Origin of the sequence: Deinococcus planocerae, from assembly GCF_002869765.1 — a bacterium.
GTDB classification, from domain to species: Bacteria; Deinococcota; Deinococci; order Deinococcales; family Deinococcaceae; genus Deinococcus; species Deinococcus planocerae.
Map to the genome: position 1 here is coordinate 1 of NZ_PNOR01000024.1, position 57,671 is coordinate 57,671.

The following is a 57,671-nucleotide window of genomic DNA, read 5'->3' on the forward strand; positions in this document are numbered from 1 at the left end:
GATATGGCAGTAGGAAGAGGTACGTGTCGTCGTCCACGTCGCTGGGGTAGCCTCGCCGGGTCACCCCCGCATTCTGCCCTGCCCAGACTCTTACCCGAAAGTTCAACCGTGTTCTTGGCAGCCTCTACAGCGGGATCGCGGTCCACCCCGAGCTGGGCAAGGCCACTGCGGCTTACCCTAAGGGCGTCCTGCACCGCCTAGTGCAGTTGCTCGACGAACACGTACGCCCCTTTATCAGCGTTTACCACGACTTTGATGTGGTGGGACAGTTTTACGGAGAGTTCCTGAAGTATACTGGTGGCGACAAGAAAGCCCTGGGCATCGTCTTGACGCCGCGCCACATCTGCGAGCTATTCGCGCTGCTGGCCGATCTGACACCTGACAGTGTAGTGGCCGACACCTGCACTGGCACCAGCGCCTTCTTAATTTCCAGCATGGTAAATATGGTTGGCAAGGCGACTACCGACGACCAGGTGGGGAAAATTAAGAAGCACGGCCTGATCGGAGTGGAGCAGCCGCCGCAGATGTTCGCCCTTGCGGCTTCCAACATGATCCTGCGCGGTGACGGGAAGGCAAACCTTTACCAGGGGTCATGCTTCGATGAGGGTATCGTGGCCGCCGTCAAAGCGCACCAGCCCACAGTCGGGATGCTGAATCCGCCCTATAGCCAGGGCGATGCATCGCTCCATGAGTTGCGATTCATTCAACAATTGCTCGATGTCTTGGTGAAGGGTGGCCGCGCCTTCTGCATCGTCCCGATGTCCTGTGCCATCGCGCCCCACCCACTGAAGGCCGAGCTGATGACCCATCATACGCTGGAGGCCGTCATGTCCATGCCCACCGAACTCTTTTACCCCGTGGGTACCGTTACCTGCATCATGGTCTGGAAAGCGGGCACGCCGCACGCGACCACCAACCGCAAGACCTGGTTCGGCTACTGGAAGGACGACGGCTTCTCCAAGACCAAACACCGTGGCCGTATCGACCTCCATGGGCGATGGCAGGCAATCCGCGACCGCTGGGTGGAGATGTACCGTGAGGGCGAGGAGCACGCTGGCGAGAGCATCAAGGCTAAGGTGGGGCCGACGGACGAGTGGTGTGCTGAGGCGTATATGGAGACCGACTACAGCACGATCACGGAGGCCGATTTCGACGCTGTGTTGCGCGACTACGCGGTGTTCCATATGACTGGCGGCCAAGTGGCCGTGCCCGAGGATGAAGGGGCTGCCGAGTGAGGTTGGTGCCCCTCTCCGACCTCTTCCACGTCGTCTACGGCGTCAACCTTGAGCTGAACCGCATGACGCCCGACCCTGCTGGAGTCGCCTTCGTCGGTCGCTCGGATCGCAACAACGGCGTGACTGGCCGCGTTGCCGCCGTGCCAGGGATCGCCCCCCTGCCCGCCGGCACTCTCACCGTCGCCGGCGGCGGCTCGGTCATGGCCGCTTTCGTGCAGCCTGAGCCGTACTACTCGGGCCGAGACCTTTACTACCTGACGGCGAAGGTGCCCATGACCCTGCGCCAGAAGCTGTACTACTGCGCCTGCATCACTGCGAACCGTTACCGCTTCAGCTACGGCCGCCAGGCGAACAGGACTATTCGTACCCTGCGCTTGCCGGCGCTTGCGGCCCTGCCCGCCTGGCTCGATAGCGCCGGCGATCAGCCGTTGGAGAAGTTGGAAACGACTCTGGATACTCTAGAAAGCACGCTGGCCTAGGGGCGAGCCCTTACCCTGCTAGAACGTCGCTCTGGCTGATACAGTCCCCCCGTGCCCGGTCCCGAAGTCCTTCTCTACGGCCTCCCGCTCGCCTTTCTCGCCGGATTCATCGACGCCATCGCGGGGGGCGGCGGCACGATCACGCTGCCCACCCTCTTTTTCATGGGGCTCTCGCCCGCGCAGACGGTGGCGACGAACAAGCTGCTCGCCATCTTCGGCTCGGGGAGTGCGACGGTGCAGTACTGGCGCAAGGGGCACGTCGAGCGCGCGCTGGTCCTGCGGCTAATCCCGCTGGCCCTGATCGGGAGTGCGTTCGGCGCCTTCCTCGTGCGCTTCGTGGACCCGGACGCCTTCCGTACCCTCGTCGGCGTGGTGATCCTCGGCGTGGGGGCGCTCGTGCTGGCGAACAAGCGCTTCGGGCTGGAAGACCGTTACCCCGGGCTCACGGCCCGCACCCTCGCCCTCACGCTGCCCGGCGCGTTCGTGATCGGCGTGTATGACGGCTTTCTCGGCCCCGGCACAGGCACCTTCCTGATGTTCCTGTTCGCCTTGGCGGGCTTCAACCTCGTGCGGTCGAGCGGCAACGCGCGGACGATCAACTTCGCCACCAACCTCGGGGCCTTCCTCTTTTTCCTGATCGGGGGGCAGATGGTCTGGTGGATCGGCCTCCCGATGGGCGTGGCGAACGCCGCCGGGGCCTTCGTGGGCGCCCGCATGGCGATGCTGCGCGGCAGCGGCTTCGTCAAGGTGGTGTACGCGGGCATCGTGCTGCTCGTGGCGGCGCGGCTGCTCACCCAGTAGGGCCACCGACCCCCCTGCGGTCCCCACCGACGCGCCCCACGAGCAGGAGCCCCCGCGCGTGTTGGCGGGGGCTCTCCTGCTGACGGGGCTCAGTCGGTGATGAAGGTGTGCTCGCTGTCGTTCAGCGTGCGCCCGCCTCCCTGATCCCAGGTCATCGCGCTCGTGAAGAGGTCGTCACCCTTCTGGCTCGCCACGACCTGGAACTCGAAGGAGATGCGGTCGTCGGGGTCCATCCGGTCGACGTGGAAGCGGAAGCTGCGCTGGTCGGCGGCGGGCTGCGCGGTCACCGTCGACCCGCTGGCGGTGAACGTCCAGGTGGACGGGTCGCGCAGGTCGACGCGGCGGTCCGTGACGGTGCCGTCGCTGTTGCGCAGGCGCACGAGGATCGAGGTGCTGTTGATCAGGTTCGCCATCCGCGGCAGCGCGGCGTTGACGAACACGTTGGTGGCCGGGGCGACGCCCTCGTTCTCGTAGTACAGGTCGTACACGTACCGCGAGCCGACCGGGTAGGCGTCGGTGAGCGTGTCCTGGAGAAACTCGGTGTTCGAGAGCACGTTGTCCCACAGGTCGCGGCCCCACGCGGGCTGCCCCACGATGTCCACCGAGGCGCAGTCCTCCAGGAAGTTGCGGCCCCGGTCGAGCGTGTACGCCGCGCCCGGCTGGCCGTTGTCGGGGCCCTCGAACTGCTGGTACTCGCCCGGGTTGCCGCGGTAGAGCTGGTTGAGGTTCCAGCCGAACAGCCGCACGCAGTTCACGTTGCTATTGCCCACGACCTCGCCGCGCAGCGACAGCGTGAACGAGCGCGAGGTGCCGTTTTGCAACGTGCCGAGGTTGAGCCCCACCCGGCGGTCGCCCGAGTTCGCCTGGTCGAAGCGTTCGAGCGGGATGATGTTGCCCGCCGCGTCGCGCGCCACCGGGCCGCTGAAGCCGGGGCCGTAGGTGTCCTCGACCCGGGCGCTTTGCAGGAAGCCCTCCTGGCCGTACTCGTTCGGGAAGAGGCCCTTGAGGCGGGCGTACGCGGTGCGGATGCGCGGGTCGAGCTCGTTCACCGTCGAGCGGTCGAAGTTGAACACGTTGATCAGGAAGCTCGCCTGCTGGTTAGAGACGACCTCCTGGTCGAGGGCCGTCTTGGTGATGCGGGCGACCGGGCGCACGACGTTGATGTACTTGTAGCTGTCCACCTCGGCGGCGTTGCTCGCGCTCGCCTTGGCGCGGTTCTTGATGTCGTAGGGGTCCTCGTACTCGGCATTGAGGTCGGCGTTCGTCTCCGGGGGCGTGATGCCGAAGGCACCCTGGAGGTTCGTCACCGGGTCGGAGGTGCCGTCGCGGTCGTTGTCGTTCCAGGCGTAGCCGGGCTTGTGGCGCGGGTACACGTCGATGGCGATGCGCAGCTCGGCGCCCGCGGCGAGGTCGCCGATCTCGTTGAAGTCGATGGTGTGGGTGTTCAGGTCGTAGTCGGCGGCCACCGTGCCCGCGTTCGCCCCGCCCGCGTCCACCAGCCGCGCGCTGCCGAGCACGTAGCCCAGCTCGGCGGGCAGCTCGTCGCGCACGGTCACGCCGCGCGCCGCCGTGGTCGAGGTGTTGCGCACGCGGATGGTATAGGTGTACGTCTTGCCGACCGTGAAGTTGTCCTCGGTCGTCGCCGTGCGGGTGCCGGGGTCGAGGCGCGGGGGCAGGGTCACGTCGTCGGGGGCGTAGGGGTCGTGGGGCGGGGTGTTCGGGCTCGTGCGCTCGAAGCCCGTCCAGGTGACGATGTTCGGCCCCGTCTTCTCGATGGCGAGCGTGGCACCGCTGAAGGTCTTCGTGAAGTTGTAGCTCTTGAGCAGGAAGTCGTACGCCGTGTTGCCGTACTGCACCCGGTAGAAGTAGTCAGCCCGGACGCCCGCCGTGAGGGGCAGTTCCTGCGCGTTCGCGTCGAGGGCCGGGCGCAGGTACACCGACTGGCCGCCGCTGGCGTTCACGCTGCCCGAGCCGCCCATCGCGCTGCCGTTCGTGGTGAGGAAGAGCCGCGCGAGGTCCGACTCCTGCCCGGCGACGGGCACCAGGGTGTAGCGGACGTAGCCGGGGAACTGCTCGCCGCCGACCGGGAAGGGGCCGGTCTGGGGCTGCTTGGTGTAGGCGACGGTGGCGAACTGGTGGATGCGCTGGCCCGCGTTGAAGAAGTTGTTCTCGAACGCGCCCACGTTCCCGCCCACCCGCTGGCCGCTGGGGATCGGGGTGGTCGTCGTCGCGCCGAAGCTCGTGTCACCGCTGTAATACAGGTGACTCATGTTCGTGAAGAACATCTTGAACTCGGCGAGCGCGGCGCTCGTGGGCGAGTCGGACGTGTCGGTCGCGCTCACCACGAACTTCACGGGCGTGCCCTGGGCGGGCGCACTCGTCGCGTACACGGTGAAGCGCACGATCCCCTGCTCGTCGGAGAAGGCGGCGGAGGTCGTCGCGGCCTGGGCGCCGAGCCGCACGGGCCGGGCGGAGCGGTCCTGCTGCACGTGCCCAGCGATGATCGTCACGTCGTCGCTGTCCGCCGAGATGCTGACGCGCGCTCCGGGCACGGGGGCGCCGCCCGCGTCCCGCACGACCATCTCGACGAGCACGGGCTCCTCCGTCTGGGAGGCGAAGAGCAGCACGTTCTTGTTGGCGTTCGCCTCCCGCAGGCCGTCGAGGGCCGCCCCCTGGCCGTCGGTCACGGGCGTGTCGCCGCTCAGGGCGATGCTTCTCACCTGCTGCTGGGTCGCCTGGGCGGTGCGGTAGGTCAGCGTGACCGCCGCGTCCTTGTTCGCCGCGCAGTCGAGGGTCACGGACTGCGGCGTGTTGGCCGCCACCTCGTAGCCCTGCATCTGCCCCGCGCTGACGCTGTAGGCCCCCGGCGCGAAGGTGGTCGAGAGTTTTTGCCCGCTGACCGCCGTCCCCGAGAAGACGACCTTGCCCGCCGCGTCGCGCACGTTGACGGGGGCGGCGACCGTTCCCCCCACGGGGGCGACGTTCTGGAGGTTCACGGTGATGCTGGCGCAGCCCGGCGCGGGCGTGGTCGGGGCCGGGGGCTGGGTGCCCGGCGGCTGGGCGATGGGGCCCGGGGCGGTGGTCTCGGGGGTGGGCGTGGTGCTGCACGCCGCGAGGGTCAGGGCTCCGGTCAGGGCCAGACCGACGAATCTCAGTCCCTTCATCTGGGTACCTCTTGGCAGGCGGGGCACATCCTGACGGCACGGTGAGCCGCCACAAAAGCCAGACAAAGTGGCGCTTGCGTCCCACACGGGTTAGGATGCCGTGAACCGATGCCATGTCGGTTCACCGTTTGGCTCTAGATGTCGCAGTCGGGGCCTTTCAACGGGTAGCGGCGCTACGGTGGCCGGGAGCGTGACGTGCTCCTAGGCCACTGGCCGCTGTTTTGAACTCTTCGGTGATCGGCGGACAGAGGAAGCCTTCAAACTCCTTTGGCACATCTCACGCTCTGTCAGCGGGTCGACCGACCACACCTCCACTTCTTCGGAACGGGAAACTTCAGACGGGGGCGCCAGCAATTACCCAGGGGTAAATCTCATCTCCACCTCCCCCATTTTGTTAGGTTTGTTACACGATAAGCAGCCCCAGAGTTCTCATGGTGAGAAAGTTTAAGCGTCCGCGAAATCTCCGGTGACGTGAGCGTGCTGTCTGCCCATAACTGGCCTCCAGAACAAACAAAAGCGTCTCCCAGGCGCCCCGGCCCGTCTTGGGCTTTCTCACCCTCCCGCGTCTGCTTTCTTCGGGGAGGGTGCGTCGTCTCCCCGTGGGGCGAAAGTGAGTCGTGTCGGGGGCCGCAACCGTGCCCCACCCCCCCGTCCCCTGACCTGTCCGGCGCGAGAATTCCGGCATGACTTCCCCTTCAGGCAGCACGCAACAAGCCATCCTCGCGGGCGGGTGCTTCTGGTGCACCGAGGCCGTATTCAAGGACGTGCGCGGCGTCCTGCGCGTCGAGAGCGGGTACATCGGCGGGCACGTGCCCAACCCCGATTACCGCAGCGTGTGCGAGGGCACCACCGGACACGCGGAGGCCGTGCGCCTCACCTTCGACCCGGCGCAGGTCAGCTTCCGGGACCTCCTCACGCTCTTTTTCGCCACGCACGACCCCACCAGCCTCAACCGCCAGGGCGGTGACGTGGGCACCCAGTACCGCAGCGCCGTCTTTCCCGTGAGCCCGGAGCAGGAGCGCGAGACGCGCGAGGTGATCGCCGACCTCGGGGCTCAGGCCGTCTTCGACCGCCCCATCGTGACCACCATCGAGCCCGCGGGCGAGTTCTACATGGCGGAGGACTACCACCAGGACTTCTACGCCCGCAATCCGCGCCAGGGCTACTGCGTGGCCGTGATCGCCCCCAAGGTCGCCAAATTGCGCCGGGAGTACGGCGAGCGCCTGCGGATGTAGCGGCGGGACAAGAGAAAGGCGGGACTCCGTAAGCCGTCTCTTCCCACGGGGTCCCGCCCTCCTTCAGGTGTCCAGCCTCTCCTCCAGCCCCCGCCGGAACCGGGCGGCCAGGGGCGAGGCGAGGTACCGCTCCAGGGTCGCGCGGTCGGGCTTCCCGCCCAGCCACGCGTCGAACACCTCGGCGACGGTGGGGGCGTCCGCGGGGGCGGGGGCCTCGCGGCTCACCTCGTCTCCGCGGCCCACGTCGCCCGTCTCCAGCACGCGGGTGTAGAAGCCGGGGCGGCGGGCCCGCGCGAAGCGTTTCACGAAGCCCGCGTCCTCCATCCGGGCGCCGAGGGTGCCGCAGGGGATGCGCGGCGCCGTGGCCTCCAGCAGCCCGGCCCCGACCCGGAAGCGCTCACCGACCCGCACCCCCGCCGATTCGAGGCCGCCGACGAGCAGGTTCTCGCCGAAGAGGCCGGGGTCGAGGGGACGGCCCAGCGTCTCGGCCCAGTGGTCGTAGTCCTCGCGGGTGTAGATGTAGACGGCCTGGTCGGGGCCGCCGTGGTACCGGCGGTTCATCACCCGGTCGCCGTCGAGGCCCTGAGCGCTCACCTGGACGCGGCCCGGCACCGGGTGCTTGCGGATGCCCGTGACCACCGTGCGGTGGCCGACCTGGGCGGCGGTGGGCTGGCCGACGTTCACGCTGAGGACCTTCACGCGGGCCGCCCCGCCCGGAGGGTGCTGTGGCTCATGCCGCAGGCTAGCAGCCGGGGTGGGGGAGGGGGACCCCCGCCGAGTGTGCCCGCCTTCTCCCCCCGGGGGGCGGGGCGGGGGGTAGCCTGCGACCGTGCTCGCCCTCCTCCTTTCCCGCCCGCTCGCCTGGGTGCTGGTCCTCCTGACGCTGCTCGCGGGTCCGAGGTCGGAAGCGGGCCGGGCCGTCTTCCCGGCGGGCTTCGAGGTCGCGCGCGGCGCCCTGCCCCGGCCCGACCTCGCCCCGCTCGACGGGCTCGGCCTGAACGCCTGCCCGCCGCCCGACTCCCCCCTCGCCCGCCTGCTGCATCGCCGGACGCGGGGGCAGGGGGCCGCCCTGAGCTGCGGCAACCGGGTGGAGGGGCTGCTGCACTTCCCGAACGCCGAGCCCGCCTACAGTGCCCAGCCGCGCCGCCCGGAGGGGGCCTTCGGGCTGCTGGAGGACAGGGTGCGGGGAACGCGCCGCGAACTCCTGATCGCCAACATGCTCTGGGACGACGGCCCGGACGCGCCGGGGGCGGGCCTCGCGCGGGCCGTCGCCGACTTGCGCCGCGACCTCGCCGCGCACCCGGAGCGCCACCCGCAAGGGCTCACGGTCCGGATCATGCTCGGCAACTCCATCCGCCTCGGCGACCTCCTCGACCCGACCGCCAACGCCTACCACGCCGCGCGGCACCTGCTCGAAGCGGGGGTGCCCCTCAGCGGCGACACGCTGCCCGGCTGGCGGCTGGAACTCGCCAACTACACGTACGCCCTGCCCCACAGCCACGTCAAGCTGATCGTGCAAGACGGCGAGGCGGTGCTCACGGGGGGCTTCAACGTCAGTCTCTTCCACGTTCCGGCGCAGACCCCGGGCGGCCAGGGGCTCGCCGACCTCGGCCTGTGGGTGCGCGGCCCCGTCGCCCGGCACGCGGTCGCTACCTTCCGCGACGGCTGGCTCCTGAGCCGGGGGCTGACCTGCCACGCCCACCCCACCCCGGGGACGCTGCGCCGGGACTGCTCCTTCACGCGGCCCACCTCCCCGTGGCCGCTGGTCTGGACGCGCCCCGCTCCCGCCGCCGGGAGTGCCCGCGTGTATGGCCTGTACCGCCGCAGCGGCTACGCGGACGCCGACGACGCGGTGACCGCCCTGTTCGGCGCGGCGCGGACGAGCATCGACGTGATGCAGTCGCAGGTGAGCGGCACCCTGGGCTGCGTGGGGCGGCTCTCCGACCCCGGCGGGTGCCCGCCCGCCCTCCAGCTCCCGGTGTGGCGGGCCGCCGTCCGGGCCGTGCGCGAGCGCGGGGTGCGGCTGCGGCTCCTCCTCGACTACGACCCTCTCCTCCAGGCCGAGACGCTCGCCCTGCTGCGCGGCCTGCGGGCCGAACTCGCGCCCCTGGGCCTCGCCGACCACGTGCAGGCCCGCTGGTACGGCCCGGCGGGGGGAGTGCACACCAAGGCCGCCCTGATCGACGGGGAGCTGCTCACGGTGGGGAGCCAGAACCTCCACCACTCGGCCTTCGGGCCCCTGGGCCTGGGCGAGTACACCCTCGCCACGAACGACCCCGGGGCCAGAGGCGAGTTCGGGCGGATGTTCGCCTTCGAGTGGGCGCGTGCCCAGGCCATCCACGCGCCGTGGTGGCTCCCCGCCGACACGACGGGGAAGCCGCCCCGGGTGGAGCGGGGGAACCACCGGGAGTGAGGGGGCCCCGCCCCCCGCGTAACGCTGCCCCCCGTCCGCCGCGCGCCGCTGTGCTGCAATACGGGGGTGAGTCCCCAGGCCCGCCGCGACGCTTCCCCCTTCGACCCCGCCCTCGCCGCGGCGGGCCGCACGCCCACGCTGGTGGTGCTCGCCGGGCTCTTCATGCTGGCGACCACGCCCTTCCTCGGGCGGCTCCTGCAAGGCCAGACGGACAACCTCGCGCGCAACGTGCTCTACGCCGCCGCGACCGCCGTGCTGCTGGGGCAGGTGTGGCGCGGCAGCGTGTGGGCGTGGCGGCTGACCGTGGGCCTGAGCGTCCTCGCGGGCCTGCTCGTCTTCGTGGTGGGGATGCTCGCGGGCGTGAGCAACTGGCAGGGCTGGGTGGTGAGCCTCGCGGGGCTGGGCTTCCTGCTGCTGGGCACGTGCCTCGTCGGCGTCTCCAGCATCCGCGCCTTCCTCGACTCGCGCTGGTCACGCCGGGGGGGCCGCGCGTGACCGCCCCGCGGCGCTTCACCGTGCAGGGCACCAACAACGCCTTCACCTGCGTCCACTGCGGGGCGGAGGTCCGGCCCCTGGAGAACGGCTCGGTGCGCAACCACTGCCCGGTGTGCCTGTATTCGCTGCACGTGGACGTGCGGCCCGGCGACCGGGCGAACGGCTGCCGGGGGCCGATGCGGCCCGTCGGGGTGGAGCACAGCGGCAAGAAGGGCTGGGTGATCCTCTACCGCTGCGAGACGTGCGGCGGGGAGGGCCGGAACCGGGCGGCCCTCGACGACCCCCGGCAGCCCGACGACTGGAACGCGCTGATCAATCTCAGCGGGCGGCAGAGCTGACTTGGCAGGGCTGACCCGGCGGGGCCGGGCCCGGCCCCTCAGCTTTTGCAGCGCACGTCCTTGCCGAAGTACTTCTGGCTCAGCGCCGCGTAGGCGCCGCCCTGCATGACGCGGCCCAGGCCCGCGTTCAGGGCGAGGCGGGTGGAGTCGTTGTCCTCGCGCAGCATGATCCCGGTGGGCACGCTCCACAGCTCCGGGCCGAGGTGGATGTTCGCCTTGGGGAAGGTCTTTTTCAGGCCGGGCTCCATGACGCTGTAGACGAAGGTGGCGTCCACCGCACGCGAGAGCACGGCGAACATCAGGTCGTTCGAGGTGGCGTAGACGTTCACGCGCTTCTCGAAGGGGAGTTTTTGCGCGTACGCCTGCATGATCGACCCGGCGCTCACGCCGATGGTCTTGCCCACGAGGTCGGTGTGTCTGTTCAGCCGGGGGTCGAGCGACAGCAGCGACACGCCCGCGCAGGCGGTCGGCGCTGTGAAGTCCGTCCTGTTCTCGCGGGTGCGGGTGATGCCCAGGGCGCTGATCGCCACGTCGGCCCGGTCCTCCTGGAGGCGGGTCAGCAGCCCGTCGATGGGCACGGTCTCGAAGCTCACGCGCACGCCGAGGTCGGCGGCGAGCAGCCGCACGAGGTCGACCTCGAACCCCGCATACTGCCCGGCGTTGTCGAGGGTAAAGGAGGGAATGTCGCCCGGCGTCGCCACCCGCAGCACGCCCGCCGCCCGAATCTCGGGGAGCGTGCGCGCCCCGGCGTGCGGGGAGGCGAGGAGGGCGAGCAGGGCGACGGTCAGGGCCAGGGGAGAGCGGCGGGTCGGCATGGGCGGGGTCCTTTCGGGGAGGAGGCGTGCGGGGAAACGTTCACGGCAGCTTAAGAGAAGGGTTCTGTCAGACCCATGACACCCACGTTGTTAAAGGGAGGCGCCCTCCGGCCCCCGTCGCCCGGCAGGATGGGGGAGGCGGGGTCGCCGGGACAGGTTGCTATGCTGCCGGGCATGGTGCTCTGGCTGGTCGTGCTGTTCACCCTCCTGAGCGCGAGCCTGATCCTCGCGCTGACCCTCGGTCCGCTCAAGGCGGCGGCGAACGTCCGGGTGATCCGGCTCTTCGCGGCGGTGCAGTACGCGGCGGCCCTCCTGCTGGCGGGCGCCCGCCTGACGGGGCAGGCGTGACGGCCCCGGACGCGGCGGTGCGCACCCTCGACCTGCACTTCCAGGGGGTGCCCGGCGTGATCGCCGCCTCGGTCTTTGAGACCGGGGACGGCCTCGCCGTCGTGGACGTGGGGCCGGGAAGCACCCTGCCGGAGCTGGAATCGGGCCTCGCCTCCCTGGGCGCCTCCCTCGCGGACGTGCGGCACGTCTTTCTGACCCACATCCACCTCGACCACGCCGGGGCGACAGGGACGATTCTGGACCGGGTGCCCGGCGCGCGGGCCTACGTCCACGAGCGCGGGGCGGCGCACCTCTCCCGACCGGGGCGGCTGCTCGCCAGCGCGGCCCAGATCTACGGGGGCGAGATGGACCGCCTGTGGGGCGAGATGCGGCCCGTGGAGCCCGGGCGCCTGACCGTCCTCGCGGGCGGCGAGACGCTGCGGGTCGGGAGGCTGGAGGTGCGCCCGCTGTATACACCGGGCCACGCCGTCCACCACCTCGCCTACCACGCCGGGGACGACCTCTTCGTGGGGGACGTGGGCGGCATCCGGCTCTCGGAGCGGCAGACCCCGCGCGCCCCCACCCCACCGCCCGACATCGACCTTCCGGCGTGGCGGGAAAGCGTCGCCGCCCTGCGGGGGCTGGGCGCCCGCACCCTGCACCTCGCCCACTTCGGCGCGTCCCCCGACTCGGCGGATCACTGGGACGGCCTGCTCGCCTCCCTGGACGTGGACGCCGCCCGGGTCCGCGAGGGGCTGGAGCGCGGCCAGGACGCGGAGGAACTCACCGGGGCCTTCACCCGCGCCCTGCTGGACGAGCTGCGGGGGCAAGACCCCGAGCTGCCGGGGCGCTACGAGTTCGCCTGCCCCCCCTGGATGAGCGTGCAGGGGCTGGTGCGCTACTGGACTCGGGCGGCGGCGCGGGGCCGGGCCACGGGAGACGGGGGCTGATGCGCGTCCTCGTCGTGGGCGGGGGGGGCCGCGAGCACGCCATCGTGGACGCCTGCGCCCGGGCGGGGCACGAGGTCCTGTGCACCCCCGGCAATCCCGGGATCAAGCGGCAGGCCCGCGTCCTCGCCAGCCCCGGCGACCCGGCCTCTCTCGCCGACCTCGCCGCGCGCGAGGGGGCGGAGGTCGTGATCGTGGGGCCCGAGGCGGAGCTCGCCGCCGGGCTGGTAGACGCCTGCCGCGAGCGCGGCGTGCCCGCCTTCGGCCCCACCCGCGCCGCCGCCCGGCTGGAGGGAGACAAGGCGTGGAGCAAGGCCTTCATGCTCCGGCACGGCATTCCGACCGCCGCCCACCGCAGCTTCGGGGAGGTGGGGGAGGCGCTGGCGTACGCCGCCCGGCACCCCCTGCCCCTGGTGGTCAAGGACGCGGGGCTGCGCGCCGGGAAGGGCGTCACCATCGCCCGCACCCGCGGGGAGGCGCGGGCGGCCCTGCGCGACATCTTCTCCCAGGAGGACGCGCAGGCCGTGCTGGAGGAATTCATGACCGGGCAGGAGGTCACGGTCCTCGCGCTCACCGACGGAGAGCGGTACGCGCTGACCCCGCCGAGCCAGGATCACAAGACGATCTTTGAAGGCGACGTGGGCCCGATGACGGGCGGCATGGGGGTGATCTGCCCCTTCCCGCTCGCCGGGGACGACCTCGCCCGCATCCGCGCCGAGATCGTCGAGCCCGCGTTGGCCGGGATGTGCGCGGAGGGCCACCCCTTCACGGGCGTGCTGTACGCGGGCCTGATGCTGACCCCGGGCGGCCCCAAGGTGGTCGAATTCAACGCCCGCTTCGGCGACCCCGAGGCCGAGGCGGTGCTGCCGCTGCTGGACAGCGACCTCGCCCGGCACGCCCTCGACGCGGCGCGCGGGCACCTCGACCCGGGGACCGTCCGCTTCCGGGGGGGGGCGAGCGCCGTCGTCGTCCTCGCCGCGCCCGGCTACCCCGGCGAGCCGAAGCGGGGCCTCCCCCTCGGGCTGCCCGAGCCCGGCCCCGGCGAGATGATCTACCACGCCGGAACCGCCGAACAGGGGGGACGGCTCGTGAGCGGCGGGGGCCGGGTGCTTGCGGTGACGGCCACGGCGCCTGCGCTGAACGCCGCGCTGGGCCGCGCCTACGCCCTTGCGGAGCGGGTGGACTTTCCCGGGGCGCAGTTCCGGCGCGACCTCGGCGCCCGCATCGGGGCCTGGCCCGAGCCCCACCCCGTTTGACCCCTGCCCACCTCACGCGCTAGCATCCGCCTGCCCCGGACGCCGGGGTGAGGGCCGGAGTGGCGGAATCGGTAGACGCACTCGACTCAAAATCGAGCGGGAAACCGTAAGGGTTCGAGTCCCTTCTTCGGCACCAGCACAGCGGCACTGGCCCCTGCCCCGGCAGGGGTTTTTGCTTGCGCGGAGGCTACCTGCTAGAGTCGCTTCAGCAACGGCTGGCCGGAGGTCCCGAGGGACCGATCTCCCAGCCCTTCCCCGAGGTAACCCATGATCCTGACCCTCTTCATCATCCTCTTCGCCCTCGTGTGCGTGGGGCTCGTGTTCTTCGTGCTCCTTCAGGTGCCCAAGCAGGCGGGTCTCTCGGCCAGCATGGCCTCCGGCGGCTCGCTGCTCGGCGGGCGCGGGGTCGAGGGCGGCCTGATCCGCACCACCAGCGTGCTCGGCGGGTTGTTCATGCTGCTCGCCCTCCTGATCGGCGTCGTCTCGCGCTGAACGCCTCCCGAGGGGCCGCCGTTCCCAGTCCTGGGGCGGCGGTTTGCCGTTGGGTGGCCGTGGACCTTCCGCTCGGGATTGCAACTTGTTTCGCTGATAAATAAGTAACAATCTTCACCCGAACGTAAGGGTTCCTCTTGACCTCTTTGGAGTCGGTTCATATATTGGCGGCGCTGGAATCCATCTCATCTGTGTCCATCGTCGCCCGGCGTTTGCCGGGGAGGCGCCCGTATCCTGATCCCCAGTCCCGAGCCTCAGGAGGCTTCCTATGAAGAGAGCAATGTTCGTTGCCCTGGCGATGACCCTCGGGTCGGCTGTCGCGGCCCCCTTCGTGTACCCGGCAGCGTGGACGGCGGAGCAGAACACCGCGAACAAGCGCGGCGGCGAGTTCCGCAACTACACCATCTCGGACTTCAAGAGCATCAACCCCTTCACCGACGCCGAGGCGGTCAGCATCCCCGGCACGCTGGAGGCGGGTGCGGGGCTGTTCATCCAGGACCCCCGCAACGACGAGCTGATTCCCTACATGGCCGAGGGCGCCCCGGTGGTCAGCAACGGCGGTCGGCGCTTCGTGGTCAAGATTCGTCCCGGGATGAAGTTCAGCGACGGTCAGGCGATCACCGCCGACGACTGGATCACCACCTACCGCATCCACACCGACGACAAGGTGGGCAGCAACTCCTACGACAACTTCTTCCTGAGCAAGAAACCCATCACCGTTCGGAAGATCGACAACTCCACCCTCCAGTTCGACTTCCCGCAGCCCAGTGCCAAGGCCCTCGTCCTGATGAGTTACACGCCCTGGCCCGACCACATCTTCGGGGCGGCCTACCGCTCGGGCGGCGCGGAAGCGGTCAAGCGGCTGTGGACGCTCGGCACGCCTGCCAACCAGATCGTCTCGCCGGGCATGTGGACCCTGGAGAGCTACCAGGCGGGCGAGCGCACGGTTCTGAAGAAGAACCCCTACTGGGGCGAGTGGAACAAGGACAGCCGCGGCCAGGCGCTGCCGTACCTCGACCGCTACTCGTACCGGGTGACCACGGACCTCAACGCCGCGCTCGCCGCGTACCTGGCCGGGCAGATCGATACCTTCGCCCCGCGCAACGCCGACGACCTCGCGCAGATCAAGCGGGCCATCGACGGGGGCAACCTCAAGGCGACCTTGCTGCCCAACGTGAGCCCGCAGGCCCAGAGCCAGTGGATCACCTTCAACTGGAACAAGGCGTCCGATCCCGACAAGCAGCGCCTCTTCCGTGACGTGCGCTTCCGGCGCGCGATGAGCCACATCGCCAACCGTCAGGCGATGGTGCAGCTCGCGCTGGGCGGCCTGGGCAGCGAGAACTACTACTCGGTCTACCCGATCTTCAAGAATTACATCAGCGACGCCGCGCCCAAGTACCGCTACGACCTCGCGCAGGCGACCCGGCTGCTCTCGCAGATCGGGTACACCCGCAAGAACGCCCAGGGCTACCTCGTCAACAACGCGGGCAAGGTGCTGGAGTTCAATCTCTCGACGAACGCGGGCAACACCGTGCGCGAGCAGCTCGGGCGCATCTTCGCGGACGAGGCGAAGAAGGTCGGCGTCAAGGTGAACTTCACGCCCATCGACTTCAACAACCTCGTGGGGCAGCTCACCGCCAAGGGCGAGAATCGGCCCTTCGACGCGATCTTGCTCGGTCTCTCGGGCGGCGACAACATCTGGCCCTTCGGTCAGAACACGGTCCCCTGCGGCGGCAACCTGCACTCGTACAACAATCCCACCAACGGCGCCTGCCTGACCCCGCAGGAGTCTTTGATGACCAAGCTGTACTACCAGGGCGACGCCACCCTTAACGTGGCCCAGCGCCGCAACATCGGGGCGCAGCTTCTGAAGGCCGAGGCCGAGCTTCAGCCGGTGATCTACCTCGTGGGCGGGAACTTCCACGTGACCTTCAACGAGCGCCTGGGCGGCGAGCACCCGCGCGAGCTGATGGACGCCTACTACGGCGCGCGCAACATCGCCCTGACGTTCATCAAGTAATCAGGCCGCCACCACGGCCCCCGGGGGTGGCTCGCGCGAGCGGGCTGCCCCTACTGCGTGACCCCCCACGGCATCAACAGGAGCCCCGATGATTCCATTCCTCCTGCGGCGGGCCCTTCAGGCGATCCCGACCCTGCTGCTCGCCAGCGTCCTGATCTTTTTCGTGATCTCGCTCGCCCCCGGCGACTTTCTGACCCCCGCCAAGCTCAACCCCAACATCAGCCCCGAGCAGATCGCCAACCTCGAGCGCAGCTTCGGCCTCGACCGGCCCGTCTGGCAGCAGTATTTCCTGTGGCTGGGCAACATGCTGCGCGGGGACTTCGGGCTGTCTTTCCAGTACCAGCAGCCTGTGCTGGGCGTGATCTGGCCGCGCATCGTGAACTCGCTGTGGCTGGTGCTGCTGATCACGGTGATCTTTTACGCGGTGTCCATCCCGCTCGGGGTATTCGGGGCGGTGCGCCAGAACTCGCTCGGCGACAAGAGCGTCAACGTCGTGCTGTACTTCCTGCTGGGCTTTCCCTCGTTTTTCATCGCGCTGATCGTCTTGTACTTCATCGTGCAGGCGCGCTTCGCCACGGGGTGGGACATCCCCATCGGCGGGATGCGCAGCGAGAACCACGCCGAGCTGAGCCCCCTCGCGCAGGCGCTCGACATCGCGCGGCACCTGATCATCCCCGCGCTGATCCTGGCGATCACGGACGCGGCGGGCCTGACGCGCGTGATCCGCGGCCAGATGCTGGAGGTTATGCGCTCGGACTACATCCGCACCGCGCGGGCCAAGGGAGTCAGCGAGAGAACGGCGATCTGGAAGCACACCTTCCGCAACGCGATCTTGCCCATCGTGGCGGGGATCGGCGGCACGCTGCCGGGGCTGATCGGCGGGGCGGGCTTCATCGAGGTGGTGTTCGCCTACCCCGGAATCACGCCGATGCTCCTGAACGCGATCAATACCCAGGACCTCTACCTCATCGCGGGGTTCACCATGATCACGACCGTCTTGCTCATCATCGGCAACGCGATCAGCGACATCCTCCTCGCGGTGGTCGACCCGCGCGTGTCGGTCTCGTAAGGAAGGCTTGCCGTGACCACGACCGCTCCCCAGCCCCGGCAAGCCCGCGCCCGCCGCCCCCAGTCGCAGTCGCAGTTCTCGGTCGCGTGGGGCCAATTCCGCAAGAACCGCCTCGCGCGCATCGGCGGCACTTTCCTGCTGCTGCTCTACGCCCTGGCGATCTTCGCGCCCTTCGTGGCGCCCGACGGCCTGTCGAACTACTCGACCACGAACATCACCCGCTTCCACCCGCCGACGCCGGTCCACGTCCGCGACCCGCAGGGCGGGGGCCTGACCCGGCCCTACGTGTACCAGTACGCCCAGCAGCTCAACCTCGACACCTTCGTGAACGAGTTCAAGCCCACCCAGACCCGCTGCCCGATCTACTTCGGGGTGCGGGGCGACGCGTACCGCCTGCTGGGGCTGATCCCGGGCAACCTGCACCTCTTCGGCACGGGCAACCCCGACTGCAAGGTCTACCTCTTCGGCGGCGAGGCGCTGGGGCGCGACCTCTTCACCCGCACGATGTACGCCTCGCAGATTTCGCTGACCATCGGCGTGGGGGCGGTGCTCCTGAGCACGGTCATCGGCCTCTTTATGGGGGCGATGGCGGCCTATTTCGGCGGGATCGCGGACACGCTGATCATGCGCCTCGTCGAGGTGCTCGCGTCCATCCCGGGGCTCTTTCTCCTGATCCTGCTGCGGTCGGTCTTTCCGCAGAACATCAACCCGATCTTCGCCCTGTACATGATCCTGGGGCTGCTCGCCTTCATCTCGTGGGGGGGGCTGGCGCGGGTGGTGCGCGGCCAACTGCTGAGCGTGCGCGAGCAGGATTTTGTGTCGGCGGCGCGGGCGCTGGGGGCCGGGAACGGGCGCATCATGTGGCGGCACATGCTCCCCACCATGACGACGTACGTGATCGTGCTGCTCAGCCTCGGCATCCCCGGCGCGATCCTGACGGAATCGGGCCTGAGCTTTCTGGGGATCGGGGCGGTCGAGCCCTACGTGTCGTGGGGCAGCCTGCTCAGCCAGGCGCAGGAGGGGGGTTTTGCCTCCATCACCCAGCGGCCCTGGGTCCTCATCCCGGGATTCTTCATCGTGCTGACGGTGATGTGCTTCCAGCTCCTGGGCGACGGGCTGCGCGACGCCTTCGATCCGCGCAAGCGGCAATGAGGAGGGAACGCGAAGATTCGGGCGCGGGCCACACGCAGGGCCCACCGGGACTGTATGATCCCCCCATGTTTGCAAGCCCGTGCTCCACGGAGGCCAGATGACCCTGCCCACGACGGTCCAGACGATGACTGCGCCGAGCGAGACCCTGCTGGCGGTCAACAACCTGAAGACGTACTTCTACACCGACGACGGCGTGGTGAAAAGCGTGGACGGGGTGACCTTCCACATCAAGAAGGGCGAGACCCTGGCGGTCGTGGGCGAGTCGGGCTCGGGCAAGAGCGTGACCAGCCTCTCGATCATGCGTCTGATCGCCTCCCCGCCCGGCAAGATCGCGGACGGTGAGATCTTGTTCGTCGGCAAGGACGGCGCGCGAAAGGACCTCGTGCGGCTGCCGGAGGCCGAGATGCGCCGGATTCGCGGCAACGACATCTCGATGATCTTTCAAGAACCCATGACCAGCCTCAACCCGGTCTACACGGTGGGGGACCAGATCGCCGAGGCCGTGATGCTCCACCAGGGCAAGAACAAGCGCGACGCGATGGGCGTGGCGACCGACATGCTGCGCTTCGTCGGCATCCCGGCGCCCGAGAAGCGCGTGAACGAGTACCCCCACCAGATGTCGGGCGGGATGCGTCAGCGCGTGATGATCGCGATGGCGCTCTCGTGCAAGCCCGCCCTCCTGATCGCCGACGAGCCGACCACCGCGCTCGACGTGACGATTCAGGCGCAGATTCTGGACCTGATGCGCACCCTCCAGAAGGAGGTGGGCATGAGCATCCTCTTCATCACCCACAACCTCGGGGTGGTGGCGGAGATGGCCGACCGGGTGGTCGTGATGTACGGCGGGCGCGTGGTGGAGGAGGGGGACGTGGTGGAGATCTTCAAGGCGCCGCGCCACCCCTACACGATGGGGCTGCTCAACTCGGTGCCGCGTCCCCAGGACCGCGAGCCGGGCCAGCCCAAGGCGCGGCTGGAGGCGATTCCCGGCAACGTGCCCAACCCACTGAACCTGCCGCCCGGCTGTCCCTTCGAGCCCCGGTGCAAGTTCGCCGTCCCCGAGTGCAGCGAGGCGGTGCCGCCGCTGTACGACACGGGCGGCGGCCACACGGCGCGCTGCATCCGCTGGCACGAGTTCGAGCAGGCCCAGCAGGGGGTGGGCGCATGACGACCGTGGTGAACCTCAGCACCGTGGGGCGCCCCGTGCCCGCGACCGGCGAGACGCTGCTCGACGTGCGCAGCCTGGAGAAATACTTCCCGATTCGCGGCGGGCTGCTCTCGCGGGTCGTGGCGAACGTGAAGGCCGTCAACGACGTGTCCTTCCAGCTTGGCCGCGGCGAGGTCGTCGGCCTGGTGGGCGAGTCGGGCTCGGGCAAGACCACCGCGGGCCGCGCGATCCTGCGGCTGATTGAGCCGACGGGCGGGCAGGTGATCTTCAACGGCACCGACATCACCAAGCTCGGTAAGGGCGAGCTGCGCGACTACCGCCGCGAGATGCAGATCATCTTCCAGGACCCCTTCGCCTCGCTCAACCCGCGCATGACGGTTTCGGACATCATCGGTGAGGCGATGCAGATCCACAACCTGCACCCGGGCCGCGAGCGGGTGGACCGCATCGCCGAACTCCTCCAGAAGGTGGGGCTGCGGCCCGAGCACATGCGGCGGTATCCGCACGAGTTCTCCGGCGGGCAGCGGCAGCGCATCGGCATCGCCCGCGCGCTGGCGGTCAATCCGTCCTTCATCGTGGCGGACGAGCCGGTGTCGGCGCTCGACGTGTCGATCCAGGCGCAGGTCGTCAACCTCCTTCAGGACCTTCAGGAGGAGCTGGGCCTGACGGTGCTGTTCATCGCGCACGACCTCGCGGTGGTGGAGTACATCTGCGACCGGATCATCGTGATGTACCTGGGCCGGGTGATGGAGATCGCCCCCAGCCGCGAACTCAACCGCAACCCCAAGCACCCCTACACCGAGGCGCTGCTCTCGGCGGCCCCGGTGCCTGACCCCACCGTCAAGCGCCAGCGGATCATCCTGGAGGGGGACATCCCCAGCCCGATCAACCCGCCCAGTGGTTGCGTCTTCCGCACCCGCTGCCGTTACGCGGTGGACGAGTGCTCCAAGGTCGTGCCCGAGCTGCGCGAGGTCGCGCCCAGTCACTTCAAAGCCTGCATCCGCGACGACATTCTGTAAGCTCTGCGCCCTCGGCGGTCAGCCCCCCTCGCCCTGTGCGGGGGCTTTTCATTTCCGCGGTCGCTGGCCCCCTGTCCAAGCTGTCGCGTTTCTGACGAAACCTCTCACACGTCACAATTCAGCCCGCGGCAGGATGCGGCCATGCAACGCACCCTCATGGCGGCGGCTCTCCTGCTCGGCACGGCCTCGGCGGCGGACCTGCGCATCTACCCCAGCTTCACGGAAGTCCGCGAGCCCGTCCGCGCGACCGGCAACACGCTCTCCGTCATCCTGCCCGAGGCGGCCTATGCGGGCCTGATCCCCGGCACCCTCGACCTCGACGGCCTGACCTTCACCAGCGCGGTGCAGCGGCAGGAGGCGAACTGGCTCGCTTCTCTGGAGGGCAAGACCGTGTTCCTGCGGCGGGACGACGGGACGCAGGAGAGCGTGACCCTGATCCGCGCCCGTGACCTGCTGATCCGTGACGGCCAGGGCCGCTACCGCACCGCGCGCTACGAGGACCTGGCCTTCGACGTGGCCCCGCCGCCCAACCCCCTCTCGCCCTCGCAGACGCTGACCTTCACGCTGCCGCAGCCCGGGACAGGCGCGTTGTCTTACCTCACCCGCGCGGTCACGTGGTCGCCGCGCTACACGCTGAAGGCGAGCACGACGGGCGCGCAGCTCTCGGCCCTCGCCGACATCCGCAACGCCACCGACCTCGCCTACGACGTGCGGGGAACCGAGCTGTACGCGGGCGACGTGAATATTCAGGGGGGACCGCCCGCGCCGTTCGCTGTGGAGACTCGGGCAACGGCGGCGGATGCTGCGGCTGGCGTCGTCGCTCCCGCCCCCAAGATCAACACCCTCGGCGAACTGCGCGGCCTGTACCGCTACGCCCTCTCCTCGCCCTTCACTCTCCCCGCCAACTCGGTCGTCACCCTGCCCTTCCTGACGCCGAAGCTCACGGCGTTCGAGCGGTACGCGGGCCTGAACACCTACTTCACCCCGCAGAACTCCTCGGGCACCCTGAGCCGCTTCTACCGCCTGGGGGCCGACGAGCGCCTGCCCGGCGGGCCGCTGACCGTGCGCGAGGAGGGCCGCATCGTCGGGCAGACGACGATCTCCGAGACGGCCAAGGGCGCCGAGATCGAGTTCAGCCTGGGCGACGACCCGGACGTGCGCTTCGAGCGCGCGGTGCAGACGAACGTCAACCAGCGCAATGCCCAGGGCAACCCGGTCCGCACGACCTACCGGGTGACCTACACCTTCGAGAACGGCAAGGACCGTCCCGTCCGCGCCGAGGTGACCGAACGGGTGGGCGGGCGCCGGGTGAGCGTCGACGGCGTGGCGCGGGGCCAGAACGCCGCCGCCGAGCTGCGGGTGGACGTGCCCGCGAACGGGAGGGTCAGCCGGTCCTTTGTCCTCGTGGTGGACAATTCGTAACCGCCGGATGAGGCAATGGGGGGCGCAGGGCGTCAGGCGGGCTGCGCCATCTCCGCCCCCTGACGGTGCAGGCGCACGAAGGCCTCGACGATCCGGGGATCGAACTGGGTGCCCGCGCCCCGCTCCAGCTCGGCGAGGGCCCGCTCGGGAGGCCACGGCGCCTTGTAGGGCCGCGCGCTCGTGAGGGCGTCGTACACGTCCACGACCGCGAAGAGCCGCGCCAGGGCCGGGACCGCCTCACCGCGCAGGCGGTCGGGGTACCCGGTGCCGTCCCAGCGCTCGTGGTGGTGGCGCACGATGCCCAGGACCTCGACCGGGAGGAAAGGCAGCCTCTCCAGCATGGAGTGCCCGATGGTCACGTGTTCCTCGATCACGGCGCGCTCCGCGGGGGTCAGGCGACCCGGCTTGAGGAGCACGGTGTCGGGGATGCCGAGCTTGCCGACGTCGTGGAGGTAGGCCCCGCGCCGCAGGAGTTCCTGGGCCTCCTCGCCGAGCCCCAGCGCCCGGGCGAGCGCCACGCTGAGTTCGGCCACGCGCAGGGTGTGGCCCTGGGTCTCGAAGTCGCGCTGCTCGAGTGCGAGCCCCAGCGCGAGCAGGGTGTGCTCGTGGGCGGCGCGCAGTTCCTGCACCGCCTGATGCTGGGCGAGCCGGGCCGCGAAGAGGCGCACCACCGCGTCGATCATCGTGCGCTGGGCGGAGGGAAAGGCGCGGCCACCGGGCCGTGACAGCAGGATCAGGGCGCAGACGTGGGGCTGCGGCTCGCCGAGGTGAACGGGAATCACGTCGATGACGCCGGAGACCCGCACGAGGGGGTGGTCCAGGCCGCGCAGGGTGATCCAGGTGTCGCCCGTGCTCCAACCCAGGGGGGCCAGGGCGGGCAGGGGCTGATGCAGGGCGGGCGCAAAGCCGCCGCTGGCCCCCAGCACCCGGGGCTCGTGGCCGATCCCGACGAGGGCGATGTCCTCGCTGACCCCCAGTTGTTCGAGGGCCCGCAGGGTCGCGGCCATGACCTCCGCGCTGCTCGCCGCGTGCGCGACCCGCAACCCGCCGACGTCCAGCGCCTGTAAGGTGCGCGCGAAATTGCGCTGTGCCCGCAGCTCGCGTTCGCGCAGCCACGCGATCACGACCAGAATCACGCTGCTGGCGATCAGACCCGTCAGCAGAAGGACCCACGGCTGGCCCGCATAGACCGTCAGCCGCAGCGGCAGCGAACTCAGGGCGCTCAGCGGCAATGTCCAGCGCAACCCCGCCCAGCCCTCGCGCCAGGTCCAGGGCAGCAGCAGGAAAATGACGAACACCATCACGCTGCCCGGTGGCCGCACCACCGCGCACGTCACCACGAACAGCGCGAGCGCCACGAGGGTGAGGAGGCGGTAGGTGCCAGACGACGCGTGGAAACGGGACAGAAGGTGTCGCGCGGCAGCGAGCATGACAGGCCGGACAGTACCACCCGGACGATCACAGCCTTCTCACATTTAAGGGTCCCGGGTCTTGACCTGGAGCCGAGTCGTAGCCTCCCCACGCTGGCGACCAGCACAAGCCGTGTGCCGCACGTCCCGCTGTCCTTAGACGATGCCCTCCAGGTATTCCCGCACGTCTGCCTTCACGGGCATGAAGTAGGCGTGGTGGTCCCTTCCTCGCGCGAACGCCAGCATCTGCGCGGCGAAACGGCGGTTCCACTCCAGGGTCGGCTCGAAGGTGCGGGGAAAGACCGCGTGGTTGCGGGCGCGCCAGTAATTGAGGGTGCTTTCCGTCAGCACCGTCGTCGCCCCCCACCACACCTCGGCGTCCCCCGGGATGAGGTCGGCGTAGGCGTCCATCAGACGCAGGTCGAAAAAGGGCTGGGTGAAAAAGCCGCAGGCCCCGGCGTCGAGCTTGCGCTCCAGGTAGTCGCGCTCCCGGGCGAAGCTCTGGCGGTAGGGGTCCAGCCCCGCGTAGACCCGGATATGCGGCAGCTCGCGCCGGAAGCGGCGGATGGCCTGCACCGCGTCCACGTCGTAGACCTTCGCGCTCATGTCGGCGGGCGCGTCCCCGGTGATGATCAGCACCTCGTCGATGCCCGCCGCGTCCAGCGTCCCTGCCATCGCCAGCGGTTCGCGAGGGTTGAAGTCCACCGACCGGACGTGGGGAATCGCCCGGTAGCGGGGCCGGGCCAGCGCGCACCCCTGCCACGAGCGGGTCGAGTAGCGGGTCAGGTCGGGGATGTTCACCGTATCCACGGCGGGGAGGTGCTGCGCCACGACCTCCAGCTCGGCGCGCAGGCCGCTGCGGGAACGGGGGACGAGTTCGACGGAGACGCGGGTGGGGCTGGCGGTCACGGGGCGCCCCTCACAGGTTGGGGGGTGTGGGCCGTGGGTTGTGGGGGCGGTGCCGGGACCCTCGCCGGGTCGTACGCCAGGATCGGCCCCAGCCACCGCTCTGCTTCCTCCACTGTCCAGCCTTTACGCTCGGCGTACTCCTCCACCTGATCGCGTCCGATACGACCCACGGCGAAGTAGCGGGCCTCCGGGTGGGCGAAGTACAGGCCGGAGACGGCGGCTGCGGGGGTCATCGCGCAGGATTCGGTGAGCTTCAGGCCGATCTGCTCGGCGTTCAGCAGGCCGAAGATGGTCCGCTTCTCGGTGTGGTCGGGCTGGGCGGGGTAGCCGGGTGCGGGGCGGATGCCGTCGTAACGCTCGCGGATCAGGTCGTCGTTGGTCAGGGTCTCCTCGGGCGAGTAGCCCCAGTACCGGGTCCGCACGTCGCGGTGGAGCTTCTCGGCGAACGCCTCGGCCAGCCGGTCCGCGACCGCCTTGGTCAGGATGCTCATGTAGTCGTCGTGCTGCCTCTCGTAGTCGCGGGCGAGTTCTTCGGCCCCGTGGATGGCGACCGCGAAGGCGCCGATGTGATCGCCCCGTAACGCCACGAAGTCGGCCAGCGCCGCATTCGGCGTCGTCTGGTCGCGCTGCTGGCGCAGGGTGTGCAGGAGGGTGACGGGGGGAAGCGGTGCTCGGCCCGCCGCCAACTCGTGCGTTTCACGGTCGAGGGTGTCCGCCCGCGCGGCCTCCACCGCCCCCGTCTCCACCACGATGTCGTCCCCCTCGCGGTGGGCGGGCCACAGGCCGATCACGCCGCGCGCGGTCATCAGATCTTCTTCGATGATCCGCTTGAGAAGCGCCTGCGCGTCGTCGAACAGCTTCCGGGCCTCCGCACCGCGCAGGGGGTCGGTCAGGATGTTGGGGTAGATGCCCTTCATCTCCCAGGCGATGAAAAAGGGCGTCCAGTCGATGTAGTCGAGGAGTTCGGCGATGGGTTGCTCGATCACCGTCCGGTCCAGGACACGCGGCGTGGGGACGGCGGCGGGGGAGAGGCGGGGGGCACGCTCGCGGGCCTCGTTCAGCGGGATCAGCCGCACCTGCCGCTCGCCGTGCCGTTCACGCAAGGCCTCGTACTCGGCGCGGGTGCGCTCCTGCACGGCGCCCGAATCACTCAGCAGGTCGCCCACCACGCCGACCGCGCGGCTGGCGTCGAGGACGTGGACGACTGTGCCGTCGTACGCGGGGTCGATCTTGACCGCCGTGTGCGCGCGGCTGGTCGTGGCGCCGCCGATCAGGAGTGGTGTTTTCACGCCGCGCCGCGTCATCTCGCGCGCCACGTTCACCATCTCGTCGAGGCTGGGGGTGATTAGGCCGCTCAGCCCGATCACGTCCGCGTCGAGCCGCTTCGCCTCATCCAAAATCTTCTCGGTCGGCACCATCACGCCGAGGTCGGTCACCTGATACCCGTTGCAGGCGAGCACCACGCCCACGATGTTTTTGCCGATGTCGTGTACGTCGCCCTTCACCGTGGCAAGGAGGACCTTGCCCTTCCCGCTGCTGCCACTCTGCTCGGCCTCCAGGTAGGGGGTGAGGTGGGCGACGGCGCGCTTCATCACGCGGGCGGACTTGACGACCTGCGGCAGAAACATCTTCCCGGCCCCGAAGAGGTCACCGACCACGTTCATGCCGTCCATCAGCGGCCCCTCGATCACGGCGAGGGGAGAGCCGAGGAGCTGGTACGCCTCCTCCGCGTCGTCCGTCACGTGGTCGGTGATGCCCTGCACGAGGGCGTGTTTCAGCCGCTCGGCGACGGGTAGTTCACGCCAGGCGCTCTGGGCGTTCGCCTCGCGCTTCACGTCCTTGAAGCTCTCGGCGAGCTGAATCAGGCGTTCGGTCGCGTCCGGCCTCCGCGCCAGAATCACGTCCTCCACCGCCCCCCGCAACTCCGGCTCGATGTCGTCGTACACGGCGAGCATCCCCGCGTTCACGATGCCCATGTCGAGGCCCGCGCCAATCGCGTGGTACAGGAAGACGGCGTGCATCACCTCGCGGACGTGGTTGTTGCCCCGGAAGGAAAAGGACACGTTGGAGATGCCGCCCGACACGAGCGCCCCCGGCAGGTTCGCCTTGATCCAGCGCGTCGCCTCGATGAAGTCCAGGGCGTAACGGTCGTGTTCCTCCAGCCCCGTCGCCACCGTCAGCACGTTGGGGTCGAAGATGATGTCTTGCGGGGGGAACCCGGCCTCTTCGGTCAGCAGCCGGTACGCGCGGGAGGTGATGGCGATGCGCCGCTCCAGGTTGTCCGCCTGCCCCTCCTCGTCAAAGGCCATGACGACGGCGGCGGCTCCATACCGGCGCAGCAGCCGGGCGCGTTCCAGAAACTTCGCCTCCCCGTCCTTGAGGGAGATCGAGTTCACGACCGCCTTGCCCTGCACGCGCTTGAGGCCCGCCTCCAGCACCTCCCAGCGCGAGGAGTCGAGCATCAGCGGCACGCGGGAAATGTCCGGCTCGCCCGCGAGGAGGTTGACGAATTTCACCATCGCGGCCTCGCCGTCCAGCATCCCCTCGTCGAAGTTCACATCCACGAGCTGCGCGCCGTTCTGGACCTGTTGCCGCGCGATCTTGAGGCCCGCGTCGTAGTCGCCCGCGAGGATCGCCTTGCTGAACTTCGGGCTGCCCGTCACGTTCGTCCGCTCGCCCACGTTCACGAAGTTCGTCTCCGGCGTGACGGTGAAGGCCTCCAAACCGCTCAGCCGGAGGTAGGGCGGGAGCTTGGGGGCGGTTCGGGGAGGTAGACCGGCCACGGCATCCTTGATCGCGCGGATGTGCTCCGGCGTCGTCCCGCAGCAGCCGCCCACGATGTTGACCAGCCCCTCCTCGGCGAAGGCACGCAGCACCGAGGCCGTGTGCTCGGGCGTCTCGTCGTACTCCCCGAAGGCGTTGGGCAGGCCCGCGTTGGGGTGGACGGAGACGAGCGCCTCGGTATTGGCCGCAATCGCCCGCAGGTGAGGCCGCAGCAAATCCGCTCCTAAAGCGCAGTTCAGTCCCAGGCTGAAGAGGTTGGCGTGCTCGGTGCTCACCGCGAACGCTTCCGGCGTCTGCCCGCTCAGCGTGCGCCCGGAAGCGTCCGTGATCGTCCCCGACAGCATGACTGGGAGGGCCTTCCCTGCGCGAGCGAACACTTCCTCACACGCGAAAAGGGCCGCCTTCGCGTTCAGGGTGTCGAAGACGGTCTCGATCAGGATGAGGTCGGCGCCCCCCGCCAGCAGTCCCTCGACCTGCTCCGTGTACGCGGCGACCAGATTGTCGAAAGTGATGTTGCGGAATTCAGGCCGCTCCACGTCGGGGGAGAGGGTGGCCGTGCGGTTCGTGGGGCCGACCGACCCGGCGACCCAGCGGGGGCGACCGTCGCGGGCCTCGAACTCGTCGGCGACCTCGCGGGCCAGCCTCGCGCCCGCCTCGTTCATCGCGCGGACGAGGTGTTCGGTGCCGTAGTCCGCTTGGCTGATCGCCGTCGAGTTGAAGGTGTTCGTGGAGGCGATGTCCGCGCCCGCCTCGAAGTACGCGCGGTGAACGTCCCGGATCACGTCGGGCCGGGTGAGTTGCAGCAGGTCGAAGTTGCCCCGGTACATCCGCAGGGGGTCGGCCTCATCCCAGCGGAAGTCGCCCTCCGTGAGCCCCGCCCGCTGGAGCATGGTGCCCCAGGCCCCGTCGAGCACCAGAATCCGTTCCCGCGCGTGTGCGCGAATGTCGCGTGTGTCTGCCGCCATTCCAATCACCCCGGTCGAAAAACGGGCCGCCTTCACCCTCTCAGCAGCCCGTGAAACCTCGAATGCGCCCTCTAGCGCCGCCTCTGGGCCATCGCCTCCCGCCGCGCCATCGTTGGCCGCGTATGGCAGGAGCTTTCCCGTGGAGCACCGCTGCCGTGATGGGGGCCGGTTGCCGCGCCGTCAGTGGGCAGGAAATTCCCTCGGGCGCTCTGGATGGCCGTGCCAGCGGCACGACGTAAGGAGGATAGCGCGGGATGGGGCGGGGAGAAGGTGGGGAAGGGCAGACAAGGAGGCAAGCTCCTCACCACACATGCTCTCCGAGGTCAACCCCTATTGGGGGTGTCGCATGTCGTCAAATCAGGATGAGAGGAAGTGGGTACGATAAGTTGTGGATGACTTTTACGCAGAGCATAAAAAGGAGTGGCGCCAATACTACGACCTTGCCAAAAGTTTGAGAAACTGGTCCGTGTTCCTGATTTTAGCAGCTTTTATATTGAGTTTGTTCTCTGTATCCGACCTAAGAAGCCCGAGTTATTCAAATACCGTCACAGTTCCGACTTACATAAAATATCCTGCTGGATATTTCAAATCATCTGGAGAACAAAAAGCGTCGGCTCGCGTCAGGAGCGTGGAAATAGAGCTTCAGAAGGGCTCCTACGAAAATTACATATATTCTGTCAGAAGTGCTTGTATACCAATATACTATCTCATCCTATTCACGCTGATACTCATATCTTCGCTGCTCTACATCAACAGTCATACAAAGCTTTCATCGCACACGATGAAACTACTTTCAATAACGTTGTTTGTTGGATTTGCATTTCATTTTATAGATTCAATGATGATAAAACCAAGAGTGCTTTCTGGGATACAGTTTGCAGAATTGCAAGTGAGGGTAGGTGACATTGGGGAGGATAGTTATTACTTCTACATTATCTTCTTCGTGGCAGCCATTTCGACTTGGGAAGCATCGAAAAAAGTTGCTGGGATGAACTTGACCTACCCGGCGTCTCAACCCATGTAAGTGCCGTGGAGAAGTAAAATGCTTACCCTCACCCCACCGTCTCCGCCGCCCTCGGGTAACTCCCGATGATCTTCGCGTAGCTTGCCTTTCTCAGCACCCCGGCGAGGGCCTGGGCGACCTGGGGATCACGGGCGTCGCCCTCGATGTCCACGTACATCAGATAGCTCCAGGCGCGGTCGCGGCGGGGGCGCGACTCGATGCGCGAGAGGTTCAGGCCGCGCAGCTCGGCGAGCGTCTCGACGAGGAAGCCGGGAGTGTGCCGCACGGCGAAGACGAGGCTGGTCTTGTGCGGCATGTCCGAGGACTGGGGCTCGTGGCGGGCGAGGAGCATGAAGCGGGTGAAGTTGAAGGGCTCGTCCTCGATCTCGCGGGCGAGGATGTCCAGGCCGTACAGCTCGGCGGCGCGGGCGGAGGCGATGGCGGCCTCGTCCCGGGCGCCCCGCGCGGCGAGGTCCTTGGCGCTGCCCGCCGTGTCGTGCCCGGGCACAGGCTGGAGACCGTACTTGCGGATCAGGCCCGTGCACTGGTCGAGCGCGGGCTGCTGCGAGATCACCCGCCGCACGTCCTCGACCCGCACGCCGGGCAGCGCCATCAGGCAGTGGCTCACCCGCACGACGACCTCGCCGACGACGTGGAGTTCGGTCTCGCTGAGGAGGTCGATGGCCTGGTGGATCGCGCCCATCAGGCTGTTCTCGACGGGCAGGGTGCCGTAGTCGGCCTCGCCCTGCTCGACGGCCCGCGCGACCTCGTGGAAGGTGGGGTAGCCGCGCGTGGTGACGCCCGCGTGGGGAACACCTGCGCTGCGAAGGGCGTTCAGGGCCGCGATCTCCCCGTAGGCACCGGGATTGCCCTGGAAGGCGACGGTGAGGTGTGGCGCCGTCTCTGGCCTTTGCTCGTCCACCTGCGCGCCCTGATGCCCGTTCATGGGGGCAGGCTAGCGTATCGGTCCGTGGAGAGGGCTGAACCCCGTCCTCGCCTGAACTAGACTGCCGGGGTGTCCCCCGTCACCCCTGACCCCGTGCTCGACCTCGACGCCGCCTCGCTGAGCGGGGCCACGCGCCGGGGCGACCTGACCGCGCTGGAAGTCACCCGCGTGTATCTCAAGCGCCTGCACGCCCACAACCCGCGTCTGCGCGCCGTCATCACCGTCAGCGAATCGGCGGAGGCGGACGCCACCCGGCTCGACGCCTTGCCCCCCGAGCGGCGCGGTCCCCTGCACGGCCTCCCCATCCTGATCAAGGACAACATCGACGTGGCGGGCCTGCCGACCACGGCGGGGAGCCTGCTGATGACCCGGCACATTCCGACCCAGGACGCCCCCCTCGTCGCCCGTCTCCGCGCCGCCGGGGCCGTCATCCTCGGCAAGGCGAACCTGACCGAGTGGGCGAACTTCATGACGCTGGGGATGCCGAACGGGTACTCCGGGGCGGGCGGGCAGACGGTGAATCCCTGGGGCGAGGGGCTGGACACGGGCGGGTCGTCGAGCGGGAGCGGCGTGGCGGTCGCCGCCCGGCTGTGTGTGGCCGCGGTCGGCACCGAGACGAGCGGGAGCATCCTCAGCCCGGCGCAGCAGAGCGGGGTGATCGGCCACAAGCCCACCGTCGGCCTGATTCCACGCACGGGCGTGGTGCCCATCTCCCACAGCCAGGACACCGCCGGGCCGATCACCCGCTCCGCCCGCGACGCCGCCCTCCTCCTCTCGGTGATGGCCGGTCCCGACGACGCCGATCCGGCGAGCCGCCTCCTGCCCGTCCCCAACCTCACCCTGCGTCCGGGGGCCCTCAAGGGGGCGGAGATCGGTGTGCTGCGCGACCCGCCCGGCTCTCCCGTGTCGGAGGAGGAGCGCTCCTCCCTCGCCCGCGCGGAGGAGGCCCTGCGGGAAGGGGGTGCGACTCTGCGCGACGTGACCCTCCCCACCGCCGACGAGCTGGGCGGCTGGCACTTCGAGGTCCTCGTGTACGAGTTCAAGCATGACCTGAATGCCTACCTCGCGGGCGTGAAGGACGGCCCCCGCAGCCTCGCGGAAGTCATCGAGGCGAACGACGCCGATCCAGAGCGCCTCCAGCGGTACGGGCAGGCGCTCCTGTACGCGGCCCAGGGCACGCGCGGCGACCTGAGCGAGCGGGCGTACCGGGAGGCGCGGGCGCGCGACCTCGACCTCACCCGGACGCGCGGCCTCGACCCCCTCTTCGCCCTGGGGCTCGACGCGCTGCTGTGGCCGGGCCTGCACGGGTACGCGGTGGGCGCCAAGGCGGGCTACCCCAGCGTCACGGTGCCCACCGGCCCCCACGAGGGCGCCCCCACCGGCATCCTCCTGACCGGCCCCGCCGGGAGCGACGGGCGGCTGCTCTCGCTCGCCGCCGACCTGAACACCCGGCTTGGCGGCGTGCAGTTCCCGCCCGACGCCCCGGCTTGACCCCCCGCCCCCGCCCGTCTAGCATGGGCGGGCTCTCCTCTCGGGGAGGGTGGGGGCGGTTAGCTCAGCGGTAGAGCGTTCGCCTTACAAGCGAAGGGTCGGGGGATCGTAACCCTCACCGCCCACCAGACGCCTCACCCCCGGGTGGGGCTCTTTACGCCTCCCCCGCCTCGCTGGCATTCACGTCGATGGTGGGGTGGCGTTTTTCGAAGCGCACGCTCAGGACCCCGGTGTGCAGGCTGGCCTCCCCCGTCTGCGGCAAGACGGGCTGCGGAAAGCGCAGGGTGCGGGTAAACGTGCCGCTCGGGCGCTCGGCCTGGAGGGTGGGGCGGATGGCGTCGCGGCGGCCCGCCACCGTCACCGTGTCGCCGTCCTCCTGAAGTTCGAGGCACTCGGGGTCCACGCCGGGCACGTCGAGCAGCAGGGTGAGGTGGGTGTCGCCGTCCACCCAGTCGGCGGGCGGAGTCCAGGGCACCTCGGCGCCCAGCGTCTCGGCCTCCTCCCGGAGGGTCATGAGCTGCTGAAGGCGGGCAAGAACCGGCTCGTTCATGCCCCCCACGGTAGCACCGCCCCCTAGAATCCCGCGTGTGACGCCTGCCCCGATTCCCCTCCTCACCGCCCCCACGGCGGCGGGCAAGACGGCCCTCGCCCTGGAGGTCGGAGGGGAGTTTGGCCTGGAGATCGTCGCCGCCGACGCCTTCACCGTCTACCGGGGCCTGGACATCGGCACCGCCAAGCCCACCCCGGAGGAGCGCGCCGCCGTGCCCCACCACCTCCTCGACGTGGCCGACGTGACGGAGGACTACGACGTGGCCCGCTACGCGCGGGAGGCCGAGGCCGCCATCCATGACGTGCTCGCGCGGGGCCGCGTGCCGCTCGTCGTGGGGGGGACGGGCTTTTACCTCTCCGCCCTCGCGCGCGGGCTGCCCCTCACCCCGCCCGCCGACCCCATCACACGGGCGGAGGTGGAGGCCGAGCTTGCCGCGCGCGGTCTGGACGCCCTCCTCGCCGAGGTGGAAACGCGAAATCCCGCCGAGGCCGCCCGGCTTCAAGGCAACCCCCGCCGGGTCGTCCGCGCCCTGGAGGTCTACCGCCGCACGGGCCGCTTTCCGGGCGAGTTCGGCCACCGCCCGCCCGCCTTCTCCTCCCGCGTCTTCGCCTTCCCCCGCCCCTGGCCGGAGTTGGAGGCGCGCATCGCGGCCCGTGTGGAGACGATGCTGACGAGCGGCTGGCCCGGGGAAGCGGCCTGGCTCGCCTCCCGGGTTCCGCCCGACCTCACGCCCCGCCCGACCGCGTGGCAGGCGCTCGGCTACCGGGAGGCGCTGGCCGTTCATCAGGGCACCCTCACGCCGGAGGAGGCCGCCCGGAGCATTTCCCTCGCCACCCGGGGGTACGCCAAGCGGCAGCTCACCTGGACGCGGACGCAACTCGGCGCCCCTCCCACCTCCCCGGGCGAGGCGGCGCAGGCCCTGCGGACGTTCCTGAAGACGCGCTAGGTCCGGCTCCCGTCTCCACGAGTTCTTCACCTTCCGCCTGTCCATTCAGGCAGGCGGCAGGCTGGGCGGCCCGAGCCTTTACACTGGCAGGCGAGCAACACTGTCAGCGAGGTTTCCCGCGTTCCCCGTCCACGGGCCCGTCCGGTCCGGTCTCGCGCTATTCCCGGTCTTTCCCAGGGGAGGTCACGACATGAAGCCCAGAGTTCTCGGCATGATCCTGGCGGGTGGGCAGGGCTCGCGCCTCTCGCCGCTGACGGTCAAGCGCTCCAAACCCGCCGTGCCGTTCGGCAGCAAGTACCGCATCATCGACTTCGCCATCAACAACTTCATGAATTCGGGCGTCTTCTCGATCTACGTCCTGACCCAGTACAAGGCCCAGAGCCTCACCGAGCACATCCAGCGCGGCTGGCGGTTCGGCACCTTCCTCAGCGACTACTTCATCACGCTGGTGCCCGCCCAGATGTACCGTCTGGAGGAACTCGGGCCCGTGTGGTACCGCGGCACCGCCGACGCCGTGTACCAGAACCTGCACCTGATCGACAACTACGACGCCGATTACGTGGCGATTTTCAGCGGCGACCACATCTACAAGATGAACGTCGAGCACATGCTCCAGAAGCACATCGAGACGCGCGCCGACCTCACCATCGCCGCCTACCCGATGCCGCGCACCCAGGCGCACCAGTTCGGGATCATGCACGTGGACGAGCGGGGCCGCGTCACCGACTTTCTGGAAAAGCCCAAGGACCCTCCCCCCATTCCCGGCCAGCCGGACATGAGCCTGACGAGCATGGGCAACTACATCTTCTCGCGCCGGGCGCTGGAGGAATTGCTCGAAACGAGCATGTCGGGCGGCGAGGAGGGCTTTGACTTCGGCGGCGACGTGATCCCGCGCGCCCTGTCCGACGGCTACAACGTGATGGCCTACGACTTCCACCGCAACCCGATCCCGGGTCAGGCGGGGGCGAACCTCTACTGGCGCGACGTAGGGACCCTCGACGCCTACTTCGCCGCGAACATGGACCTCGTGAGCGTCAACCCCGAGTTCGACATCTACAACCCCGAGTGGCCCCTGCGCACCAGCAGCGAGTTCTCGCCCCCCGCCAAGTTCGTCCACGAGAGCGAGGGGCGCAAGGGGCAAGCCTTCAACTCGATCATGGCGGGGGGCACCATCATCAGCGGCGGCACGGTCCGTGACAGCATCCTGGGCCGCGCCGTGCGCACGCACTCCCACTCGCTCGTCGAGAGCGCCGTCCTCTTCGACAACGTGGAGGTCGGACGCCACGCCCACCTGCGCCGCGTCATCATCGACAAGGACGTGACCATCCCCCCCGGCACCCGCATCGGCCTCGACCCCGAGGAGGACCGCGCACGCGGCTTCACGGTGACGGAAAATGGCGTGACGGTGGTGCCGAAGAGCTATACGTTCTGAAAAGGCAGTCAGTGGGAAGTGGTCAGTGGTGAGTGGTTGAAAGAAGAAGAGAGGAAGGTGGGCTATCCCAGTCGGATTGGCCCACCTTCCTCTTGTTCTACTCACCACTTCCTACCGACCACTTCCCATTACACCAGCACCGGCTCCACGTACTCCCCGTACACCCGCTTGAGCGTGTCCATCTGCTCGCCCAGCGTCGTGTAGGCGTGGGCGCACTCCAGGAAGGCGGGCATGGTGTTGGCGCCCGTGACGGCGGCGTCGCGCAGGGCTTCCAGCGCCGCCTCCGCCCGCTTGGGATCGCGCTCGCGGCGCACCTGGGCGAGCCTCGCCTCCTGCACCCGCTCAACCTCGGGGTCGATGAGCTGGATGGGCACCTCCACCGCGTCCTGCACGAAGTCGTTGACGCCCACGACGATGCGGTCCCCCGTCTCGACCTCGCGCTGGTAACGGTAGGCGGCTTCCGCCATCTCCAGTTGGAAGAAGCCCGAGTCGATGCCCGCCTCCACCCCGCCGAGCGCGCGAATCTGCTCGATGTAGCCCAGGGCGGCGGCCTCGATGTCGTTCGTCAGCTTCTCGACGTAGTAGCTGCCCGCCAGCGGATCGACCACGCCCGCCACACCCGTCTCGTACGCGATGATCTGCTGGGTCCGCAGCGCGATGGTCGCGGCCTCCGCGGTGGGAAGGGCCAGCGCCTCGTCGTAGGCGTCGGTGTGCAGGCTCTGGGTGCCCCCCAGCACGGCGGCGAGGGCCTGAATCGCCACGCGGGCGATATTGTTCAGCGGTTGCTGCGCGGGCAAGCTGACTCCGGCGGTCTGCGAGTGCGTGCGCAGCATCCACGACTTCGGATTCTTCGCCCCGTAGCGGTCCCGAATCTGCCGCGCCCAGATGCGCCGGGCGGCGCGCAGCTTGGCGATCTCCTCGAAAAAGTCGTTGTGGATGTCCCAGAAAAACGAGATGCGCGGGGCGAACTCGTCGATGTCGAGCCCCCGCTCCAGCGCCTTTTCCACGTAATGAAAGCCGTCCGCCAGCGTGAAGGCGAGTTCCTGCACGCCCGTCGCGCCCGCCTCGCGGATGTGGTACCCGCTGACCGAGATGAAGTTGAACCTCGGCACCACCTTCGGTCCCCACTCGAAGGTGTCGATCACGAGCTTCACCCCCGGCGCGGGCGGGAAGATGAACTCCTTTTGCGCGATGTACTCCTTGAGGATGTCGTTCTGGATCGTCCCGCCGATCTTCGTCAGGTCCTTACCCTGCTTCTGAGCGTTGGCGATGTACATGGCCCAGATCGCGTTCGCGGGCGAGTTGATCGTCATGGAGGTGGTGACCTGCTCGGGGTCGATGCCCTGGAACAAAATCTCCATGTCCGCGAGGCTGCTCACCGCCACGCCGCACTTGCCGACCTCGCCCTTGGAGAAGGGGTGGTCGGAGTCGTAGCCCATCAGGGTCGGGAGGTCGAAGGCGGTCGATAAGCCCGTCTGCCCGGCGCGCATGAGCGCGTGAAAGCGTTCGTTCGTCTGCTCGGCGCTGCCGAAACCCGCGAACATCCGCATGGTCCAGAGCTTGCCGCGGTACACCGAGGACTGCACCCCGCGCGTGTAGGGGAACTCGCCGGGGTAACCCAGGTCCCGCTCGGCGTCCCAGTCCCGCAGGTCGTCCGCCGTGTAGATCGGCTCGGGCTCCATGTCGGACAGGTTCTTGAAGTTGTACTTGCGCTCGGGGAACCTCTGCGCGGCGGGGAGGTAGACGCTCTGCATCCACTCGTTCTTGGTCTTCATGGGCACCTCGGGAGGGGAGGAAACGAACGCTCGTTAGGTAGGGACAGCGTAGCAAAGTCGCCGCGCCATCTGGCGGATGCTGGCGCCGCGGGTTCGCCCTACCCTGGACCGAATGGCCGACCTGCCCACCGCCGCCGACCTCGCTTCCTTCTCCCTCGCCGCGCAACACCCCCTCACCCGTTCCTGGGTGGACGACCCGACCCGTCTCGCGTTGCTGGAAGGGGAACACGCCTTCGACCTCCAACTCGCCACCGACCTCGACCTGGCGGCGCAGCGGGCGGAGTTTCTGGACGTGGGGCAGCCCGCCGAGGCGTTCCTGAACCGCTGGGTGGAGGTGGGGCCGGACCTGTGCGTCATGCTCTCCATCCGCTTTGAGGGGCTGGACCGAGAGAAACCCTTCGTGGATGTGAGCGTGACCTCACGGCCTCTGACGCCCGCCGAACTCCCGGCGTTGAGAGTGGCTGGTCTGGACGGATACGGCGCGTTTCGGCCCGGACGGCTGCGGATTTGGAGTGCCGGTCCGCTGGACGGGTGGACGGCGGAAGTGCCCGGTGCGCGGCCCGACATGCGCGTGCTGGCCGCCCCCCTGGCCGAACTGCGGGAGCGCGAGGTGCCGGATGAGCTGACCCTCCGCCCCACCCGAGACCTGACCCACCACGCCGACGCGGTAGCCGCCTACGCCGCTGTCGACACGAAGCATCCGGGTCACGTCGGACAGGCGCGCGTTATAGAGGAGGATGCGCTGCAACAGGTCATAGAGGCGGGCACCATGTTCGACGTGCTGTGGAAGGGACGTTGGAGCGGGTATGCGGGCGCCCTCCCTAAACCCAAGCACGGCCTCCCCGCTTACTCGGTTCAGGAACTCCTGCTCGCCCCGCCCGCACGCGGCCACGGCCTCGGCCCGTACCTCTCCACCCTCCTCGCCCGCCACCTGCCCGACGATGGGCGGGTGCTGTCCGGCACCATCCACGGGGAGAACCAGGGCGCGCGGCAGGCGGCATTGAGGGCCGGGCGGCACGACGTGGGCGGCTGGGCCTGGGTGCCGCTGACCAAGGGGGCGTGACCCCACCCGTCACCGTGACCTCTACCCGACCCTTCTCGCCTTCACATCTGCTAGAATTCCCGTTTGGGTGTCCCGCCCACGGCAGATGGTGTGGCGGGCTTTTTTATGGCAAGACGGGCTGATGGCTGAACGCCGAGTGCTGATAGCTAGCAGCTCCGATACAGGGAGCTGAGAACGAATGGAATACCGCAACATCGCCATCATCGCGCACGTCGACCACGGCAAGACCACGCTGGTGGACGGCATGCTCAAGCAGACTCTCAAGCTCGGCCACGGCGAGGAGATCGCCGAGCGGGCGATGGACTCCAACGACCTCGAAAAGGAGCGCGGCATCACCATCCTCGCCAAGAACACGGCGGTCGAGTACGGGGGCGTCAAGATCAACATCGTGGACACGCCGGGCCACGCGGACTTCGGCGGCGAGGTCGAGCGCGTGCTCGGCATGGTGGACGGCGCCCTCGTCCTCGTGGACGCGGCGGAGGGGCCGATGCCCCAGACCCGCTTCGTCCTGCGCAAGGCCATCGAACTCGGCCTCAAGCCCATCGTGGTCGTCAACAAGATCGACCGGGGGGACGCCCGCCCCGAGGAGGTCGTCAACCTCACCTTCGACCTGATGGCCGAACTCGGCGCGAACGACGACCAGCTCGACTTCCCGATCCTCTACGCCGTCGCCCGTGAGGGCAAGGCGTACCGCGACCTCGACAACCCGCAGCCCGACATGCACGAACTCTTCGACATGGTGCTGGGGGAGATTCCCGCGCCGAGGGTCGATCTGGACGCCCCCTTCCAGATGCTCGTGACGAACCTCGACTACTCGGAGTACCTGGGCCGCATCGTGCTCGGGCGGGTGCAGCGCGGCAAGGTGAAGAAGGGCGAGTTCGTCCAACTGATCCACAAGGACGGCACGATGACGAAGAGCCGGATCGTGCAGCCCTTCACCCACCTGGGTCTGCGGAGGATCGAGGTGGACGAGGTGGGCGCCGGGGACATCGTGGCGCTCGCGGGCATCGAGGACGCGCAGATCGGGGAGACGGTGGCCGACCTCGCCGACCCCGAGGCGCTGCCCGTCATCACGGTGGACGAGCCGACCGTCTCCATGATCTTCCAGCCCAACACCTCGCCCTTCGCGGGCAAGGAGGGCAAGTACGTCACAAGTCGCCACCTCGGCGACCGCCTGCGCCGCGAGATCATGACGAACGTGTCCCTCAAGGTCGAGGAGATCCGCCCCGACGAGTTCAAGGTCTCGGGCCGTGGGGAACTCCACCTCTCGATCCTCCTCGAAACCATGCGCCGCGAGGGCTACGAGGTGCAGGTCGGGGCGCCCCAGGTCATCACCCGCGAGATCGACGGCGTGAAGCACGAGCCGGTCGAGCACCTCGTCATCGACGTGCCCGAAACCCACTCCAGCACCGTGATCGGCGTGCTGGGCGGGCGCAAGGGCCAGATGGTGAACATGGAGCCGCAGGGCAGCCGCGTGCGGGTGGAGTTCAAGATTCCCTCGCGGGCGCTGTTCGGTTTCCGCACCCAGTTCCTCTCCATGACCCAGGGCGAGGGCATCATGAGCCACATCTTCGACGGGTACGCGCCGTGGGCGGGCGACCTCAAGACCCGCCAGAACGGCTCCCTGGTGAGCATGGAGGACGGCTCGGCCTTTGCCTACTCCATCTTCAAGTTGCAAGACCGCGGCTCGTTCTTCATCGATCCCGGGCAGGACGTGTACGTGGGCATGATCGTGGGCGAGAATTCCCGCGAGCAGGACCTGAACGTCAACGTCTGCAAGAACAAGAAGCTGACGAACATCCGCTCGGCGGGCGCCGACGAGGCCCTGACCCTGATTCCCCCGAAGCGCCTGAGTCTCGAAGACGCGCTGGAGTACATCGCGGACGACGAATTCGTGGAGCTGACCCCGCAGAGCATCCGGCTGCGCAAGAAGGTGCTCAACCCGAGCTTCCGCAAGTAAGGGAGGTCCGCGGTCGAAGGGGGGCTGGAGCCTGGGGCTTCCGGCCCCTCCACCTTTTGGCTGAAACTTTCCCCCGCCCGGAGGCGTAAGGTGGGGCATGTTCGACTTCACGGCGGCACCACTGTTCGGGGGGGGAGGGCGCTGATGGAGTGGATCGTTCACCCGCTCGCGGGCGTGGCGCTGGCCTTCTGGGGGTCGGTGATCTTCTCGCGCCGGGGGCGTCAGTGGCGGTCCGTGGCGCTGGCGGCGGGGCTCATCGTCTTGCTCGCGGCGCTGGGCGCGAACTGGGTGGTCCACCCGGCGGCGGGCATGCTGCTGGGCTTTTTCGGCTCGCGGGCGTTCGGGAACGTGCACAGCCCGAAGTGGCGCAGGCGCTGGCCGGGCCTCGTGGCCGGGCTGGTCGCTGCCGTGTTCTTCATGGCGCTCGGGGCGGGGTGGCTGATCTTCCCGCTGAGCGTCATGGCGGTCATCTGGCTCTTCACGGCGATGGCCGCTCCCCGGGCACCGGAGCCCGCGCGGCTGGAGGCCCCGGGGGTGGCGGCCCTGCCCGAGCAGGCGGGCGGACTGCCGATGGGGCATCTGTCGGGCCACTGGACCGAGCACGCCGAGGCCCGCGCCGACCGCCGCGCGGCCCGGCGGCAGGCGAAGCGGGCCCGCCGGGAGCAGGAGCGGCGCGAGGAGGCCGTGCCCGCCGCTCCCCCACCCCCAGTCCCGGACCCTGCCCCTTCCCTCGCCGCCTACGTCCGCGACGAGCGCTTGCCGGGCGAGGCCCGCGCGCAACTCGCCGCCCTCGACCTGAGGACGAAGGAGGCCCTGACCCACCTGGAGGCCTCGGGTCAGGGAGGAAGCGAGGCGGCCTACCTCGCCCGCGCCGTCCGGGACGAGTACGCGCCCACCGCCGTGCAGGCGTACCTCAAGCTGCCGCCCACCCTGGCGAACGTCGAGCCGCTCGAGCAGGGCAAGACGGGGCGCGACCTGCTGCATGAACAGCTCAACCTCCTGCTGAACGGGGTGCAGGACATCCTGGGCACGGCCCTACACTCGGGCGGACGCGAACTGCTCACCCACGGGCGCTTCCTGGAGGACAAATTCCGCAAGCCGCGTGGTGATCTCGACGTTTAGGCGAGGCAGTCGGGGCGGTCGTCTGTCCCCCGGCCAACGGGCATTCCCGGGCCTGGCGGCGTCCATCCGTCCTGTACCGTCCCCCACTCGGTCACACCTTGTCTGACTCGTGTCCTTGGCGGGGGCGTCATCAAGCCTTAACCTGAGCACAGGACTCAGGATTTATGACCAGACCCGCCGCTGCCCTCCCTCAGACCTCCGCCCACGTTTCCAGCGACCTCCGCACCGTCTCGCTGCTGCTGGCGGCGGAGGCGGTGCTGGCCCACCTCCACCCCCGCGCGCCCCTGCGGCTGGCGGAGGTGTCCCTGGACGGGCCGGGCGTGACGTACGCGTGCCCCCCCGACCCCCAGGCCATGACCCTCAACCGCGGCCTGCGCGAGGAGGTGGCGCTCGTGGCCCTGGCGCGCGCGGCGATGGCCCGGCTGCTGGGCCTGACCGCGGAGGTGGGGAGGCCCGGGCGTGACGCCCGCGGCCTCCTCGGCTCCGCCCTGCGCGACCCCGAGGAGCTGGAGGTCCTGGACGCCCAGCTCACCGTACTCGAAGCCCGCGCCCGCGCCCTGCTGCGCCGCTCCTGGGCTGAGGTCGAGGTCGTCGCGGTGGGGTTGCGAGAACACGGCACGCTGGACGCCCAGGCCGTCGCCCACCGGGTCGCCTGCGCCCAGGGCATCCGGGGCACGCTGCTCAACTGACGCCGCCTTCACCCGCCTCATCTCCGGGACGCGCACGGCGGGTCTGGGCAGGAAGAAAAGAACGGCTGCGAGCGTCTTTTCGCCCCTAAGCGGGAGAATCCTGCCTGGAACAGTCGGGATTGTGTGCCAATCCTTATTTTGCGGGGTGGGTCACCTTCACCGCCCCCGGCGCGGCGCACTCTGCGGGCAGGAGGCAAGGTCATGAACGACAGCCAGAATATGCAGGGTGGGGCGCAGATGAGCGTCGTGAGCCGCTGTGGGGCGACGAACTGCCGCTACAACGAGAACGAGCAGTGCATGGCGGGGCAGATCGAGGTGGACTTCAGCGGTCAGATGGCCCAGTGCCTGACCTTCAGCCCGGAAGACATGATGGGCGACACCATGACGATGGGCGAGGGCACGCGCTGAGCACGGCGCAAGGGTTGGCGGATGGGCCGGGAACTCGAATCCCGGCCCGTTTCCGTGTCTAGATCACGAGGACGCCGTGGTGCTTAGCCTTTTCCTGCGGCTCGACGTGGATGGTGACGCTGGCCCCCGCGAGTTCGGCCTGGATGGCCTCCTCCAGCCGGTCGCAGATGTGGTGGGCTTCTTGCACCGTCATCTGGCCGGGCACGACGAGGTGGAACTCGACGAAGGTGACGCGGCCCGCGTGCCGGGTGCGCACGTCGTGGATTTCGAGCGCCCCCTCGGCGTGCTCGCTCATCAGTTGGCGCAGCCGGGTGGTCGTGGCGGGGTCGGCCCCGGCGTCCATCAGCCCGCCCACGCTCTCGCGCATCAGGCCCCAGCCGCTCCACAGCACGTTGAGCGCCACGAGCACGGCGAGCAGGGGGTCGAGGAGGCTCAGGCCCGTGACCGAGGCGAGGACCACGCCCACGAGCACGCCCACGCTCGTCACCACGTCGTTCAGGACGTGCCGCCCGTCGGCGAGGAGGGCGGGCGAGCGGTGGCGGCGGCCCTCGCGCAGGAGCACCGAGGCCCACAGCCCGTTGAGGACACTCGCCCCGAAGTTGACGAGCAGGCCCGGGTAGGGCGCCTCCACCGGGCGAGGACTCAGCAGTGCGGGCCCGGCCTCCAGCAGAATGGCGACGGCGGCGAGGACGATCAGCACCCCCTCGGCGACCGCGCTGAAATACTCGGCCTTGGTGTGCCCGTAGGGATGGTTGGCGTCGGCGGGGCGGGCAGCCACCCGCAGGGCCACCAGGGCGGCCACGGCGGCGGCCACGTTGATCACGCTCTCCAGCGCGTCGGAGTACAGCGCGACGCTGCCCGTGAGAAGGTACGCCAGGAACTTCAGGCCCAGCACGACGGCGGCCACCACCACGCTCCCCAGCGCGATTCGCGTCGTGCGGTTCATGGGCTTGAGGCTAGCAGGGTTGGGAATGACGCGAGGCGGCACTGGCAAGGGAACAGGGTTTACGCTGGTCACCGTGAGTGGTCCGGCGCGGGAGGTGGTGCGCGTGGAGAGATATGATTCCCGCTGGCCTCAGTGGGCGAGCCGGGAGATCACGCTGTTGCGAGGGAGCCTGGGTGACCGGATCGCGGAAATCGAGCACATCGGCAGCACCGCCGTCCCCGGGTTGGACGCGAAGCCCACGGTGGACCTCATGCTCGGGACCGTCGGCTGGCCCTGGAGGCCGGAAGATGACGCCTGCCTCCTGAGCGCCGGATACAGCTTTTACAAGTCCCCGAACGCGCGCTGGCGGGTCTACCTCAGGCCGCGGGGCCGCCTCCTGCGCGGGTTTCACCTGCATGTGGTGGAGGCGGGCAGCACACACTGGCACGAGCACCTGCGGTTCCGCGACCACCTCCGTGCCCACCCGGAAGATGCCCGCGCCTACGCGGGGCTCAAGCGGGAACTGGCCCGCCGGTTCGGAGACGACCGCGGCGCCTATCAGGCCGGGAAGGCCGACCTCATCCGGGCGATCCTGACGCGGGTCGTTACGCCGTCAACATAACCTGCCCTGCTACAATCACCCGGTGACTGCCGCGCCGGACCTGCCCGACTCGCCCCTGCTCGCCCAGCTCAATCCCAATCAGGCGCAGGCCGCCAACCACTTCAAGGGGCCCGCGCTCGTGATCGCCGGGGCGGGGAGCGGCAAGACCCGCACGCTCGTCTACCGCATCGCGCACCTGATCGGGCACTACGGGGTGGACCCGGGCGAGATTCTGGCCGTGACGTTTACCAACAAGGCCGCCGCCGAGATGCGCGAGCGCGCCCAGCACCTCATCCGGGGCGCCGACCGATTGTGGATGAGCACCTTCCACTCGGCGGGCGTACGGATTCTGCGGGCCTACGGCGAGCACATCGGGTTGAGGCGCGGCTTCGTCATCTACGACGACGACGACCAGATGGACATCCTCAAGGAGGTCATGGGCAGCGTCCCCGGCATCGGCCCGGACACCAACCCCCGGGTGCTGCGCGGCATCCTCGACCGCGCCAAGAGCAACCTGCTCACCCCCGACGACCTCGCCCGCAGCCACGAGCTTTACATCAGCGGCGTGCCCCGCGAGTCCGCCGCCGAGGTCTACCGCCGCTACGAGTCGCGCAAGAAGGGCCAGAACGCCATCGACTTCGGCGACCTGATCACCGAGACGGTGCGGCTGTTTAAGGAAGTGCCCGGCGTCCTCGAACGTGTTCAAGACCGCGCCCGCTTCATCCACGTGGACGAGTATCAGGATACGAACAAGGCGCAATATGAATTAACGCGGCTGCTGGCAAGTCGGGATCGTAATTTGTTGGTCGTGGGAGATCCCGATCAATCGATCTATCGCTTTCGAGGCGCCGACATTCAAAACATCCTCGACTTCCAAAAAGATTACCCCGACGCCAAGGTCTACATGCTCGAACACAACTACCGTTCGAGTGCGCGCGTGTTGGGCATCGCCAACAAGCTCATCGAGAACAACTCCGAGCGGTTGGACAAAACCCTGCGCGCCGTCAAGGAGGACGGGCACCCCGTTATGTTCCACCGGGCGACGGACCACCGGGCGGAGGGGGACTTCGTGGCGGAGTGGATCACGCGGCTGCACGCCCAGGGCCAACCCTTCAAGGACATGGCGATCCTGTACCGCACGAACGCCCAGTCGCGCGTGATGGAGGAGTCGCTGCGGCGGGTGCAGATTCCCGCGAAGATCGTGGGCGGCGTGGGCTTCTACGACCGCCGCGAGATCAGGGACATCCTGGCCTACGCCCGCCTTGCCATCAACCCGGACGACGACGTGGCGCTGCGCCGTATCATCGGGCGGCCCCGGCGCGGGATCGGCGACACGGCGTTAGAGAAGCTGATGGAGTGGGCGCGGGTCAACGGGACCTCGGTCCTGACCGCCTGCGCGAACGCCGTCGAGAAGAACATCCTGGAGCGGGGCGGGCAGAAGGCGGTCGAGTTCGCCGAGCTGATGCACGGGATGAGCGAGGCCGCCGACAACTATCTGCCCGGGCCGTTCCTCCGCTTCGTGATCGAGACGAGCGGTTATCTCGACCTGCTGCGTCAGGAGGGGCAGGAGGGCCAGGTGCGGATGGAGAACCTGGAAGAACTCGTCAACGCCGCCGAGGAGTGGTCGCAGACGAACGAGGGCACGATTGGGGACTTCCTCGACGACGCGGCCCTGCTCTCCAGCGTGGACGACATGCGGGCGAGGCAGGAAAACCGCGACGTGCCGGAAGACGCCGTGACCCTGATGACCCTGCACAACGCCAAGGGGCTGGAGTTCCCGGTCGTGTTCATCGTGGGGGCGGAGGAGGGCCTCTTGCCCAGCAAGAACTCGCTGCTGGAGGTGGGCGGCATCGAGGAGGAGCGCAGGCTCTTTTACGTCGGCATCACCCGGGCGATGGATCGCCTCTTCCTGACCGCCGCGCAAAACCGGATGCAATTCGGCAAGACGAACTCCACCGAGGACAGCCGCTTTCTGGAGGAGATCGAGGGCGGCTTCGACCCGGTGGACCCCTACGGCCAAGTCATCGAGTATCGGCAGAAGACGTGGCGCGATTTCCGCCCGTCCGCGCCGAGCCAACCCGCGCCCAGCGCTGTCAAGAACACCAGCCCGCTGACCTCGGAGCTGGCGTACCGGGGCGGCGAGAAGGTCACCCACCCCAAGTTCGGCGAGGGGCAGGTCCTCGCGGTGGCGGGCATGGGCGACCGGCAGGAGGTCACGGTGCATTTCCCGTCGGTGGGGGCGAAAAAACTGCTCGTCAAGTTTGCCAACCTCACCAAGGTCTGAGGCTCAGTTCCGCTCGACGAGGTGGCGCACCTCTCCGGGCCCGGCTCTCAGGAACTCGGCCACCGCGAGGGGGTAGAGGGGACGGGAGGCGATCTCGTCCAGCGGCAGCCAGTCGTAGAAGTAATCGGGGTTGTCGAGGACCGTGAATCTCTTATCGGGGAGGTCGGCGGGGGCCTCCATGCGGAGGTAGAAGCCGATCTCGTGCTGTCTCTTCTCGGGTGGGCCGAAGAAGTTTTCCAGCACGCCGACGAGGTGCATCGGTCCGGGGGGCGTGCCCGTCCCCTCCCGCCACTCGCGGGCAGCGCAGGTCGCCACGTCCTCGCCCGTGGAGAGGGCGCCGCCGGGGAGGAACCAGAAGCCGAGGCCCGGTGTCGTGTTCGCCAGCAGGCGGTCTCCTCGCACGCAGAGGATGGCGACGCGGACGCTGAATTTGAGGCCGCCGAGGGGGAGGCGAATGTCGGGCATGGGAGGCAGTGTGGCGGAAAGGTGGGGTGGGAGGGGCAGGGTGTCTTGCCACGGTTGGCCCCCACCCCCCTGCCCCCTATCCCCCGAGGGGGCAGGGGGAGCGGCGCTGCGCTGGTCAAGGGCACATGGGCAGCGTGGGTGGTCGGGTCCTTCTGAACGCAAGGTTTGATCTTGTCGCGTCCCATCGGCGGGCCCACCGTCTCGCTGCGCGAGCCGACGTGGCCGTGGGCCAGGAGCGTTCAGTTGAGGACATTCATGGAGCGTCTGGCTCGACGTTTTTAAAAGCGCAAAGGCTCAGGCTTTTCTACTCCCTCTCCCCTTGCGGGAGAGGGTTGGGGTGAGGGGGCGTGTGACCACCTCACCGTCACACCCTCTCCCGTGACCTGTCCCTCCCCCTGGTGGGGACTGGTACAGCTCGCGCCGCGAGACTCGCAGAGCTGCTTGCAGAGGCTGCGAGGGGGCGGCAAGCGTCAGCGTCCCTCTCAGGAGTCCCCGTGTTCCGCCTCCGCCCGCACGCTCTCGTCGGAATCCCCGCGCAACCGCTCGCGCACCTCCTCCGGCAGGTCGTCCCTCCCCGCCACGCTCAACCGCACCCCGTCGTCCGAGTCGGCGGCCAGCGTGGGGAACAGGGCAGGGGGGAGGAGAGGGTGGCGGGCAGAGGCGCGGCGCACCCCGGCGTTGGGGTCGGCGGCGAGGCGGCCCAGCACCTCGTCTCCCGGCGTCTGCGCGTAGGCGACGGCGCGGCGCACCTCGGGGTCGGGGTCGGCGGCGAGGCGGGCGAGGCGTTCCGGGCCGAGGTCGGGCCTGACGGCGAGGATGGTGCGGACGGCGGAGTCGGGGTCCGTTAGCAGCAGGTCGAGCACGCTGGGCGCCAGCTCCTCGGCGCTCGCCACATGCAGCCGGATGTCCTGCTCGGGCGCGCGGGCCAGGGCGAGGACCGCCTCCTCGGGCAGGTCGTTGCGCTCCAGCACGGCGCGGCGCACCGTCTCGGACTCGTCGGCGGCGAGGCGGGTCAGCCCCTCGGGGCCCGCGTCGGGGCGGCGGGCGAGGGCGGCGCGCACCTCGGGGTCGGCGTCGTGCTCGGCGCGGGTCAGCCACTCGGCGGGCACCCGCCACGCCTGGAGGGCCGCCGCGCGGACGAGGGGGTTCTCGTTCCCGGCCAGCCACTCGCGCACGTTCCGGGGCAGGTCCACCCGCCTTGAGAGCGTGGCGAGCACGTCGGTGTCGTCGTCCGTCGCCAGGGTCAACATGCAGTCGAGGGGCAGGTCGAGCCGCCGCGCCACGCTGGCCCGCACGATGCCGTGCCCGTCTCCGACGAGGGTCCGCAGCACGTCACCGGGGAGGTCCGTCCGCGCCGCCACCGACTTGCGCACGTCGTAGTCGTCGTCCGAGGCGAGTTGCCGGACGAGGACTTCGGGCAGGTGCGCCCGCCTCGCCACCGCCTCACGCACCTGCCACCCGGCGTCCTGGGCGAGCGCTTCCACCCGCGCGGGGCTGAGGTCTGCTCGTACCGCGAGCGCCGTCCGCACCCCGAAGTCCTCGTGCCGGGCGGCGCCGTCGAGGACCCAGCCGGGCGCCTCCGGGAGGGCGAGCAGCGCGGTCACGCCCTCCGCCGGGAAGGCCCCGAGCAGATTTGGGCGGGCGAGGCGCATCAGCGGCAGGCCGGGGTTGCCCAGCACCTCGCGCGGGAAGGCGGCGGCGAGCAGGCCCAGCACCTCGACGGGGGTGTTGGGATGTGCCGCCACCCGGGCCCGCACCCGCGCGTCGGGGTGGGCGCTCAGGCCCGAGAGGGTGTCCGCCGTCGCCCGTGGGGCGCCTGCCGCCTCCAGCGCCCCGAGTGGCCCCAGCGCGGTCAGGGTCCGGGGATCGAGTTCGGAGAAGGTCATGGGGTCCAATATGGCAGAGGGGAAGGAGGCTGGAACGTGTCAGGATGGACGCCTATGCGGGTGGCGATCCTGAGTGACGTGCACGGCAACCGTTTCGCGCTGGAGGCCGTGCTGGCCGACATCGCCAGCCTGACCCCGGACCTGATGGGCAATCTGGGCGACACGGTGTGGGGCGGGGCCGACCCGGCAGGGGCCTGGGCCCTCCAGATGCGGGAGGCGCCTCCCACCGTGCGGGGGAATACGGATGAGTTTCTGCTGGCCGATCCTGCCGAGCTAGACGCTGAGACGAGGGTGGGCCGCGAGTTTCTGGAACGCGAGCTGGGCGGGGTGCCGCCCGAACTCGCCGCGCTGCCCGTGACCGCGACCGTGGCGGACGGGGAGGTGCTTCTGGCGCACGGCAGCCCGACGAGCCCGTGGGACGCGCTTTTCCTGGTCGAGGAGGGCGACGCCGTGCGCCCTGCCCTGCCAGTCGAGATGCTGGAGCGGGTGGCCGCTTGGCCTGCCGCACGGGTGGTGGTCGTCGGTCACACCCACAAGGAACAGGTTGCTACGCGCCGGGGAGTGACCTTCGTCAACGCAGGCTCCGTGTCACGGCAGGGGCACGGAGACCCGGCGGCCCGCTGGGTGCTGCTCGAACGCCGTGCGGGCTTCTGGAACGTCACCTTCCGCCGCACCGCGTACGACGCGGAGGCCGCCGCCCGCTGGGCCGAGGCTCACGCGCCGAACGGGGACCAGGAGGCGCGGCAACTCCGGACTGGACTCCCGGGCTGACTCCCGGCTCCTACTCCTCCCGCGCCACCGTCTCGATCAGCCTGCGCGCGATGCTGAAGGGCGGCGGCAGGGTGGGGAGGTTGCCCACCGAATACCACCCCGCGTCCTCGATCTCGTCGGGCTGGAGGGTGAGGTCGCCGCCCGCGTACTCGGCGGTGAAGGCGATCATCAGCGAGTGCGGGAAGGGCCAGGGCTGGCTGAAGCGGTAACGCAGCCCGGTGATCTCGACCCCGACCTCCTCGCGCACCTCGCGGTGGCAGGCGTGTTCCAGCGTCTCGGACGGCTCCACGAAGCCTGCGAGCGCCGAGTACATGCCCGGCGCGAAGAGGGGGCCGCGCGCGAGCAGCAGCTCCCGGCCCTCTCCCTCCCCGCGGGTAATGAGCACCATCACCACCGGGGCGACGCGCGGGTAGGCGCTCAGACCGCAGTTCGGGCAGACCTTCGACGTCTCGCGCTCGGAGCGGACGGTCGGCGTGGCACAGGCCCCGCAGAAGCGGTGGGTTCGGTCCCACTCCACGATCTGTGCCGCGTACCCGGCGAGGCCGAACAGCTCCTCGGAGAGCACGCCGTATACGCCACGCAGGGGCCGGAGCGCGTGGCCCGGCGGCACCTCGCCCAACAGCCGCGCGCCGAAGACGGGCACGCCGTCCAGGAGGCCCAGCGGGTTCACGAGGTCCACGGGGAAGTCCTCGGCGCGGCCCTGGGGCAGCGTGCCGTCCTCCCGCAGCAGGAGGCGGCCTTCCCGGAAGACGAAGAGCGGCGTGCCCTCGGAGGGAGCCACCCGCACGGACGGCACGAAGGAGGCGGGGCGGATCATGCGGACCAGGATAGGCCGGGGCGGGCATCTCCACCGTGGCCTCAGGGGCGTGGTGCCCCGGTCCCCTCCCGTGTCCAGGTGTTGACCCGGACCCGCCGCCCGCCGTCCCGCACGAGGATCACCTCGTTCCGCCCGCCGTCCACCTCACCAGGCGCGCGCCACAGGAGGCGGCCCGTGTGGGCGTTCAGGCCGACCACGGCGCACCGCCGCCCGGTGCAACTCCGCCACAGCACGTCTACCGGACCGTATCCGACCATCGGGACGAGCCGGGCCTCCCGTGCGTCTCCGGGGATGGTCGTGTCCCAGGCGACGGACCAGACCCCGTGCGCTGCTGCCGTTCCAGCGCCACCCGCAGCCGTCCCTGCCCGTCCACCCCGCCGATCAGGTTGCCGTCGCCGAACGGCCCGTAAAACCGCACGGCGCTCACCCCGGCGTCACGCATCCAGTCGGCCCGCACCGGGAGGGGGGAGGCCACGGCGTCCGAGGTCAGCAGCAGGAGGAGAAGCGGGCGCATTCCCCCAGTCTGGTCCCGCCCGCTGACCTGTCCGTGACCCTCACTCCTCCAGCCGCAGCACATCCCCGAAGGGAAAGCCCTCGTCCTCCAATCCACCCGGCGGCACCACCCAGAGGGTCGGCATCTTGGGGGGCTGTTCGGGAAAGTCCCCGTACCCGTCCGTCAGGTAGACGAGCACGTCGGGCTCGTGCGTCTCGCTGAGCGCAAAGATGGGCCGGAAGTCCGTTCCCCCGCCCCCCTGCGGCTGCGGGATCGCGTCGCCGGGGCGCAGCTCGAAGGGACCGTACGCCTCCGTGTCCGCGTAGTAGAGGATCGCCTTGACGTGCGGGTAGGCGCCCAGGACCCCCTGCACCTCCGCGACGAGGGCTCTGACGGCCTGATCGTCCACGCTGCCCGAGGTGTCCACGGCGACGAGGGCGGTCAGCGACTCGTCGTCCAGCGCCTCCAGGTACAGCCCGCGCCCCACGAAGCGGCGGTCGAAGCCCCCGAAGTCCACCGGAGTCCGCGCCAGGAAGCGCCACAGTTGCGCCCGCCAGTCGAGCCGGGACGGGGCCAGCCGGGCGAGTTCGCGGTGGGCGCCGAGGGGATCGTCTCCCTTCCCGCCCGTCATCGCGTCCACGCTGCGGGCCTGGGCCACGGCCTGCCGCCACTGCCGCGCGGCGTTCTGGCCCGACTTGCTCCCCTTCGGCGGCGCGTCGGAGGGCGGGCCGTCGAGCAGGTCGTCCTGGTCCTCCTCGCCCTCGTTCGCCTCCTGCCCCTCCAGGGCGGAGTACACCTCCTCCACGCTGAGCTTTTCCAGGTGCTCGTCGCGCGCGGCCTGGGGCGGGGTCGGCAGCCCGGCGGCGGCCACCATCCCGTTCACGATGGTGTCGGCGGCCCGGTTCCAGCGTTTCTTCTCGCGCGGCCCGCGCCGCTCCACGTGCGAGAGCGCCGCGTGCAGCACCTCGTGGAGCAGCAACCCGTCGAGCACGTCGGGGGGCAGGCTGGCCGCGACCTCGGGATTGACGTACACCCGCTCGCCGTCGGTGCCCGCCGCCACGACCTCCTTCGAGGGCACAAACTCCGCGTGCAGCAGCAGGGTGGCGAAAAAGGCCGACTTGCCGCGCAGGCGCAGGCGCGAGCCGGAGATCAAGCGTCCGAAGTCGGGGGGGGTCATGCGCGCCCCCGGCGCGGGAAGTGGCTCGTGGTCAGTGGGAAGTGGGAGAGAGCCAAACCACGACCCACCAACCACTCCCCACTGACCACTGACCGTCTCCTCCTTCCGCCAGCGCCAGCGTTCCCTGCACCAGCGCCGCCAGCCGCTCGTCGCGTCCGAGGAGCCCGGCCAGCTCGCCGAGTTGCCCGATGGCCTGGAACTTGCTCACCAGCGTGGCGACGTAGAGTTGCAGCCACTCGGGCCCGGCGCTCTCCGAGAGCCACTGGAAGGCGTGGTACGCCTCGTCGGCATCCGCAGCGCGGGCGGCGAGCCCCACGACGGCGGCGTAGCGGACGCTGGGCTCGTCGGGCAGCCTCAGGCCCCCCCCCTGGCCGCGCAGCACCAGGCCGAGGTCGGGCAGTTGCTCGTACAGGCGCACGAAGGCGGCGAACTCGGCCCCGGCGGCCTCCCCCACGGCGGGGGACAAGTCGAGGCGGGCGCGGTGAAGCTGCGAGGCCATCTCCCAGGCGCGCGGGCTGGGCCACGCGGGCTGCGCGGGGTCGAGGCGGTGCAGCAGTTCGGGGCGGAAGGTGAGAAAGGCGATGACATGTTCGTGCAGGCCGCGGCCCAGCGCGTACGCCCGCCACGAGTCGAAGTCGGGCCGCACGGTGAGGTGCAAAAACCGGTTGGCGAGGGGCGCGGGCATGTCGAACACGCTGGCGCGGTCTTCCTTGCGGTTCCCGGCGGCCCACACGAACCAGCCTTCCGGCAGCTCGTAGCTCCCCACCCGGCGGTCGAGGATGAGCTGCTGGGCCATCCCCTGCATCGTGGGCGGCGCCATGTTCACCTCGTCCAGAAAGAGGATGCCGCGGCCCGACCGGGGCAGGAATTCGGGCGGGTACCACCGGCTGACGCCTCCCCCCTGTCCGCCTGGCTCGGGCACGGGCAGGCCGCGCAGGTCGGTGGGGGCGAGCTGCGAGAGCCGCACGTCCACGAACTCCAGGCCGTGCCGATCTGCCACCTGCGCGACCACGCTGCTCTTGCCCACGCCGGGCGGTCCCCAGATCATCGTGGAGAGCTTGAGCCCGCCGTTGGCGAGGGCCGAGAGGTACGCTTGCAGTTCGGTGGGAGTGAGGCTCACGGGGAGAGGGTAGCGCGCGGAGGTGGGGTGGCGGGCCGCCGGGTCGGGCAGCGTGAAAGGAGCTGGATGAACAGGGACTCAGGGTTCCCGGCCTACGCGATCCGGGAGTGGCCGGGCTTCATGAACGGATGGCCGTCTCAGCCTGCTGCCCAGTCCGGGCCCGCCCTCCCGGCCTCCCGTGTCAGGGGGTGCCTCGCAACTCCTGCTAGACCAGGCGTACTGGGGCGAGCGCCCTCAAACGGGAATAGCAGCGGCTTCGTGTCGGCTGACGTGGTGTTTCCACCCGTTGACCCCCGGGTGTGGACTGTACCGACGAGCCGGGCGGTTGACGAGAATGTGAGTGAGGGATCAAGTCCGGGCCAAGAGGAACCCGGACGAAGGGTGAAATCGCTCACACCCCAGGCTCCTAGGCTGACTCCCAGCAGACGCTCGGCGCCGCGACGCCACAAACCTCAGCGTGCCCTGCTGACGAGGAGGCCCTATGATCCCCACCTTTCCGCGACGCACCCTGTTGACGGGTGCCCTGCTGTTGAGTCTCGGTACGGCGCTGGCCCAGACGAACACCACGCCCGCGGCCCCCACCTCCGCGCCCGCCACGAGCACTGAGGCGCTGCCCGCGCAGACCACGCTGACCCTGCCCTCGGGCGAGCTGACCCTGCCGTACCTGACGGGCGCCACGCCGCTGCGTAGCGTCAAGACGGCCACGGGGGTCGGTGTCGTCTACAGCGGCACCATTCCCGACGCGCTGGAGAGGTACGGCCAGGCGCTCGTGACGGCGGGCTTCACCGCCATCGCCGCCCCGACCACGCCCTCGGCGGCTGAGGCGACGACCGACACGGCGGCCAGCGGCACGGCGGGGACGACGGATACGGCGGCAGGCACCGCAGGAACGACGGCGACCACGGGGACGACGGATTCTTCGGCCACGACCGGAACGACGGGCACCACAGCGGCGGGGACCACCACGGGAACGACCGGCACCACGGACACCTCGGCCACCGGAACGACGGGAAGCGCAGGAAGTACGGACACGGCAGCGACCGGCACCTCGACCACGGGGACGACGGGAAGCGCGGACGCTACGGGCACGACAGGCACGGCAGCGACCGGCACCTTAGCCACGACGGGGACCACGGACACCTCCGGGAGTGCTGGAACGACCGGGACGGCAGGGACCACCGATTCCTCGACGACCGGCGCCGCCACAGGCACGACGGACACCTCGACGGCGGGGACGACCACCGGGGCGACCGGCACGGCCACCGGAGCCTCCTCGGCGGGAACGACCGGGACCACCGGGACTTCGGCGGCGGGGACCACCGACACCGCCAGCGGCACGACGGGGACGACGGACACGGCTGCCGGAACCGCGGGAACGACCGGAACTTCCGCCTCCACCACGGGAACGGCGGAGAATTCGGCCACCACCGGGACGGCGGGCACCACGGACGCGACCACCACGACCGGAGCGGCGGGCACGGGCAGCACCCCGACCGACGCGACGGGCATCGGTGCCCAGGTCTCGTACTTCGAGCGGAACGGTCAGCGCATCCGGGTGGAGGTCCGGCAGGTGCTCGGCTTCACCACCGTCCTCCTGACGCCCGCGTAAGACCCGAACGGCGGCGCAAAGGGACCCACTGCCTCTGGCGGTCGGTCCCTGTCTTTTTCTCTCACGGGCAGACTGAAGTGGTCACCGCAGCGGCACCTCGAACCTCCTCCGGCCCTCGAAGCGGGCGACGGAGGTATACCCGACCCGCTCCAGCAATGCCACCGCCTCGGGAAAGCCCGCCGCGACGTGCCCGGGGCTGTGCGCGTCCGAGCCGAGGGTGACGGGCACGCCGTGGTGGCGGCACACCGCCAGCAATTCTTCGCGCGGGTAGGGCTCGCCGAGCCCCTTGCGCCACCCGCTCGTGTTGAGTTCGATGGCGACCCCGCTTTCCGCGATCACCCGCACCGTCTCCTCCAGCCGGGGCGTGATGCCGAGGTCGGGGATGTGCCCGCGCGTCTTGAGGCAGTCGAGGTGCCCGAGGATGTCGTACGCCCCGCTGCGGGCGGCGGCCTGGGTGGTCAGGAGGTAGTCCTCGTACACGTCCTCCGCCGTGCGGCCTGCGGGCAGCTCGGGCGAGAAGATACTCCACCCGCCCAGCCAGTGCACGCTGCCGATCACGTAGTCGAGGGGGTACTGCCGCCACAGGGTGCGGTAGTGGTCGTCCCAGCCCAGCACGTAGTCGCTCTCCACGCCCAGGCGCACGGCGATCTGTCCGGCAAAGCGGTCCCGAACCTCGTGCATCTCGCGCACGTAGGTGGGGAACTCGTGGCGCGACATGGCGGTGCCGGGGCGCGGGTGCGGATCGTCGCCTAGGTGGTAGATCGGGCTGTGGTCGCTCAGGCCGATCTCGGCGAGGCCCGCGCGAATCGCCGCCTGCACGTAGTCCGCGAGGTGGCCGCCCGCGTGGCCGCAGCGGTGGTGGTGGGTGTGGTAGTCGGCGAGCATGGCCCCTCCTGAGGTCCGCTCAGGGTAGCGGCTTTCTTCCGCCTTTCCCCACGTTCGCCACCGGGCGCCCCCGCGTATGCTGATCGGGCTTCCCCACCCGGTTCGGGCCCCCCTGCCCGCTATACTTTGACTCAGTTCAAATTTAGGGTTCAAAGTTTTTGCCCCACCCCTGCCCGAGGAGACCTGCTTTGCTGCCGCTCGAACACAAAATCCTGTTCTTCGTCTTCGCCCTGATCGCGGGGGCCTTCGGCCTGTGGGGCTTTTACCGCCTGTCCCTGCGGATTCGCCGCGGCGTGCCCGCCACCGAGCCCCGCTGGGACAACCTGCCGGGGCGTCTCGGCTACGCCCTGCGGACCACGCTGACCCAGGAGCGCACCTTCCGCCGCCGCCCGTGGGTGAGCTTCTTCCACGCCTTCATCTTCTACGGTTTCACCTACTACCTGCTCGTCAACATCGTGGACGGGCTGGAGGGGTACGTCCACTTCAACATCCACTCGGACACCTTCCTCGGCGCGGCGTACAACCTGCTCGCCGACGTGCTGAGCTTCCTGGTGCTGTTCGGTGTCGTCGCCCTGGTGATCCGGCGGCTGTTCACGCCCTCGAAGCGGGACTTCAAGTTCACTGAGAAGACGCTGCTGCATCCCTCTCTCAAGCGCAACTTCATCCTGCGCGACTCGCTGATCGTCTCCGCGTTCATCTTCTTCCACGTCGGCAGCCGCGTGCTCGGGCAGGGGGCCAAGATGGCGCAGGAGGGAGGCGACGCCTTCCAGCCGTTCTCGACCTTCGTCGGGAACACGCTCTTCGGCGGGCTGAGCGAACAGGCCTTGCAAGGCTGGCGCGTCTTCGGGTACTGGGGCGCGCTCGGCTCGGTCCTCGCCTTCCTCGCCTACTTCCCCTTCTCCAAGCACATTCACATCTTCGCGGCGCCGCTCAAGTACACGGTCAAGCGGCCCGTGCCGACTGGCGTGATCCCGCCGATGAAGGGGCTGGAGGAGGCGATGGAGGCCGAGGAGCCCAAGCTCGGTGTCCAGAAGCTCGAAGACCTAGAGTGGCCCCGGTTGCTCGACGCCTACGCCTGTATCCAGTGCAACCGCTGCCAGGACGTGTGCCCGGCGAACGCGACCGGCAAGGCGCTCAGCCCGGCGGCGCTGGAGATCAACAAGCGCATGGAGCTGAACGTGATCGCGGCGCACCCCAGCCCCTTCGCCTTGAAGCCCGCCCCCTTCGAGTCCGGCGCCCCCACCGCCCACCCCCTGCTCGAATTCGCCATCAACGAGGAGTCGGTGTGGGCCTGCACGACCTGCGGGGCGTGTATGCAGGTCTGCCCGGTGCAGGACGAGCAGATGCTCGACATCATCGACATCCGCCGCCATCAGGTCATGGTCGCGGGCGAGTTCCCGCCGCAGCTCCAGACCGCTTTTCGCGGCATGGAGCGCGCGAGCAACCCCTGGGGCATCGCCCGCGACAAGCGCATGGAGTGGGCCGAGGGGCTGAGGGTTCCGACGATTGACGAGAACCCAGAGCCCGACGTGCTGTACTGGGTCGGCTGCGCCGCGAGCTACGACCCCGGCGCGCAGAAGGTGGCCCGCTCCTTCGTGCAGCTCCTCGACAAGGCGGGGGTGAGTTACGCGGTGCTCGGCAAGAAGGAGGCGTGCACGGGCGACTCGGCCCGCCGCTCGGGCAACGAGTTCCTGTTCCAAAGCCTCGCGCAGGAGAATGTCGAGACGCTGAACACGGTGCGCCCCAAACTCATCGTCTCCACCTGCCCCCACTGCATGAACGCCATCGGGCACGAGTACAAGCAGCTCGGCGGCGACTACCAGGTCATCCACCACACGCAGTACCTGGAAAACCTCGTCACGGCAGGCAAGCTCCCCCTCGCCCAGCTCGGCGAGTCCGTCACCTACCACGACCCCTGCTACCTGGGGCGCCACAACGGCGTGTACGACGCGCCGCGCACCCTCATCACGCGGATGGCGGGCGAGGTGCTGGAACTCGAACGCGCCCGCGACAACTCCTTCTGCTGCGGGGCGGGCGGCGCCCAGTTCTGGAAGGAGGAGGAAGAGGGCCGCGAGCGCATGAGCGACAACCGCTTCCGCGAGATTCAGGCCCGATTGGACGGAGCGACGCAGGCCGTCCGCGAGCATGAGCAGACCGGCAAGGTCGTGGCGGTGGGCTGTCCCTTCTGCAAGTCGATGCTCAACTCGACGCCCGAGAAGGCGGGGCGCGACGACATCGTGGTGCGGGATGTGGCCGAACTGATGCTGGAGAGCGTGCAGCGCGCGACCGGGGAGTGGATGGCGCCGACCGAGGCGCCCGAGAGCACGCTGGAGGACTCCCCCATCCCCACCGTACCCATCACGGCGCAACCCGTGGCCCACAGCGGCGAGACCCCGGGAGCGGGCGCCGACCCGGACATCCTGGGCCAGACGAGCGCCGAGGTGATCAACGCCCAGCCCGGCAGTCCCCTGGGCAACGCCCACACCCAGCCCGAGCCGCAGGCCACGGTGCCCAGCCCGGTCACCTCCAGCTCGGCGGATTCGTCGCCGCGCAAGGCCTGGAAACCCAAGGGTGGGGGAGACGACGTGGGGGCAGTCGCCACCAGTCAGCCGCCAGTCGCCAGCGAGACGGGGGCCGAGGGCAGTGTGCCCGCGCGCAAGGCCTGGAAGCCGAAAGGTGGTGGGGACGACGTGAGCGCCGCGCCCGTGGCGGAGGCGGCCAGCACCCAGCCGCCAGCGGCCAGCGAGGCACCTGCGGACGGTGTGCCTGCCCGGAAGGCGTGGAAGCCCAGGGCTGCCCCCGACGATGTGAGCGCCGCCCCGGTCACCCCGGAAGTCCAGACCGAGCCCCAGAGCACGACCGAGGCTGCCCCGGCCCGCAAAGCCTGGAAGCCGAAGGCAGCCCAGCCGGAGGTACAGGCGGGCGAAACACCGTCTGAGACCACACCCGTGGCCGCCGCACCTGCCCCGGAGGTTACGCCCTCGCAGGGAGAGCGGAAGAAGTGGAGTCCGAAGGGTGCCTCCGCGCAGGCTGCGCCAGAAGTCTCGGTCCAGCCCCAACCCGAAGCCTCAGCCCCCGTCGCCGAGGCCACCCCAGCTTCCCAGACCCCGGCCCCCCAGCCCGGCGAGCGCAAGAAATGGGCGCCCAAGGCCGCCGCGAGCGCTGCGCCCGCCGAGGCTTCCGACGCCCCGGTGGAGGCCGTGCCCCCGGCCCCCGTCGCCCAGCCCGCCTTCGTCGCCCCCTCCGGCGAGCGTCCGAAATGGCAACCCAGGGTGAAGGCGGAGGCCAGCGTACCCGCGCAGCCCGTCGCCGAAGCGGCTCCCCAGCCCGAGCCGGCCACGG

At 69.5% G+C, this 57,671-nt stretch carries 49 protein-coding genes and 2 tRNA genes (1 of these 51 running past the window's edge); 33 read left to right on the plus strand and 18 right to left on the minus strand.

Translation table 11 applies throughout. The features are described from left to right. The first annotated feature begins 206 nt into the window (after positions 1-206). From A7B18_RS14080 to A7B18_RS14090, 3 genes are read left to right on the plus strand one after another with little or no spacing between them, the layout of a single operon-like run. Complete coding sequence (locus tag A7B18_RS14080) at positions 207-1,235, plus strand: HsdM family class I SAM-dependent methyltransferase (RefSeq protein ID WP_219722134.1); 1,029 nt, start codon at positions 207-209, stop codon at positions 1,233-1,235. Between the two features lie 5 nt (positions 1,236-1,240). After that, on the plus strand, positions 1,241-1,714 hold the full coding sequence (locus A7B18_RS14085) for a restriction endonuclease subunit S (RefSeq protein WP_146009545.1): 474 nt from the start codon (positions 1,241-1,243) through the stop codon (positions 1,712-1,714). A gap of 51 nt (positions 1,715-1,765) precedes the next feature. Continuing rightward, on the plus strand, positions 1,766-2,515 hold the full coding sequence (locus A7B18_RS14090) for a TSUP family transporter (RefSeq protein ID WP_102127338.1): 750 nt from the start codon (positions 1,766-1,768) through the stop codon (positions 2,513-2,515). Positions 2,516-2,604: 89 nt separating this feature from the next. Here the strand turns inward: A7B18_RS14090 and A7B18_RS14095 are convergent, their stop codons facing one another. Beyond that, positions 2,605-5,679 carry a DUF11 domain-containing protein gene (locus tag A7B18_RS14095; protein ID WP_102127339.1) on the minus strand — a complete coding sequence of 1,025 codons (3,075 nt, stop codon included), beginning with the start codon at positions 5,677-5,679 and terminating at the stop codon, positions 2,605-2,607. A gap of 683 nt (positions 5,680-6,362) precedes the next feature. Here A7B18_RS14095 and msrA point away from each other — a divergent pair. Further along, entirely contained in the window at positions 6,363-6,914 is a 552-nt protein-coding gene (msrA, locus tag A7B18_RS14100) for a peptide-methionine (S)-S-oxide reductase MsrA (RefSeq protein WP_102127340.1), read from the plus strand. A 63-nt stretch (positions 6,915-6,977) separates the two neighbouring features. On the opposite strand, the gene A7B18_RS14105 is transcribed toward msrA, so the two are convergent. After that, positions 6,978-7,613, minus strand: coding sequence for an MOSC domain-containing protein (locus tag A7B18_RS14105; RefSeq protein ID WP_102127341.1), 636 nt, complete (start codon positions 7,611-7,613; stop codon positions 6,978-6,980). 130 nt (positions 7,614-7,743) lie between these two features. Here A7B18_RS14105 and A7B18_RS22260 point away from each other — a divergent pair, with 130 nt between their 5' ends. The 3 genes from A7B18_RS22260 to A7B18_RS22270 all read left to right on the plus strand — a co-directional run bounded on the left by A7B18_RS22260 (position 7,744) and on the right by A7B18_RS22270 (position 10,160). Then, the gene (locus tag A7B18_RS22260) at positions 7,744-9,327 is read left to right on the plus strand and encodes a phospholipase D-like domain-containing protein (protein ID WP_219722135.1); all 1,584 of its coding nucleotides are present in this window, start codon (positions 7,744-7,746) and stop codon (positions 9,325-9,327) included. Between the two features lie 66 nt (positions 9,328-9,393). Continuing rightward, positions 9,394-9,822, plus strand: coding sequence for a hypothetical protein (locus tag A7B18_RS22265; protein WP_245872891.1), 429 nt, complete (start codon positions 9,394-9,396; stop codon positions 9,820-9,822). Beyond that, positions 9,819-10,160: an RNHCP domain-containing protein gene (locus tag A7B18_RS22270; RefSeq protein WP_219722136.1), complete on the plus strand. Its 342-nt coding sequence runs from the start codon at positions 9,819-9,821 to the stop codon at positions 10,158-10,160. Before A7B18_RS22265 ends, A7B18_RS22270 begins: the two co-directional genes overlap by 4 nt. Before the next feature lie 38 nt (positions 10,161-10,198). Here the strand turns inward: A7B18_RS22270 and A7B18_RS14115 are convergent, their stop codons facing one another. Then, positions 10,199-10,975 (minus strand): ABC transporter substrate-binding protein, encoded by a 777-nt coding sequence (locus tag A7B18_RS14115; protein WP_102127342.1) that lies wholly within the window; start codon positions 10,973-10,975, stop codon positions 10,199-10,201. Positions 10,976-11,149: 174 nt separating this feature from the next. Between A7B18_RS14115 and A7B18_RS22035 the strand changes: the two genes are divergently transcribed. From A7B18_RS22035 to A7B18_RS14170, 11 genes are all read left to right on the plus strand, one after another. Next, a complete protein-coding gene (locus A7B18_RS22035; protein WP_180970172.1) occupies positions 11,150-11,323 on the plus strand; it encodes a hypothetical protein in 174 nt (57 codons plus the stop codon). Continuing rightward, on the plus strand, positions 11,320-12,252 hold the full coding sequence (locus tag A7B18_RS14125; RefSeq protein WP_102127344.1) for an MBL fold metallo-hydrolase: 933 nt from the start codon (positions 11,320-11,322) through the stop codon (positions 12,250-12,252). Before A7B18_RS22035 ends, A7B18_RS14125 begins: the two co-directional genes overlap by 4 nt. Beyond that, entirely contained in the window at positions 12,252-13,505 is a 1,254-nt protein-coding gene (gene purD / locus A7B18_RS14130) for a phosphoribosylamine--glycine ligase (RefSeq protein WP_102127345.1), read from the plus strand. Before A7B18_RS14125 ends, purD begins: the two co-directional genes overlap by 1 nt. 53 nt (positions 13,506-13,558) lie before the next feature. Next, a tRNA-Leu gene (locus A7B18_RS14135) sits at positions 13,559-13,641 on the plus strand. A gap of 131 nt (positions 13,642-13,772) precedes the next feature. Beyond that, complete coding sequence (gene secG, locus A7B18_RS14140) at positions 13,773-13,997, plus strand: preprotein translocase subunit SecG (RefSeq protein ID WP_102127346.1); 225 nt, start codon at positions 13,773-13,775, stop codon at positions 13,995-13,997. A gap of 268 nt (positions 13,998-14,265) precedes the next feature. Then, complete coding sequence (locus A7B18_RS14145) at positions 14,266-16,017, plus strand: ABC transporter substrate-binding protein (protein ID WP_102127347.1); 1,752 nt, start codon at positions 14,266-14,268, stop codon at positions 16,015-16,017. 88 nt (positions 16,018-16,105) lie between these two features. After that, positions 16,106-17,086, plus strand: coding sequence for an ABC transporter permease (locus A7B18_RS14150; protein WP_102127348.1), 981 nt, complete (start codon positions 16,106-16,108; stop codon positions 17,084-17,086). 12 nt (positions 17,087-17,098) lie between these two features. Further along, a complete protein-coding gene (locus tag A7B18_RS14155) occupies positions 17,099-18,238 on the plus strand; it encodes an ABC transporter permease (RefSeq protein WP_102127349.1) in 1,140 nt (379 codons plus the stop codon). Positions 18,239-18,362: 124 nt separating this feature from the next. Continuing rightward, on the plus strand, positions 18,363-19,403 hold the full coding sequence (locus tag A7B18_RS14160) for an ABC transporter ATP-binding protein (protein WP_102127392.1): 1,041 nt from the start codon (positions 18,363-18,365) through the stop codon (positions 19,401-19,403). Then, positions 19,400-20,422 carry an ABC transporter ATP-binding protein gene (locus A7B18_RS14165; protein ID WP_102127350.1) on the plus strand — a complete coding sequence of 341 codons (1,023 nt, stop codon included), beginning with the start codon at positions 19,400-19,402 and terminating at the stop codon, positions 20,420-20,422. The genes A7B18_RS14160 and A7B18_RS14165 overlap by 4 nt, the downstream gene beginning before the upstream one ends. Positions 20,423-20,563: 141 nt before the next feature. Further along, positions 20,564-21,844: a DUF4139 domain-containing protein gene (locus A7B18_RS14170; protein WP_102127351.1), complete on the plus strand. Its 1,281-nt coding sequence runs from the start codon at positions 20,564-20,566 to the stop codon at positions 21,842-21,844. A gap of 32 nt (positions 21,845-21,876) precedes the next feature. Here the strand turns inward: A7B18_RS14170 and A7B18_RS14175 are convergent, their stop codons facing one another. The 3 genes from A7B18_RS14175 to metH form a co-directional block, all read right to left on the minus strand. Beyond that, complete coding sequence (locus A7B18_RS14175) at positions 21,877-23,274, minus strand: HD-GYP domain-containing protein (protein WP_102127352.1); 1,398 nt, start codon at positions 23,272-23,274, stop codon at positions 21,877-21,879. Positions 23,275-23,409: 135 nt separating this feature from the next. Then, the gene (locus tag A7B18_RS14180; RefSeq protein ID WP_102127353.1) at positions 23,410-24,162 is read right to left on the minus strand and encodes a methylenetetrahydrofolate reductase; all 753 of its coding nucleotides are present in this window, start codon (positions 24,160-24,162) and stop codon (positions 23,410-23,412) included. Beyond that, positions 24,159-27,911: a methionine synthase gene (gene metH, locus A7B18_RS14185; RefSeq protein WP_102127354.1), complete on the minus strand. Its 3,753-nt coding sequence runs from the start codon at positions 27,909-27,911 to the stop codon at positions 24,159-24,161. The genes A7B18_RS14180 and metH overlap by 4 nt, the downstream gene beginning before the upstream one ends. A 388-nt stretch (positions 27,912-28,299) precedes the next feature. On the opposite strand from metH, the gene A7B18_RS21485 reads away from it, so the two are divergent. Beyond that, positions 28,300-28,935 carry a hypothetical protein gene (locus tag A7B18_RS21485; protein WP_146009546.1) on the plus strand — a complete coding sequence of 212 codons (636 nt, stop codon included), beginning with the start codon at positions 28,300-28,302 and terminating at the stop codon, positions 28,933-28,935. Between the two features lie 28 nt (positions 28,936-28,963). Here A7B18_RS21485 and A7B18_RS14190 read toward each other — a convergent pair whose 3' ends face one another. After that, positions 28,964-29,860 carry a prephenate dehydratase gene (locus A7B18_RS14190; RefSeq protein WP_102127355.1) on the minus strand — a complete coding sequence of 299 codons (897 nt, stop codon included), beginning with the start codon at positions 29,858-29,860 and terminating at the stop codon, positions 28,964-28,966. Positions 29,861-29,929: 69 nt separating this feature from the next. On the opposite strand from A7B18_RS14190, the gene A7B18_RS14195 reads away from it, so the two are divergent. Then, positions 29,930-31,351, plus strand: a complete 1,422-nt coding sequence (locus A7B18_RS14195; protein ID WP_102127356.1) for an amidase family protein — start codon at positions 29,930-29,932, stop codon at positions 31,349-31,351. A 53-nt stretch (positions 31,352-31,404) separates the two neighbouring features. Next, positions 31,405-31,479: transfer RNA gene (locus tag A7B18_RS14200), tRNA-Val, on the plus strand. Positions 31,480-31,505: 26 nt separating this feature from the next. Here the strand turns inward: A7B18_RS14200 and A7B18_RS14205 are convergent. Continuing rightward, a complete protein-coding gene (locus A7B18_RS14205) occupies positions 31,506-31,901 on the minus strand; it encodes an Hsp20/alpha crystallin family protein (RefSeq protein WP_102127357.1) in 396 nt (131 codons plus the stop codon). Between A7B18_RS14205 and miaA the strand changes: the two genes are divergently transcribed. Then, positions 31,900-32,847, plus strand: coding sequence for a tRNA (adenosine(37)-N6)-dimethylallyltransferase MiaA (miaA, locus tag A7B18_RS14210; protein ID WP_102127358.1), 948 nt, complete (start codon positions 31,900-31,902; stop codon positions 32,845-32,847). The genes A7B18_RS14205 and miaA overlap by 2 nt on opposite strands. A 190-nt stretch (positions 32,848-33,037) precedes the next feature. Next, entirely contained in the window at positions 33,038-34,279 is a 1,242-nt protein-coding gene (glgC, locus tag A7B18_RS14215; protein WP_102127359.1) for a glucose-1-phosphate adenylyltransferase, read from the plus strand. Positions 34,280-34,407: 128 nt separating this feature from the next. Here the strand turns inward: glgC and A7B18_RS14220 are convergent, their stop codons facing one another. Continuing rightward, positions 34,408-36,054, minus strand: a complete 1,647-nt coding sequence (locus A7B18_RS14220) for a methylmalonyl-CoA mutase family protein (RefSeq protein WP_102127360.1) — start codon at positions 36,052-36,054, stop codon at positions 34,408-34,410. A 112-nt stretch (positions 36,055-36,166) separates the two neighbouring features. Between A7B18_RS14220 and A7B18_RS14225 the strand changes: the two genes are divergently transcribed. The 5 genes from A7B18_RS14225 (at position 36,167) to A7B18_RS14245 (ending at position 41,296) form a co-directional block, all read left to right on the plus strand. Continuing rightward, positions 36,167-37,117: a hypothetical protein gene (locus tag A7B18_RS14225; RefSeq protein WP_102127361.1), complete on the plus strand. Its 951-nt coding sequence runs from the start codon at positions 36,167-36,169 to the stop codon at positions 37,115-37,117. Positions 37,118-37,295: 178 nt separating this feature from the next. Then, positions 37,296-39,077, plus strand: coding sequence for a translational GTPase TypA (gene typA / locus A7B18_RS14230; RefSeq protein ID WP_102127362.1), 1,782 nt, complete (start codon positions 37,296-37,298; stop codon positions 39,075-39,077). A gap of 144 nt (positions 39,078-39,221) precedes the next feature. Continuing rightward, positions 39,222-40,199: a hypothetical protein gene (locus A7B18_RS14235; RefSeq protein ID WP_102127363.1), complete on the plus strand. Its 978-nt coding sequence runs from the start codon at positions 39,222-39,224 to the stop codon at positions 40,197-40,199. 164 nt (positions 40,200-40,363) lie between these two features. Continuing rightward, complete coding sequence (locus A7B18_RS14240) at positions 40,364-40,888, plus strand: hypothetical protein (protein WP_102127364.1); 525 nt, start codon at positions 40,364-40,366, stop codon at positions 40,886-40,888. Positions 40,889-41,089: 201 nt separating this feature from the next. Beyond that, positions 41,090-41,296 carry a DUF1540 domain-containing protein gene (locus A7B18_RS14245; protein ID WP_102127365.1) on the plus strand — a complete coding sequence of 69 codons (207 nt, stop codon included), beginning with the start codon at positions 41,090-41,092 and terminating at the stop codon, positions 41,294-41,296. A 58-nt stretch (positions 41,297-41,354) separates the two neighbouring features. On the opposite strand, the gene mntE is transcribed toward A7B18_RS14245, so the two are convergent. Then, positions 41,355-42,242 (minus strand): manganese efflux transporter MntE, encoded by an 888-nt coding sequence (mntE, locus tag A7B18_RS14250; protein ID WP_102127366.1) that lies wholly within the window; start codon positions 42,240-42,242, stop codon positions 41,355-41,357. A 73-nt stretch (positions 42,243-42,315) separates the two neighbouring features. Between mntE and A7B18_RS14255 the strand changes: the two genes are divergently transcribed. Together A7B18_RS14255 and A7B18_RS14260 are read left to right on the plus strand one after the other, a co-directional pair. Then, entirely contained in the window at positions 42,316-42,843 is a 528-nt protein-coding gene (locus A7B18_RS14255; protein WP_180970173.1) for a GrpB family protein, read from the plus strand. A gap of 22 nt (positions 42,844-42,865) precedes the next feature. Beyond that, on the plus strand, positions 42,866-45,106 hold the full coding sequence (locus A7B18_RS14260) for an ATP-dependent helicase (protein WP_180970174.1): 2,241 nt from the start codon (positions 42,866-42,868) through the stop codon (positions 45,104-45,106). A 3-nt stretch (positions 45,107-45,109) separates the two neighbouring features. On the opposite strand, the gene A7B18_RS14265 is transcribed toward A7B18_RS14260, so the two are convergent. Together A7B18_RS14265 and A7B18_RS14270 are read right to left on the minus strand one after the other, a co-directional pair. Further along, complete coding sequence (locus tag A7B18_RS14265; RefSeq protein ID WP_102127368.1) at positions 45,110-45,571, minus strand: NUDIX domain-containing protein; 462 nt, start codon at positions 45,569-45,571, stop codon at positions 45,110-45,112. 482 nt (positions 45,572-46,053) lie between these two features. After that, positions 46,054-47,457 carry a hypothetical protein gene (locus A7B18_RS14270; RefSeq protein WP_102127369.1) on the minus strand — a complete coding sequence of 468 codons (1,404 nt, stop codon included), beginning with the start codon at positions 47,455-47,457 and terminating at the stop codon, positions 46,054-46,056. Positions 47,458-47,493: 36 nt separating this feature from the next. Between A7B18_RS14270 and A7B18_RS14275 the strand changes: the two genes are divergently transcribed. Next, a complete protein-coding gene (locus tag A7B18_RS14275; protein ID WP_342747175.1) occupies positions 47,494-48,228 on the plus strand; it encodes a metallophosphoesterase family protein in 735 nt (244 codons plus the stop codon). A gap of 10 nt (positions 48,229-48,238) precedes the next feature. On the opposite strand, the gene nudC is transcribed toward A7B18_RS14275, so the two are convergent. The 5 genes from nudC to A7B18_RS14295 are packed head-to-tail and all read right to left on the minus strand — an operon-like array spanning position 48,239 to position 51,835. Then, entirely contained in the window at positions 48,239-49,045 is an 807-nt protein-coding gene (gene nudC / locus A7B18_RS14280; RefSeq protein ID WP_245872893.1) for an NAD(+) diphosphatase, read from the minus strand. Positions 49,046-49,086: 41 nt separating this feature from the next. After that, complete coding sequence (locus A7B18_RS21490; RefSeq protein WP_146009547.1) at positions 49,087-49,302, minus strand: hypothetical protein; 216 nt, start codon at positions 49,300-49,302, stop codon at positions 49,087-49,089. Further along, on the minus strand, positions 49,281-49,559 hold the full coding sequence (locus A7B18_RS14285) for a hypothetical protein (RefSeq protein ID WP_102127372.1): 279 nt from the start codon (positions 49,557-49,559) through the stop codon (positions 49,281-49,283). Before A7B18_RS14285 ends, A7B18_RS21490 begins: the two co-directional genes overlap by 22 nt. Before the next feature lie 40 nt (positions 49,560-49,599). Continuing rightward, positions 49,600-50,715, minus strand: a complete 1,116-nt coding sequence (locus A7B18_RS14290) for a vWA domain-containing protein (protein WP_102127373.1) — start codon at positions 50,713-50,715, stop codon at positions 49,600-49,602. 31 nt (positions 50,716-50,746) lie between these two features. Continuing rightward, positions 50,747-51,835: an AAA family ATPase gene (locus tag A7B18_RS14295; RefSeq protein WP_245872894.1), complete on the minus strand. Its 1,089-nt coding sequence runs from the start codon at positions 51,833-51,835 to the stop codon at positions 50,747-50,749. 481 nt (positions 51,836-52,316) lie between these two features. On the opposite strand from A7B18_RS14295, the gene A7B18_RS14300 reads away from it, so the two are divergent. Further along, complete coding sequence (locus A7B18_RS14300; protein ID WP_102127374.1) at positions 52,317-53,444, plus strand: hypothetical protein; 1,128 nt, start codon at positions 52,317-52,319, stop codon at positions 53,442-53,444. An 81-nt stretch (positions 53,445-53,525) separates the two neighbouring features. Here A7B18_RS14300 and A7B18_RS14305 read toward each other — a convergent pair whose 3' ends face one another. Continuing rightward, positions 53,526-54,329, minus strand: a complete 804-nt coding sequence (locus A7B18_RS14305; protein ID WP_102127375.1) for a histidinol-phosphatase HisJ family protein — start codon at positions 54,327-54,329, stop codon at positions 53,526-53,528. A 188-nt stretch (positions 54,330-54,517) separates the two neighbouring features. Here A7B18_RS14305 and A7B18_RS14310 point away from each other — a divergent pair, with 188 nt between their 5' ends. Then, positions 54,518-57,671: the 5' portion of a heterodisulfide reductase-related iron-sulfur binding cluster gene (locus A7B18_RS14310; protein WP_102127376.1), read on the plus strand. Its footprint extends 68 nt past the window's final position; 3,154 of the gene's 3,222 nt are visible here — the first part of the coding sequence; it begins with the start codon at positions 54,518-54,520; its stop codon lies off the right edge, out of view.

Coding starts and splice junctions, on each gene's coding strand:
- A7B18_RS14095 (WP_102127339.1), bottom strand. CDS start 5,679: ATGAAGGGACTGAGATTCGTCGGTCTGGCCCTGACCGGAGCCCTGACC.
- msrA (WP_102127340.1), top strand. CDS start 6,363: ATGACTTCCCCTTCAGGCAGCACGCAACAAGCCATCCTCGCGGGCGGG.
- A7B18_RS14115 (WP_102127342.1), bottom strand. CDS start 10,975: ATGCCGACCCGCCGCTCTCCCCTGGCCCTGACCGTCGCCCTGCTCGCC.
- A7B18_RS22035 (WP_180970172.1), top strand. CDS start 11,150: ATGGTGCTCTGGCTGGTCGTGCTGTTCACCCTCCTGAGCGCGAGCCTG.
- purD (WP_102127345.1), top strand. CDS start 12,252: ATGCGCGTCCTCGTCGTGGGCGGGGGGGGCCGCGAGCACGCCATCGTG.
- secG (WP_102127346.1), top strand. CDS start 13,773: ATGATCCTGACCCTCTTCATCATCCTCTTCGCCCTCGTGTGCGTGGGG.
- A7B18_RS14145 (WP_102127347.1), top strand. CDS start 14,266: ATGAAGAGAGCAATGTTCGTTGCCCTGGCGATGACCCTCGGGTCGGCT.
- A7B18_RS14150 (WP_102127348.1), top strand. CDS start 16,106: ATGATTCCATTCCTCCTGCGGCGGGCCCTTCAGGCGATCCCGACCCTG.
- A7B18_RS14160 (WP_102127392.1), top strand. CDS start 18,363: ATGACTGCGCCGAGCGAGACCCTGCTGGCGGTCAACAACCTGAAGACG.
- A7B18_RS14165 (WP_102127350.1), top strand. CDS start 19,400: ATGACGACCGTGGTGAACCTCAGCACCGTGGGGCGCCCCGTGCCCGCG.
- A7B18_RS14170 (WP_102127351.1), top strand. CDS start 20,564: ATGCAACGCACCCTCATGGCGGCGGCTCTCCTGCTCGGCACGGCCTCG.
- A7B18_RS14175 (WP_102127352.1), bottom strand. CDS start 23,274: ATGCTCGCTGCCGCGCGACACCTTCTGTCCCGTTTCCACGCGTCGTCT.
- metH (WP_102127354.1), bottom strand. CDS start 27,911: ATGGCGGCAGACACACGCGACATTCGCGCACACGCGCGGGAACGGATT.
- A7B18_RS14190 (WP_102127355.1), bottom strand. CDS start 29,860: ATGAACGGGCATCAGGGCGCGCAGGTGGACGAGCAAAGGCCAGAGACG.
- miaA (WP_102127358.1), top strand. CDS start 31,900: ATGCCCCCCACGGTAGCACCGCCCCCTAGAATCCCGCGTGTGACGCCT.
- A7B18_RS14205 (WP_102127357.1), bottom strand. CDS start 31,901: ATGAACGAGCCGGTTCTTGCCCGCCTTCAGCAGCTCATGACCCTCCGG.
- glgC (WP_102127359.1), top strand. CDS start 33,038: ATGAAGCCCAGAGTTCTCGGCATGATCCTGGCGGGTGGGCAGGGCTCG.
- A7B18_RS14220 (WP_102127360.1), bottom strand. CDS start 36,054: ATGAAGACCAAGAACGAGTGGATGCAGAGCGTCTACCTCCCCGCCGCG.
- A7B18_RS14225 (WP_102127361.1), top strand. CDS start 36,167: ATGGCCGACCTGCCCACCGCCGCCGACCTCGCTTCCTTCTCCCTCGCC.
- typA (WP_102127362.1), top strand. CDS start 37,296: ATGGAATACCGCAACATCGCCATCATCGCGCACGTCGACCACGGCAAG.
- A7B18_RS14235 (WP_102127363.1), top strand. CDS start 39,222: ATGGAGTGGATCGTTCACCCGCTCGCGGGCGTGGCGCTGGCCTTCTGG.
- A7B18_RS14240 (WP_102127364.1), top strand. CDS start 40,364: ATGACCAGACCCGCCGCTGCCCTCCCTCAGACCTCCGCCCACGTTTCC.
- A7B18_RS14245 (WP_102127365.1), top strand. CDS start 41,090: ATGAACGACAGCCAGAATATGCAGGGTGGGGCGCAGATGAGCGTCGTG.
- mntE (WP_102127366.1), bottom strand. CDS start 42,242: ATGAACCGCACGACGCGAATCGCGCTGGGGAGCGTGGTGGTGGCCGCC.
- A7B18_RS14265 (WP_102127368.1), bottom strand. CDS start 45,571: ATGCCCGACATTCGCCTCCCCCTCGGCGGCCTCAAATTCAGCGTCCGC.
- A7B18_RS14270 (WP_102127369.1), bottom strand. CDS start 47,457: ATGACCTTCTCCGAACTCGATCCCCGGACCCTGACCGCGCTGGGGCCA.
- nudC (WP_245872893.1), bottom strand. CDS start 49,045: ATGATCCGCCCCGCCTCCTTCGTGCCGTCCGTGCGGGTGGCTCCCTCC.
- A7B18_RS21490 (WP_146009547.1), bottom strand. CDS start 49,302: ATGGTCGGATACGGTCCGGTAGACGTGCTGTGGCGGAGTTGCACCGGG.
- A7B18_RS14285 (WP_102127372.1), bottom strand. CDS start 49,559: ATGCGCCCGCTTCTCCTCCTGCTGCTGACCTCGGACGCCGTGGCCTCC.
- A7B18_RS14290 (WP_102127373.1), bottom strand. CDS start 50,715: ATGACCCCCCCCGACTTCGGACGCTTGATCTCCGGCTCGCGCCTGCGC.
- A7B18_RS14300 (WP_102127374.1), top strand. CDS start 52,317: ATGATCCCCACCTTTCCGCGACGCACCCTGTTGACGGGTGCCCTGCTG.
- A7B18_RS14305 (WP_102127375.1), bottom strand. CDS start 54,329: ATGCTCGCCGACTACCACACCCACCACCACCGCTGCGGCCACGCGGGC.